General features: G+C 48.2%; 56 protein-coding genes and 10 pseudogenes (2 of these 66 cut by a window edge). 28 read left to right on the forward strand and 38 right to left on the reverse strand.

The genetic code is table 11. From position 1 onward, the window contains the following. The 6 genes and pseudogenes from GTU79_RS24495 to GTU79_RS24520 all read left to right on the forward strand — a co-directional run. Window positions 1-2,065 (forward strand): annotated as a pseudogene (locus GTU79_RS24495) (VirB4 family type IV secretion/conjugal transfer ATPase) (it extends 684 nt beyond the left edge of the window). Between the two features lie 23 nt (window positions 2,066-2,088). Then, window positions 2,089-2,808, forward strand: coding sequence for a TrbJ/VirB5 family protein (locus GTU79_RS24500; RefSeq protein WP_203524031.1), 720 nt, complete (start codon window positions 2,089-2,091; stop codon window positions 2,806-2,808). An 11-nt stretch (window positions 2,809-2,819) separates the two neighbouring features. Then, window positions 2,820-3,068 (forward strand): EexN family lipoprotein, encoded by a 249-nt coding sequence (locus tag GTU79_RS24505; RefSeq protein WP_214513452.1) that lies wholly within the window; start codon window positions 2,820-2,822, stop codon window positions 3,066-3,068. A gap of 93 nt (window positions 3,069-3,161) precedes the next feature. Beyond that, window positions 3,162-4,201: pseudogene (locus GTU79_RS24510) on the forward strand (TrbL/VirB6 family protein). A gap of 201 nt (window positions 4,202-4,402) precedes the next feature. Then, the gene (locus GTU79_RS24515; RefSeq protein WP_203524034.1) at window positions 4,403-4,624 is read left to right on the forward strand and encodes a hypothetical protein; all 222 of its coding nucleotides are present in this window, start codon (window positions 4,403-4,405) and stop codon (window positions 4,622-4,624) included. Next, window positions 4,590-5,111, forward strand: a complete 522-nt coding sequence (locus GTU79_RS24520) for a hypothetical protein (RefSeq protein ID WP_253073417.1) — start codon at window positions 4,590-4,592, stop codon at window positions 5,109-5,111. Before GTU79_RS24515 ends, GTU79_RS24520 begins: the two co-directional genes overlap by 35 nt. Window positions 5,112-5,351: 240 nt before the next feature. On the opposite strand, the gene GTU79_RS24525 is transcribed toward GTU79_RS24520, so the two are convergent. From GTU79_RS24525 to GTU79_RS24545, 5 genes are all read right to left on the reverse strand, one after another. Further along, window positions 5,352-5,621, reverse strand: a complete 270-nt coding sequence (locus tag GTU79_RS24525; protein WP_203524035.1) for a hypothetical protein — start codon at window positions 5,619-5,621, stop codon at window positions 5,352-5,354. Window positions 5,622-5,625: 4 nt separating this feature from the next. Beyond that, a protein-coding gene (locus GTU79_RS24530; RefSeq protein WP_420854123.1) for an IS3 family transposase occupies window positions 5,626-6,839 on the reverse strand; the annotation gives its coding sequence in 2 pieces (ribosomal slippage) (window positions 5,626-6,521 and window positions 6,521-6,839; 1,215 coding nt in all). Between the two features lie 548 nt (window positions 6,840-7,387). Further along, complete coding sequence (locus GTU79_RS24535; RefSeq protein ID WP_214513454.1) at window positions 7,388-7,603, reverse strand: hypothetical protein; 216 nt, start codon at window positions 7,601-7,603, stop codon at window positions 7,388-7,390. 120 nt (window positions 7,604-7,723) lie between these two features. Further along, a complete protein-coding gene (locus GTU79_RS24540; protein ID WP_203524037.1) occupies window positions 7,724-8,341 on the reverse strand; it encodes a LysE family translocator in 618 nt (205 codons plus the stop codon). A gap of 301 nt (window positions 8,342-8,642) precedes the next feature. Continuing rightward, entirely contained in the window at window positions 8,643-9,044 is a 402-nt protein-coding gene (locus GTU79_RS24545) for a VOC family protein (protein ID WP_203524038.1), read from the reverse strand. 390 nt (window positions 9,045-9,434) lie between these two features. On the opposite strand from GTU79_RS24545, the gene GTU79_RS24550 reads away from it, so the two are divergent. The 6 genes from GTU79_RS24550 (at window position 9,435) to GTU79_RS24575 (ending at window position 14,036) form a co-directional block, all read left to right on the forward strand. Further along, on the forward strand, window positions 9,435-10,118 hold the full coding sequence (locus tag GTU79_RS24550) for a VirB8 family type IV secretion system protein (RefSeq protein WP_203524040.1): 684 nt from the start codon (window positions 9,435-9,437) through the stop codon (window positions 10,116-10,118). Then, a complete protein-coding gene (gene virB9, locus GTU79_RS24555; protein ID WP_420854124.1) occupies window positions 10,115-11,008 on the forward strand; it encodes a P-type conjugative transfer protein VirB9 in 894 nt (297 codons plus the stop codon). The genes GTU79_RS24550 and virB9 overlap by 4 nt, the downstream gene beginning before the upstream one ends. Beyond that, window positions 11,005-12,243, forward strand: coding sequence for a VirB10/TraB/TrbI family type IV secretion system protein (virB10, locus tag GTU79_RS24560; RefSeq protein WP_203524041.1), 1,239 nt, complete (start codon window positions 11,005-11,007; stop codon window positions 12,241-12,243). Before virB9 ends, virB10 begins: the two co-directional genes overlap by 4 nt. Continuing rightward, window positions 12,233-13,261 carry a P-type DNA transfer ATPase VirB11 gene (gene virB11 / locus GTU79_RS24565; protein WP_203524042.1) on the forward strand — a complete coding sequence of 343 codons (1,029 nt, stop codon included), beginning with the start codon at window positions 12,233-12,235 and terminating at the stop codon, window positions 13,259-13,261. Before virB10 ends, virB11 begins: the two co-directional genes overlap by 11 nt. After that, the gene (locus tag GTU79_RS24570) at window positions 13,248-13,649 is read left to right on the forward strand and encodes a cag pathogenicity island Cag12 family protein (RefSeq protein WP_203524043.1); all 402 of its coding nucleotides are present in this window, start codon (window positions 13,248-13,250) and stop codon (window positions 13,647-13,649) included. Before virB11 ends, GTU79_RS24570 begins: the two co-directional genes overlap by 14 nt. Window positions 13,650-13,733: 84 nt before the next feature. Next, the gene (locus GTU79_RS24575) at window positions 13,734-14,036 is read left to right on the forward strand and encodes a TrbM/KikA/MpfK family conjugal transfer protein (protein WP_203524044.1); all 303 of its coding nucleotides are present in this window, start codon (window positions 13,734-13,736) and stop codon (window positions 14,034-14,036) included. A 240-nt stretch (window positions 14,037-14,276) separates the two neighbouring features. Here the strand turns inward: GTU79_RS24575 and GTU79_RS24580 are convergent, their stop codons facing one another. Further along, on the reverse strand, window positions 14,277-15,161 hold the full coding sequence (locus GTU79_RS24580) for a LysR family transcriptional regulator (protein ID WP_203524045.1): 885 nt from the start codon (window positions 15,159-15,161) through the stop codon (window positions 14,277-14,279). A gap of 148 nt (window positions 15,162-15,309) precedes the next feature. Between GTU79_RS24580 and GTU79_RS24585 the strand changes: the two genes are divergently transcribed. Next, a complete protein-coding gene (locus tag GTU79_RS24585) occupies window positions 15,310-16,059 on the forward strand; it encodes an SDR family NAD(P)-dependent oxidoreductase (RefSeq protein ID WP_203524046.1) in 750 nt (249 codons plus the stop codon). Window positions 16,060-16,071: 12 nt separating this feature from the next. Further along, window positions 16,072-16,824 (forward strand): SDR family NAD(P)-dependent oxidoreductase, encoded by a 753-nt coding sequence (locus tag GTU79_RS24590; RefSeq protein WP_136157296.1) that lies wholly within the window; start codon window positions 16,072-16,074, stop codon window positions 16,822-16,824. 97 nt (window positions 16,825-16,921) lie between these two features. Here GTU79_RS24590 and GTU79_RS31635 read toward each other — a convergent pair. Both GTU79_RS31635 and GTU79_RS31640 read right to left on the reverse strand, forming a co-directional pair. Then, window positions 16,922-17,083, reverse strand: a pseudogene (locus GTU79_RS31635) (ISNCY family transposase); the annotation flags it as partial. Between the two features lie 59 nt (window positions 17,084-17,142). Next, a pseudogene (locus GTU79_RS31640) lies at window positions 17,143-17,332 on the reverse strand (helix-turn-helix domain-containing protein); the annotation flags it as partial. A 1,042-nt stretch (window positions 17,333-18,374) separates the two neighbouring features. Between GTU79_RS31640 and GTU79_RS24605 the strand changes: the two are divergent. The 4 genes and pseudogenes from GTU79_RS24605 to ccdB (GTU79_RS24620) all read left to right on the forward strand — a co-directional run bounded on the left by GTU79_RS24605 (window position 18,375) and on the right by ccdB (GTU79_RS24620) (window position 21,645). Then, a pseudogene (locus tag GTU79_RS24605) lies at window positions 18,375-20,248 on the forward strand (type IV secretion system DNA-binding domain-containing protein). Window positions 20,249-20,256: 8 nt separating this feature from the next. Then, window positions 20,257-21,003 carry a MobC family replication-relaxation protein gene (mobC, locus tag GTU79_RS24610; RefSeq protein ID WP_203521099.1) on the forward strand — a complete coding sequence of 249 codons (747 nt, stop codon included), beginning with the start codon at window positions 20,257-20,259 and terminating at the stop codon, window positions 21,001-21,003. A 115-nt stretch (window positions 21,004-21,118) separates the two neighbouring features. After that, window positions 21,119-21,337 (forward strand): type II toxin-antitoxin system antitoxin CcdA, encoded by a 219-nt coding sequence (ccdA, locus tag GTU79_RS24615; protein ID WP_113867773.1) that lies wholly within the window; start codon window positions 21,119-21,121, stop codon window positions 21,335-21,337. Window positions 21,338-21,339: 2 nt separating this feature from the next. Next, on the forward strand, window positions 21,340-21,645 hold the full coding sequence (gene ccdB, locus GTU79_RS24620) for a type II toxin-antitoxin system toxin CcdB (protein WP_203521098.1): 306 nt from the start codon (window positions 21,340-21,342) through the stop codon (window positions 21,643-21,645). 128 nt (window positions 21,646-21,773) lie between these two features. On the opposite strand, the gene GTU79_RS24625 is transcribed toward ccdB (GTU79_RS24620), so the two are convergent. After that, window positions 21,774-22,718, reverse strand: coding sequence for an ArdC family protein (locus GTU79_RS24625; protein ID WP_203521097.1), 945 nt, complete (start codon window positions 22,716-22,718; stop codon window positions 21,774-21,776). A gap of 281 nt (window positions 22,719-22,999) precedes the next feature. Between GTU79_RS24625 and GTU79_RS24630 the strand changes: the two genes are divergently transcribed. Further along, complete coding sequence (locus tag GTU79_RS24630; protein WP_203521096.1) at window positions 23,000-23,980, forward strand: IS110 family transposase; 981 nt, start codon at window positions 23,000-23,002, stop codon at window positions 23,978-23,980. 159 nt (window positions 23,981-24,139) lie between these two features. Here GTU79_RS24630 and GTU79_RS24635 read toward each other — a convergent pair whose 3' ends face one another. From GTU79_RS24635 to GTU79_RS24645, 4 genes and pseudogenes are all read right to left on the reverse strand, one after another. Then, window positions 24,140-24,382, reverse strand: a complete 243-nt coding sequence (locus tag GTU79_RS24635; RefSeq protein WP_214514187.1) for a hypothetical protein — start codon at window positions 24,380-24,382, stop codon at window positions 24,140-24,142. Window positions 24,383-24,416: 34 nt separating this feature from the next. Further along, entirely contained in the window at window positions 24,417-24,692 is a 276-nt protein-coding gene (locus GTU79_RS24640; protein ID WP_214513456.1) for a hypothetical protein, read from the reverse strand. Next, window positions 24,655-24,783: a hypothetical protein gene (locus tag GTU79_RS31040; protein WP_275956943.1), complete on the reverse strand. Its 129-nt coding sequence runs from the start codon at window positions 24,781-24,783 to the stop codon at window positions 24,655-24,657. The genes GTU79_RS24640 and GTU79_RS31040 overlap by 38 nt, the downstream gene beginning before the upstream one ends. A 632-nt stretch (window positions 24,784-25,415) precedes the next feature. After that, a pseudogene (locus tag GTU79_RS24645) lies at window positions 25,416-26,616 on the reverse strand (IS3 family transposase). Window positions 26,617-27,040: 424 nt separating this feature from the next. On the opposite strand from GTU79_RS24645, the gene GTU79_RS24650 reads away from it, so the two are divergent. Together GTU79_RS24650 and GTU79_RS24655 are read left to right on the forward strand one after the other, a co-directional pair. After that, complete coding sequence (locus GTU79_RS24650) at window positions 27,041-27,214, forward strand: hypothetical protein (protein ID WP_214513457.1); 174 nt, start codon at window positions 27,041-27,043, stop codon at window positions 27,212-27,214. Window positions 27,215-27,472: 258 nt separating this feature from the next. Then, entirely contained in the window at window positions 27,473-27,691 is a 219-nt protein-coding gene (locus tag GTU79_RS24655; RefSeq protein ID WP_214513458.1) for a hypothetical protein, read from the forward strand. A gap of 1,083 nt (window positions 27,692-28,774) precedes the next feature. Here GTU79_RS24655 and GTU79_RS31645 read toward each other — a convergent pair. From GTU79_RS31645 to GTU79_RS24710, 9 genes and pseudogenes are all read right to left on the reverse strand, one after another. Continuing rightward, window positions 28,775-29,437, reverse strand: a pseudogene (locus GTU79_RS31645) (HsdM family class I SAM-dependent methyltransferase). Window positions 29,438-29,560: 123 nt separating this feature from the next. Then, the gene (locus GTU79_RS24675; protein WP_214513459.1) at window positions 29,561-29,893 is read right to left on the reverse strand and encodes a hypothetical protein; all 333 of its coding nucleotides are present in this window, start codon (window positions 29,891-29,893) and stop codon (window positions 29,561-29,563) included. A 3-nt stretch (window positions 29,894-29,896) separates the two neighbouring features. Continuing rightward, entirely contained in the window at window positions 29,897-30,820 is a 924-nt protein-coding gene (locus GTU79_RS24680) for an HNH endonuclease family protein (protein WP_214513460.1), read from the reverse strand. Then, a complete protein-coding gene (locus GTU79_RS24685; protein WP_214513461.1) occupies window positions 30,817-31,221 on the reverse strand; it encodes a hypothetical protein in 405 nt (134 codons plus the stop codon). The genes GTU79_RS24680 and GTU79_RS24685 overlap by 4 nt, the downstream gene beginning before the upstream one ends. A 370-nt stretch (window positions 31,222-31,591) precedes the next feature. Next, on the reverse strand, window positions 31,592-31,990 hold the full coding sequence (locus GTU79_RS24690; RefSeq protein ID WP_214513462.1) for a hypothetical protein: 399 nt from the start codon (window positions 31,988-31,990) through the stop codon (window positions 31,592-31,594). A 273-nt stretch (window positions 31,991-32,263) separates the two neighbouring features. Then, window positions 32,264-32,449: an AAA family ATPase gene (locus GTU79_RS24695; RefSeq protein WP_253073418.1), complete on the reverse strand. Its 186-nt coding sequence runs from the start codon at window positions 32,447-32,449 to the stop codon at window positions 32,264-32,266. 420 nt (window positions 32,450-32,869) lie between these two features. Further along, entirely contained in the window at window positions 32,870-33,061 is a 192-nt protein-coding gene (locus GTU79_RS31650; RefSeq protein WP_420854202.1) for a restriction endonuclease subunit S, read from the reverse strand. A 1,390-nt stretch (window positions 33,062-34,451) separates the two neighbouring features. Next, window positions 34,452-34,958, reverse strand: a complete 507-nt coding sequence (locus GTU79_RS24705; protein WP_203521081.1) for a GNAT family N-acetyltransferase — start codon at window positions 34,956-34,958, stop codon at window positions 34,452-34,454. Next, window positions 34,955-35,248, reverse strand: a complete 294-nt coding sequence (locus tag GTU79_RS24710; RefSeq protein ID WP_203521080.1) for a type II toxin-antitoxin system TacA family antitoxin — start codon at window positions 35,246-35,248, stop codon at window positions 34,955-34,957. Before GTU79_RS24710 ends, GTU79_RS24705 begins: the two co-directional genes overlap by 4 nt. Window positions 35,249-35,692: 444 nt before the next feature. On the opposite strand from GTU79_RS24710, the gene GTU79_RS24715 reads away from it, so the two are divergent. Both GTU79_RS24715 and GTU79_RS24720 read left to right on the forward strand, forming a co-directional pair. Next, the gene (locus GTU79_RS24715) at window positions 35,693-35,941 is read left to right on the forward strand and encodes a type II toxin-antitoxin system Phd/YefM family antitoxin (protein WP_203521079.1); all 249 of its coding nucleotides are present in this window, start codon (window positions 35,693-35,695) and stop codon (window positions 35,939-35,941) included. 67 nt (window positions 35,942-36,008) lie between these two features. Next, window positions 36,009-36,228 (forward strand): annotated as a pseudogene (locus tag GTU79_RS24720) (hypothetical protein); the annotation flags it as partial. A 121-nt stretch (window positions 36,229-36,349) separates the two neighbouring features. On the opposite strand, the gene GTU79_RS31655 reads toward GTU79_RS24720, so the two are convergent. From GTU79_RS31655 to ltrA, 6 genes are all read right to left on the reverse strand, one after another. Continuing rightward, entirely contained in the window at window positions 36,350-36,475 is a 126-nt protein-coding gene (locus tag GTU79_RS31655; protein ID WP_420854125.1) for a hypothetical protein, read from the reverse strand. A gap of 44 nt (window positions 36,476-36,519) precedes the next feature. Continuing rightward, window positions 36,520-36,906 (reverse strand): type II toxin-antitoxin system VapC family toxin, encoded by a 387-nt coding sequence (locus tag GTU79_RS24725; protein ID WP_214513463.1) that lies wholly within the window; start codon window positions 36,904-36,906, stop codon window positions 36,520-36,522. Beyond that, entirely contained in the window at window positions 36,903-37,136 is a 234-nt protein-coding gene (locus tag GTU79_RS24730) for a type II toxin-antitoxin system Phd/YefM family antitoxin (RefSeq protein ID WP_203521076.1), read from the reverse strand. The genes GTU79_RS24725 and GTU79_RS24730 overlap by 4 nt, the downstream gene beginning before the upstream one ends. Window positions 37,137-37,283: 147 nt before the next feature. Beyond that, window positions 37,284-37,505, reverse strand: coding sequence for a helix-turn-helix domain-containing protein (locus GTU79_RS24735; RefSeq protein ID WP_203521075.1), 222 nt, complete (start codon window positions 37,503-37,505; stop codon window positions 37,284-37,286). Further along, window positions 37,502-37,645, reverse strand: coding sequence for a hypothetical protein (locus tag GTU79_RS24740; protein WP_214514204.1), 144 nt, complete (start codon window positions 37,643-37,645; stop codon window positions 37,502-37,504). The genes GTU79_RS24735 and GTU79_RS24740 overlap by 4 nt, the downstream gene beginning before the upstream one ends. 231 nt (window positions 37,646-37,876) lie before the next feature. Continuing rightward, entirely contained in the window at window positions 37,877-39,271 is a 1,395-nt protein-coding gene (gene ltrA / locus GTU79_RS24745; protein WP_203521074.1) for a group II intron reverse transcriptase/maturase, read from the reverse strand. A 660-nt stretch (window positions 39,272-39,931) separates the two neighbouring features. Here ltrA and ccdA (GTU79_RS24750) point away from each other — a divergent pair. Both ccdA (GTU79_RS24750) and ccdB (GTU79_RS24755) read left to right on the forward strand, forming a co-directional pair. Beyond that, a complete protein-coding gene (gene ccdA, locus GTU79_RS24750) occupies window positions 39,932-40,150 on the forward strand; it encodes a type II toxin-antitoxin system antitoxin CcdA (RefSeq protein ID WP_203521073.1) in 219 nt (72 codons plus the stop codon). Window positions 40,151-40,152: 2 nt separating this feature from the next. Then, window positions 40,153-40,458, forward strand: a complete 306-nt coding sequence (gene ccdB, locus GTU79_RS24755) for a type II toxin-antitoxin system toxin CcdB (protein ID WP_203523041.1) — start codon at window positions 40,153-40,155, stop codon at window positions 40,456-40,458. Between the two features lie 98 nt (window positions 40,459-40,556). Here ccdB (GTU79_RS24755) and GTU79_RS24760 read toward each other — a convergent pair whose 3' ends face one another. The 3 genes from GTU79_RS24760 to GTU79_RS24770 form a co-directional block, all read right to left on the reverse strand. Continuing rightward, window positions 40,557-41,621: a mechanosensitive ion channel family protein gene (locus tag GTU79_RS24760; RefSeq protein WP_203521072.1), complete on the reverse strand. Its 1,065-nt coding sequence runs from the start codon at window positions 41,619-41,621 to the stop codon at window positions 40,557-40,559. Between the two features lie 545 nt (window positions 41,622-42,166). After that, a complete protein-coding gene (locus GTU79_RS24765; RefSeq protein ID WP_214513464.1) occupies window positions 42,167-42,691 on the reverse strand; it encodes a hypothetical protein in 525 nt (174 codons plus the stop codon). A gap of 1,084 nt (window positions 42,692-43,775) precedes the next feature. Further along, entirely contained in the window at window positions 43,776-44,525 is a 750-nt protein-coding gene (locus GTU79_RS24770) for an SDR family NAD(P)-dependent oxidoreductase (RefSeq protein WP_203521070.1), read from the reverse strand. Window positions 44,526-44,721: 196 nt separating this feature from the next. Here GTU79_RS24770 and GTU79_RS24775 point away from each other — a divergent pair, with 196 nt between their 5' ends. Then, window positions 44,722-45,633 (forward strand): AraC family transcriptional regulator, encoded by a 912-nt coding sequence (locus GTU79_RS24775; protein ID WP_203521069.1) that lies wholly within the window; start codon window positions 44,722-44,724, stop codon window positions 45,631-45,633. A gap of 133 nt (window positions 45,634-45,766) precedes the next feature. Here GTU79_RS24775 and GTU79_RS24780 read toward each other — a convergent pair whose 3' ends face one another. The 4 genes from GTU79_RS24780 to GTU79_RS24800 form a co-directional block, all read right to left on the reverse strand. Then, on the reverse strand, window positions 45,767-45,985 hold the full coding sequence (locus GTU79_RS24780) for a hypothetical protein (RefSeq protein WP_203523180.1): 219 nt from the start codon (window positions 45,983-45,985) through the stop codon (window positions 45,767-45,769). A gap of 350 nt (window positions 45,986-46,335) precedes the next feature. Next, window positions 46,336-47,910, reverse strand: coding sequence for an allantoinase AllB (allB, locus tag GTU79_RS24785; protein ID WP_253073419.1), 1,575 nt, complete (start codon window positions 47,908-47,910; stop codon window positions 46,336-46,338). Window positions 47,911-48,661: 751 nt separating this feature from the next. Further along, complete coding sequence (locus GTU79_RS24790) at window positions 48,662-49,144, reverse strand: hypothetical protein (protein ID WP_203523039.1); 483 nt, start codon at window positions 49,142-49,144, stop codon at window positions 48,662-48,664. A 704-nt stretch (window positions 49,145-49,848) separates the two neighbouring features. After that, window positions 49,849-51,018, reverse strand: coding sequence for an MFS transporter (locus GTU79_RS24800; protein WP_203521067.1), 1,170 nt, complete (start codon window positions 51,016-51,018; stop codon window positions 49,849-49,851). 498 nt (window positions 51,019-51,516) lie between these two features. Between GTU79_RS24800 and GTU79_RS24805 the strand changes: the two are divergent. Both GTU79_RS24805 and GTU79_RS24810 read left to right on the forward strand, forming a co-directional pair. After that, window positions 51,517-52,554, forward strand: a pseudogene (locus GTU79_RS24805) (IS630 family transposase). A gap of 409 nt (window positions 52,555-52,963) precedes the next feature. Further along, a complete protein-coding gene (locus tag GTU79_RS24810) occupies window positions 52,964-53,749 on the forward strand; it encodes a (S)-acetoin forming diacetyl reductase (RefSeq protein WP_203523038.1) in 786 nt (261 codons plus the stop codon). Between the two features lie 155 nt (window positions 53,750-53,904). On the opposite strand, the gene GTU79_RS24815 is transcribed toward GTU79_RS24810, so the two are convergent. The 3 genes and pseudogenes from GTU79_RS24815 to istA all read right to left on the reverse strand — a co-directional run. Next, window positions 53,905-54,369, reverse strand: coding sequence for an aspartyl/asparaginyl beta-hydroxylase domain-containing protein (locus GTU79_RS24815; protein WP_253073420.1), 465 nt, complete (start codon window positions 54,367-54,369; stop codon window positions 53,905-53,907). A gap of 76 nt (window positions 54,370-54,445) precedes the next feature. Further along, complete coding sequence (istB, locus tag GTU79_RS24820; protein ID WP_214513465.1) at window positions 54,446-55,234, reverse strand: IS21-like element helper ATPase IstB; 789 nt, start codon at window positions 55,232-55,234, stop codon at window positions 54,446-54,448. Next, window positions 55,231-55,991, reverse strand: a pseudogene (gene istA, locus GTU79_RS24825) (IS21 family transposase) (it continues 257 nt past the right edge of the window). The gene istB and the pseudogene istA overlap by 4 nt, the downstream one beginning before the upstream one ends.

Here is a 55,991-nt window from a genome sequence, read left to right on the forward strand (position 1 = left end):
GGAGAAAAAGGTCATGAAGAGACAGCCGGTCGGGAAAAGGCACGCCGCACTGGATGACGCCCTGAAAGCGATGCTGGAGCATCAGGAGGCGTTGACTTCCGCCCTGTCCCGCTATATGGCGACCCCACTGGGGGTTTATGAAGAAAATGGGCGGGTGTATTCCTCACAACTGGCTTTTTATCACCGTCTGATGACCGGCCAATGGCAAAAGGTGGCGGTGACCCGCTCACCGTTTTACGACACGCTCAGCACACCGGATGTCTTCTTTAGTACCGATACCGCCGAGTGCCAGACGGTCGGCGGCTCCCGTTTTTTACGCAGTCTGGAAATCAAGGACTACTCGCCCCAAACCCATACGGGGTTACTGGATGCGCTGCTGTATGCCGAAAGCGAGTATGTCCTCACGCAATCCTTCACCTGCATGGCGCGGGATGAAGCGCAAAATCACATCCGGCTGGCGGAAAAGCGACTGAACTCGGCGGATGATGACGCCCTTTCGCAGCGCGAAGAGCTGATTGTCTTGCGTGACCTGCTCCAGTCCGGGCATATATCGTGCGGGAAATACCACTTTTCCCTGCTGGTCTCCTCAGACAGCGCCGACCGGGTGGTAAAAGACACCAACGCGTTGGCCCAGCCCTTTGCCGACCTCGGTATCATGACGTCCTTGTCCACCCTGTCATTACCTGCCGCCTATCTGGCGCAGTTGCCGGGGGTGTATACGCTGCGGCCCCGGCTGGTTGCCGTCAGCAGCCAGAACTATGCCGATATGGCGAGCCTGCATAACTTCCATCCTCACAAACGGGACGGCAATCCCTGGGGCGAGGCCATCGCCATCCTGACATCACCGGGCGGCGGTGGTTATTACCTGAACCTGCATGACAGCCAGGCCGGGCGGGATGATTTTAATGAAAAAACACCGGGCAATACGGCGATTATCGGGAAAACAGGGTCAGGCAAGACACTGCTGATGACGATGATGCAACAATTGATGCAGAAGTACCGCAACCCGGCGACATTCTCCGCGTCGGCCACGATTAAACGGCTGACCACCGTTTATTTTGACAAGGACCGGGCAGCAGAGATGTCGATACGCCAGATGGGCGGGCGTTACTTCCGCATCCGGACCGGCGTCCCCAGCGGGTTTAATCCGTTTTCACTGGCGCCGAGCCGGCGCAACATCAGCTTTATTAAACGGCTGGTCCGGATGCTGTGTCGCCGTAACGGCAATCCGCTCGACCCACGCGACGAAGAGCGTATCAGCACCGCCGTGGATACCATCATGCTGGACTACCCGCCGGAATACCGCCGTTATGGCATCACGCGGCTGCTGGAAGTGCTGCCGGAGCCGCCGACCAAAGACGCCCGCACCAACGGGCTGCGCATCCGGCTGAAACAGTGGGCACAGGGCGGCGAATTCGGCTGGGTATTTGATAACGAAGAAGATACCTTCACAATCAGCGACATCGATAATTTTGGTATCGACGGCACGGAATTCCTGGACGATGACGACATCCGCGGCCCCATCACTTTTTACCTGCTGTACCGCGTCACCAGCCTGCTGGACGGACGCCGCCTGGTGATGTTCATGGATGAATTCTGGCGGTGGCTGTCCGACGTCGAGTTTTCCCGGTTCTCGCTCAATATGCTTAAAGTCATTCGCAAGCTCAACGGCATTTTTGTCCCCGCCACCCAGTCACCCGATGAAATCGTTAAGCATCCCATCGCCCCGGCAATCATTGAGCAGTGCGGCACACAAATCTTTCTCGCCAATCCAAAGGCCAGCCATGCGGATTACGTGGAAAAAATGAAAGTGCCGGAAAGCGTGTATGACATCGTGCGCAATCTTGATCCGGGCGAACATTACATGGTGGTACTGAAAACGCCCCTGCGCGCCGGTGAAACCCGGCCTTTCGTGTCGATGGCAAAAATGGACCTATCGGGCCTGGGGAAAATCACCAAATTGCTGAGCGGGAGTGAAGACAACCTGAAAATATTTGACGCCCTTTATCAGGACGGCATGACGCCAGAGGAATGGAAAGAGGCATTTCTTGAACAGGCAATATAACATTCACACCGGAGATAAAATCAATGCGTACCCGATATAGCATCCTGGTGTTATCGTTGTTTATTTCCGCCCCATCGATAAGCGCTGGAATTCCGGTTTTCGATGCCGTGCAGAATGCGGAATCCATTACCCAGTGGACTGAAAAACTCAAGCAATGGGAAGAAACCGTGACTCATTATAAAAGTGAGATTAACGCCTATAAGCAGCAGTTAGCCACGGCGACGGGCGTACGGGATATTCAGGGTTTTCTCAGCGACGCCAGAAGCCTAAAAACGGATATTGATGCGCTGCGAAAGAATGGCGTTTCGCTGGATGACCTGCTCACCAACCAGAACGGTTCATATTCCTCTGAACTTCAGAGCCTATATAATAAATATAAATCTTTCGATGCCTGTAATCAGTCCAGCACGTCACAGAGTTACCTGGCAAGCTGCAAACAAATCGTTCTCAACCAGGCGGTGTCCATTGAGAACACCAGTGATGTGGAAAACAGGATCAACAGCACACTCAGCGATATATCAGACTTATCTGACCGCATAACGAACGCTCAGGACACGAAAGAGTCACAGGACCTGGCTAACGCCGTGGCGGCCAAAAGCGTACAATTAAGTGCGCTGACCAGCCAGTGGGAGATGTCTGTCAGGCAGTCTGAACAGCGAACAAAACTGCTGGAGCAGCAGAGACAGAAAGCCTTTGAGCAGCAGCAATTAACAGCACCGGTTGCTGATCTGAACACTATATAGGGAGCTTAAACATGTCTAAATCCTTATTAACCTTATTCGTCGCCTCAGGCGTCATCGCATTATCCGGTTGTAAAGAGACAAAATCCGAAGCCTGGTATAAGCAACATCCGGATGAGACGTATACAGTTTATACGCAATGCCTCAAAGATGGCGAGGCGAGTGATAATTGCGAATTTGCCCACAGGGCAGCCATTATGTACGCGCAAATAGGCAAGCCAGGGATAAAGGAAAATTCGAAGAACTTTTCAGCAGGAAGCTAAAAAATAAAATCCGTTACCAAGTAATATCCCGCCAGTAAAACAGGGACGCTTCCTGTTTTTATTCCTGTCTATTACTATATCAAGCGAGGCATTATGTCCGGTGGTATTTTTGTTGGCATGGACAAAAACATCATGGATGGACTCAACGCCGTTTTAGAAGGTCAGTATTCCACCTACGGCTCGATGATAAGCATTATAGTTGTCAGCTCTTTCACCTTATTCATCGTTTATCGGGGTATCAGACGCTGGGAGGTAAATTACAAACCCCAGTTGAAGATGTCGTCTGGGATGTGGGCCGGATGTTGCTCATTACCACCTTTGTGTTAAATCGCGATAGCTGGCTGGACGCCGTGATCGCGGCCATCGAAGGACTTAAGGATGGCGTAAGTGGCGATGATAATGTCTGGGTCCTGCTCGATACCGTGTGGGAGAAGGCGCAGACGCTGGGGCAGACATTGTTTAATCTGGATACCTCCACCTATGTCCAATTGAGCGGGGGCTTCGCCGAAGTGCTGGTATGGGGTGGCGCAATCGTGCTTTTACTTGCAGCAACGTTTGTCAACCTGCTCGCCGAAATCACCCTACTGTTAATGACTACCACTGCCCCCCTGTTTATTTTCTGTCTGCTGTACGGTTTCCTGAAGCCCATGTTTGATAACTGGCTAAAAACCATTTTTACGGCGATATTGACGATCATGTTCTCTGCCTTATCCATCCGGATCGCCATCAATTACCTGAATAATATACTGGATGCCGCTATAGACACCTCTAGCAACAGCAATATGGTGACGCTGGCGGCGCAATGTTTGTTGGCCGGGATCGCGTCGGGAGTTGTCGTTTATTTCTCCGCGAAGATTGCCAGTGCGCTGAGTGGCGCAGCTGTCCAAGCCACATTACAGGGCGCGGTGATGAGTGGGCTGGGCGGACTGGTCAGTAAGTCTGCTGATGCGGCCAGACCCGGCATGAAGGCCGGAGCGGCAGGAGCTAAACTGGCGGCGAAAGGCGGCGTCAGTGCTGCCGGCGCAACAGGCAAACTCATCGCCGCCGGCACCGGCAAGGCCCTCTCTGCATGGCAAAAACGCGCCGCCGCCATCGAGAATATGAAACGTTTTAATCAGCAGCGTAACCGCTAACTCCTAACTGGATTAAGCCACCATTCAACCCAAAACTTTCCAATAGCAGAGCATGACTAGACCTGGCAGGCTGCTAAGGGCGTGAAGCAGACGTTTTCCCACTATCGGCTCGTTAGGTCATGAGGAGATGGTTTAGGGTTTATTGGATTTTAACAGGCGTAATATCGTATAATAACTAGACACAGTAAGAAGGAGGTTCGAATGACCACTTTTGTTCGTCAAAGTCGCACCGTTGCTAAAGCAATTGATGCTGGCCGTAAAACCGGTCGTGCCAATATCGAAGGCAGCACCCCAGCTGAAATACAGGCCAACCTGCTGAGAAGTCTGGATGAGTTTACTGCATCGATTCCAACTACGAAACCACAGTCTCACGTGAAAGGATCTCGCGGTGCCAATCATAAAAAAGCGTATTTCGGGCGTTGATCTTCGTTCGGGATTTCACCTGACCTCTCAGGCTTTAGGATATCCTCCAGGCAAACAGGCACCGTTAATGGCTGACATTGCCGCATTGATAGCTAAATGGAGGAATGACTTAGAGGTCGAAATTTATACTGAAAATTATGAGTTTCAATACGGTTGGATCAAATCTTCGCGTTTTAACGCAGCAGGTGAGGAAAGCGAGCATTATGCAACTTACTTCCATACTCGCGCCAAGCCAAACGCCAATGATCCACTTCTAATTATTAGTTTTGACTCTGTTGCCGGGCAGTACGATTTTATGTTCATTGAGACCATCACTGATCATAAAATGTACTTTGGTCCGCCGGGCGCAGGTAAAACTAAGGCCCATGTGGAAAGACGGTCATTTGATTTGAAACGCCGTATTGAAAATGGAAAGAGGGCTAAGCCCCAGGCTTCTTCTCAATCGCCTGAAGTTGATAAAGATGACGATATTCCTCCTAACGAATGAAATCGAAATAAGTACTGCTGTTTTTTTCACATAGAATCTTTTCTGACATACAGTCAATTTAAAATATAAGTGTCATGTCCGCTTTTGGCACGAAGCGGAGAGGCCCTAGGTCGTATGACGTCTGCTCTAAGCGAGAAGCTGATGTTTAACTTATTATTCACGGAAGCCTCTGATTTATCTAAAAAGAATCAGAAGCGTCTATTAACCCCGTGGCGATTCACATTAAGTGATTTGATAGCGTCAGGACACTTTGTTTCGGAGCCATCGGGTTAACCCACTGGACAGAATAAGTTCGGCAAGTTTGCCAGGTCCAATTAACGTGACGCCTTCAATTTCCAGCTCTTCATTCAGAGGGCCACTATGCCAGACAAAGAACATCCGCTCATAAGCTTTACTTCCCTGAAAGCGGTCTACATATTCATTAAGTGTATCTAGAGTGGCAGTCGATTTAACCTGAACAAATGCGTTTTCACCCGTCGTCGGTAGTTGGATTTGACCCCATATATCCATGCACCTATTCTCGCTTAGGTTGATGGTTTCCCCTGCGCCGATATTCTCTTGGTGAGCGATATCCTAAAGCGCTGTGCGGGTGATATTCGTTGTAATGTTCGAACGCTAACGACAGGTTTAACACTGCCGTCTGGCTGTCCGGTTTTGGCATCATGCCGATATAATCACGCTTCATCGTCTTAACGAAGCTTTCTGCTACACCGTTACTTTGTGGACTTCTGATCGCGGTCGTTCTGGGCTCCAGGCCCAGCATTTTAGCGAAGCTCCGGGTTTCATCGGCACGATAGGCCGAACCGTTATCCGTCAGCCATTCGATGGGCGCTGTCGGCAGGTTTTGCCCGAACCGGCATTCAACTGAGCGTAGCATAACGTCCTGTACCGTATCGCTGTCATAACCGCCGGTGCTGGCCGCCCAGTCCAAGGCTTCCCTGTCGCCACAGTCGATGGCGAAGGTGACCCGCAGTTTTTCGCCGTTATCGCAGCGGAACTCGAAGCCATCCGAACTCCAACGGAGATTGCTTTCGGCCACCGCCACCCGGCCTGTGTGACGACGGGTATCCGGTGTGGGACGGGGTTTCGACTCTAACAACAAGCCGTTGTCACGCATCACGCGCCATACCCGTTTTGCGTTCACCCTCGGCAGACCTTCCTGCTCCGAACGGCGGCGCAGATTAGCCCAGATGCGTCGATAGCCATAACTCGGCAGGTCGGCCACTTCGGCACGGATGCGGGCCAATAATTCGGCGTCATCCTGATGCCGCTGCTTACGGCCATCTTGCCAATCAGCCTGCCGGTAACGATAAAGCGAGAGCTGCGCACGTGACACATCCAGGGCTTCACTCACTGGTTTTACTCGTCGTCCCCGGGCAATAAGGGTCCGTGCGCAATCCATTTTTTTGCCTTGCCGTATTCCACCGCCTCCTTGAGGATCTCGGCTTCCATGGTTTTCTTACCCAGAAGGCGCTGGAGTTCGCGGATTTGTTTAATGGCGCTATTTAACTCAGAAGCCGGCACAACCTCTTCGCCGGCAGAGACCGCCGTCAGGCTGCCGTCCTGATATTGCTTACGCCATTTAAAGACTTGATTAGCATTCACATTATGACGACGAGCGACAAGAGAAACGGAGCTACCTGGCTGGAAGGTCTCCTGAACGATGGCGATCTTCTCCTGCGGAGTGCGGCGGCGGCGTCGCTCTGGCTCAGTAAGAACAGTACCCATGATTTCGCTTTGACTAGGCTTAAACATAGCTTTAAGACTACCTCGTATTTTAAGCGGGTCAAAGTGTATGGATCATCAAGGGGCAAATACAGTAGTTCTAATTCAAGGTCTACCGTTTTTTGTGTCTCACCCACACTTCCGGTTCGTCGCCATCCACTTGTAGAAAAGATAAGATCAATCAGTAATTCAAAGTCCTGCCAAGTCAGCAAGCTGCAAAGTTGTCGAACTGATTTCAAATACGCTGTCTCCGCAAAATCAGCCTCCTCGACTTCTGGAGAGAGTTCATCATTGATTTTCCGGATGACATATTCAGGGATACTCACATTACAGATAGTACCTCTATATGCCTGTGTCTTATACAACTGTCCACTCATTGAAGCTTGAGTAAATTTTTACCGCCAATACTTTGATTATGCCATCCATCGACGGTCTGACGAACTCTGCTGCCATCTTCCAGAACCGACACTCCACCTGTTGGTCTGCACCAGTAAACAAAACCTCCGAAAAGGTAATGAATACGGTATCTTTCCGCGCAGTATAAAATGCCTTTATCTGATTGGCATCTTTGGTAGCGGTTCCTTCATTACCATTCCTGATATTTTCCAGACTTCACGAACTTCGTCCCACTTCTCACTCAGACACAACTCATGAGGGGTTTCGTGATAGCCAAACTTTATGAAACCTGACTCTATACATTCAGCTTCCCACTCACCACATTGGCCAAGCTTGATATATTTAACTTCAGCTGGTTTATTTTTTTCCATTGTCTTTATGGACTCCGTAAGTAATTATGACGCTTTTCTATCACGAGATCACAACCACATCAATAGAATAAACACAGCTATGTGACAGGCTGCTTTGAGCGAGAAACGGACCGTAGCGAATTACTTTAACAGCAACCGTATTCCCAGCCAGGCCATTATCCCTCCGCTTAATTTGTCTATGAATTTACGATACTTAACATAAGCCTGGCGTGGTCTATCGGTTGATAACAAAACTGCGACAACTGCGTACCAGAGTATATCAATAGCGAACGCCATTAAGGGCAAAATAATATACATGGCGGGTCGTATATTCGTTGTAAGTGCTGCGGAAAAAATACTGGCAAATACCAGCGCCGTGTGGGGATTGCTAATTTGTGTAATTATGCCTGTCGTAAAAGCTCTTAAAGAGCTCATTTTCCCTACACTGGCCGAATCAATAAGTCTGTTTGAAGGACGTCGAAACATTTTCAAAGCAAGCCATAAAAGATAACAGCCGCCAGCAATTTTTAAAGCTGTATAGAGTGACGGAACTAAAGTCAGTAGAGCATGCAAGCCCGCCAGCGCTATAACGGCGAAGACAAGCGCGCCGCATCCCATACCTACCGCCACGTATATTGCCGCCCGTCGCGAGCTGGACATAGCCGTACGGGCAACGAGAAGGAAACTGGCTCCTGGGCTCATCGCGCCAAAAAGAATGGCGGCCCCAATAGCAAATAGTGCGATCAAATTATCTGTCATAAATATCCTTCTTATATTCTATGCGTTTATCCAGTCTGTTCATTGGATGACAAAAGCACCACGGATTGTTTCGTCCTGAATAGCACCCAGGCTCTATCAGAAAATTTTCTTTACAACTATGCCATTCAATTCCAGTGGCGTCTATTTCGCCAAAAAATACACTTCCTAGCGTGTAACAGATTTCAACCGTACTGTTTTGGTTTACTTCACTTACCGCTTCTTGCACAAAACTGCCCGCAACAACGGCCTCGGGCGGTTATGAACGAAGCGGACTTAGCAGCACATAATGGAGCTTGGTGCTTCAGTTCTGCGTGTTCTGGTAGAGATCCCAGCGGTTGCCATAGAGGTCTTCAAACACAACCACCGTTCCATACTCTTCCTCACGCGGCTCCTGGCAGAAATAAACCCCTTTCGCCTTCATGGCATTGTAGTCGCGCCAGAAATCGTCGGTCTGCAGGAACAGGAATACCCTGCCGCCGCACTGATTGCCGATAAAGCCTCCCTGCCTCTCATTTGAGGCGCGGGCCAGGAGAATATTGCAGTCGCTTTCCGGATTCGGGGTGACCACCACCCAGCGTTTCCCCGGCTGTGGCGTATCCTCAACTAGGGTAAAGCCTAGCTTGTCCGTGTAATACTCAATCGCGCGGTCGTAGTCGTCGATCACCACGGCCACGTACCCCATGCATCGCTTTTGCGTTCTCATTTACTGCTCCATCAGGTTTAAGGCATAACTGCCCGGATACTCTCTTTTATCACAAAAGTACCTCGGCTCATCGTCTGTGTTGATCCAAAGCAGGGAAGTCCGCTTCTGGCATGGTGCCAACTTCCAAATTAGATTTAAGCTCGCAACTAGAAACTGTGTTAACACCAAATCTCTTTCCCCGCTCATCACATCCTAATTCGTATCGCGTCGTTGCGATAACACTGCCGCCACTGCATCCGTTAAATAAAGGGCCTGATATGAAACTCAGCATCGTCTTTCTGATGCTGTGCGTGCTCACGGGCTGCGCACAGCATAAAGTCACCCTCCCGCCGGTATCCGGCGACCCTCAACCGGTTAATTCCCCGACCATCATTCAGGAGTTGACGAAACATGTCTGACACCGAAAACATCATTGCATCGTCCCGAAATTTTGAAACCGTCATTCTGGAAAAGGATGCGCGAGCCAGGAAAATCGCCTGGTTGATGGCGGCGGTCGGCTTTATTCTTGCCGCGATGGCCATTGCGGCCCTGATTATCCTGCTGCCGCTAAAAACCACCGACATTGAGTTATGGTCCGTGGATAAACAGACCGGTCGCTATGACTATATGACCCGCATTAAAGAGCGGGATATTTCGACGGAAGACGCCCTTGCGCATTCGTTAGCAGCGCATTACGTCAGACTGCGCGAAGGGTATAACTATTTTTCGCTCCAGCGCGATTATGACGATGTGCAGTTATTTAACAGCGACAGCGTGAATAAAGGGTATCTGGACGGGTATAACAGCGACCAGGCACCGGATGTCATTTTCAATAAAGCGGAATATGTCGTATATATTGACATTATTTCGAACGTCCACGCCTCCGCCACAGCGCCCGACCATCTGGCGACATTGCGCATCCGGCGAACCATTCGCCGCATTGCGGATAACTCGGTCAAAACCGATGTCTGGAATATCCGCCTGACGTATCGCTACCTCCCACGCAAACAACTCACCGACAGCCAGCGCGAAGTGAACCCGCTGGGCTTCATCGTCACCAGCTACCAGCGCGATAAAGAACTGAGGACTGAATGATGCTGAAAAAAAGCCTGGGCCTTACCCTTATCCTGGCGTCATACGTGGCCTCGGGGGCCGCCATACCGCGTGGAAGTACCTGGGACAGCCGGATGCAGAACGTCACTTATAACAGCCAGAACGCCACGGTCGTCAACACCCGCCCCGGCTACGTCACCACGCTGCTGTTCGACGATGATGAAGAAGTTATTGATGCGCAGGCGGGCTTTCCCAAAGGCTGGACGGTCACGAAAAGTGATAACCGGGTGGGCGTCAGCCCGAACCCCATTACCCAGCCAGTGACGGACGCCAGCGGCAATAACGTCAGTCAGGTTTTTCTGCCGACCGCGAAAGACTGGAAAACCAATCTCTTTGTCGTGACGTCAAAACGCGATTACAGCCTGGAGCTGAACGTGCTGGATAACGACTCGCCCTCGCAGGCTTTCGTTATCCGCTATCACTATCCGGATGAGGCCCGCCGGCAATCAGACGCTGCCAGCGCGACCCGTCTGAAAATGCTGCGCGAAACACAGGAAAAACAGCAGATAGCAACGGCATTCAAACAAGCCACCACACCACGCAACTGGCGCTATACCAAACGGGTGGCGGCAGGCTCGGCGTCCATAGCGCCGGACTTCACTTACGATGATGGCCGCTTTACCTATATCGGTTTTTCACCGGTCAAAATCCTGCCATCTCCCTTCCTGATCGTTAACGGTCAGGAACAAGCGGTTACGCCCCGAATTGTCAGCCAGGGCAATTACACCGTGATGGTGGTACGGGCGTTGTCGCCGCGCCTGGTACTGCGCTACGGCAATGCCGTGGTCGGGATTGAAAATGCGGCATACGGGCAAGCCACGGTCGCCAGTGGCGACACCGTGTCACCCGCCGTCACGCTGGAGGCCAAATGACAGACCCATCCTTCCCTGAAGCAACGGAAAAAACCACGGCAGAACTGGAAACAGATGCCCGAGCGCGCGCCCGGTTAGCGATGGCAAGCCCGGAGTCGGAACAACAAACGCCGCCCGGTCAGCCCGAAGTGACCCGCTTTCGAAAAACATCCGGTCGCCGGACGCTGCTGGTCTGCCTGGTTAGCCTGGCCTTACTGATTGCACTGGCACTCGGCGGCGATCGCTTGCTCGGGGCGCTGAAAAAAGGTGATGAAAAGGAAGCCGATGCCGCGCCACCGCCTTCGACTAGCGCGGGACAACATGCACGTACCAATCTCGGCATGGACAGCAATCCGTTCGGTCTGTTCGGACAGAACACGCCGGAAACGACGGCGGACAAGGGCCAGGCGCAAACCGCCGCGCCTCCCTCACCACCGGGACCACCCACGTTGAACAAGGCGACGGCGCTGGCTGACGGGCTGAGCAACGCCACCGGTACAGCGCAGAGTGGCAATGCACGGACCACCCGAATCGAACCGCGCGACAGCGCGGGAGCGACCGGCGGTAAGGCAATCGTATCCGATACCCGTGGCGACAATGACAGTCCGGGGGTGGCTAAGGTCACCGGCGTCAGGCGACTGAACCTCGATCCTGATCTCTATCTCCCGGTTGACCGCTATATCCCCTGCTCAATGATGCGGCGTTTTGTCTCCGATGTGGGCGGTGCGATTTCCTGCCTTATCAGCGAGGATGTCTACAGCGCCAGCAACCATGTGAAGCTGCTCCCGGCGGGCACCGTCGCCAGGGGCATGTACCGCGCAGGGGTGTTGCAACATGGACGCAGCAGGATGTTTGTCATCTGGACGGAGTTACGCACGCCGGAACCCGGCAGCCTGCAAATTCCGCTCACGGATACCGGGGGCACCGGCCCGCTGGGTGAATCGGGTATTTCGGGCTGGATTGATACCCATTTCTGGGCGCGTTTCGGTAATGCCCTGATGCTGAGCACCGTGCAGGATGTGGCTTCGGCAGCGGCGGATTCAGCACCGGGAAAAGACCGCAACACCGACTATACCGAAAACACTCGTGCAGCCGCGTCGGAAATGGCGAAAACGACGCTGGAGAACAGCATCAATATTCCGCCCACGATGTATCTGAACCAGGGCGACGCTATCAGCATCATGACCGGGACAGATATTGATTTTTCCTCCGTCTATCAACTGCGCATGAAACAGAGAGGGGTATATGACAACTGAAAACCTGTCTCTTGATTTTATGAAAAATCAGCTGTTCGGTGATTTCCTGCCGCTGGAAGATCTGACCGAGATCGCCATTAACCGCCCCGGCGAGATCCACACCAAAATTCGCGGAAAATGGCAACGGCACGACGCCCCGGTCACGCTGCGTCAGTGTCATGCATTTGCCAAAGCGCTGGCTTCATGGAATGAGGACAACGTGGATGATACGTCGCCCATTCTTTCCGCCACGCTGGGTTCCGGTGAGCGTATCCAGGCCATTATTCCCCCGGCCTGTGAGCGGGATACGGTTTCCATTACGCTGCGCAAACCGTCATTCGAACAGAAAACGCATCAGTCCTGGATTGATGCCGGTTTTTATAACCGGGTGACGGGTAAGGAGCGAACTGAAAGCAAGGACGATGAATTAGCCCGATATTATAACAGCGGGGATATCCCCCGCTTTATTGAAAAGGCCGTTGAGTATGGCAGGACAATATTCATTGTGGGGGAAACGGGCTCCGGCAAAACTACCTACATGAAAACACTGCTGCATTATATTCCTCAACACCTGAGACTCATCACCATTGAAGACAACCCCGAAATCCGGTTTTACCACCACGCCAACTATGTTCATCTATTTTATCCGGCGGACGCCGGAGATGATGCCATCGTCACACCCGGCAGGCTTATCCGGGCTAATTACCGGATGAACCCGGACCGCATTTTGCTGGCGGAAATTCGTGGTCGGGAAGCCTGGGACGCGCTGAAAATCGTCGGCTCCGGTCATGAGGGACTTATCACCTCGATGCATGCGGGCAGTCCGCAAGATTGTATTGAAGGCATTATTGACCGTTGCTTTGAGAATCCCGATTGCCAGAATATCCCGTTTGCGGTGCTGCTGCGCAAGGTGCTTAAAAGCGTCGATATTATCGTCAGTATTGATATTCACGGCGATATCCGCCGGATGGGTGATATCTATTACAAATATCTTCACCTGGATAAAATGAAGGAGACCTTCAACGATGCGAACGATTGACCTGTTTTTAACCAGCGCGGTAGTGGTTATGTTTTCTGGCTGTTCATCCCCACCGGAGCCCGTTCAGCCCGAATGGGATAAACCCGGCGTGGAAATGAATACAAGTCTTCCACAGTGGTCAGAGAACCGGGTTATTTTGCCGTCTCCCACAGTCGATGGCCACTGGTCAATAAACATGGCCTTCAACCCTGATGCGGTTTACCCGTCCAATCTCTGGTATGCCGTTGTCCATTCCAATCAGGTTATCGTTAACGCACCGGATGGTGAACGTTATTTCAGGGCAAAGGCCTGGCTACGAAAAAACGGTTACTCCAGCGTCATTACCTTCCTGCCGAAACTGAATAATTGCCTGACCTGTAATACAACAGAAATTGAGTTTTATCGGTAACACCATACACACCCCAGGTTTTCCAGATACCTCCTCCCTACGACCCAACATACAATAGCTCCTTACCAACCAGAGGTAATCAACATGAAATCGATCATGCTGCCTGCATTTTTTCTCTGTATTGCTCCGGTATTGCCATCCACTGCGATGGCTGCCGATGCCTGTGAAGTCGTTTTATGTATGTACGGTAAAACGACGGGTAATGACGGAGGAAAAGAATGCAGCTCTGCTGAACGTTCGTTCTTTAATATCGTGAAAAAGAACAAACACGGTTTTCTACCCAGTCATACAGCCGATGCCCGTGAAGCCTTTTTGCTCGAATGTGCATCAGCGGACCCGGCGATTATCAACCAGATCATTGGCAAATATGGCCGTCTGCGCGGTTAATTTTAAAGGATTGGTTAAATAGCAACGCCCGGATTTATAAAGCATCCTTGATCAAATCAACGCGGCGATGCCATATGCTTTATCAGCGATATTGTGTATTGAAAAACGGCCAGGCGCGGGTTTGATCTGGATAAGACAAGATGCGCATATTCTGACGAAGGGAATGGTCGTTCCGGAAGAACGTGAACGCGTTATTTCCTGTCGCGGCCGGGCTTTTATTACCTGCTCTGTTTATTTATCTCAGATAATATCGGGCCGTCCTGCCATCCTACCAGCGTAGTCCTGCATCGCAGTGCGGATATATTCGCAGAGAAGCCGCACGCGCTTCGTCTGTCGTGTTTCACCGTGGGTCAGCAGCCAGACATCGCCAATGCGTGCGACCGGTCCGCCGGGTACGCGGGCGAGCACCGGATCGGCATCGCCGAGAAAACAGGGCAGAAGCGTGATACCCATGGCCGCGCGCGCCGCCTCAAACTGAGAGCGCATTTCCGCGAAGCGGATTGGCGTGGCTGTCATCCTGATCCCCCCTTCAGGCTGCCATTCGGACGGAACGGCCTCGCCGGGTCCCAGCAACCAGGGTATAGACCCTGAAGGGGCCGCGAAAAGAGTTAAATGGCCATAGTAGCCTGTATAAAACTCACACAGTTTCATGCCGTAAAGATTGCCTGGCGGTGTGGTATCCCCTGTGACCACGCGAAGCGCGACATCCGCCTCACGGTTGCCCAGATTGGCGATGGTGCCCGACGCGATAATCTCCAGCGCAATATCAGGGTAAGCATGCATAAAACCCGCCAGCGTGGGCATAAGCAGGTCGGTTGCAAGAGATATGGGGAGCGTAAACCTCAAAGGCCCGGAAACACGCTGATCCCTGCCGAAAACTCTTGCTTCAATCTCAGATGACGCTGTCGCCATCTGCCCGGCAAGTTCGACGATGTCGGTGCCCGCGTCCGTCAGCCGGTAGCCGGTTGCCAGCTTTTCAAACAGCTTGCTATTCAGCTTGTTTTCCAGCCGACCAATGCCGCGAATGATGGTGGCGTGGTTAACGCCCAATGCGTCAGCGGCCGCGCGTACCGTCCCGCCTTCCGCCACGGCAAGAAACATGCGAAGTTCATCCCAGTGGTCCATTGGTGCGTTTTCTCACAAGTGTTGTGCAATTTTCGCCAGTTTAATTCTGGTTCAGCCTCAATCATACTGAAAATTCGATAGCCATGGTGCATTTTTTCACCTGGCAGGCAATCAGCCTCTCGATGACATCAACCTAAGTGAGGAAACTATGGGCAAACTGGACTCTAAAATTGCTGTTGTGACCGGCGGCTCCAGCGGGATCGGTTATGCGATCGCCAGGCGCTTCATCCAGGAAGGGGCGACGGTTTATATCGCTGGCCGCAGACTGGCTGAGCTTGAAGCGGCGGCGGCGAAGCTGGGTAAACAGGCGAAAGCGATCCAGACCGACATCGCCTCCCCCGACAGTCTGGACCGGCTGTTTACCACGGTGCAAGAACAGGAAGGCGGGCTTGACATCCTCGTTGCCAATGCCGGTGTCATTGCATCGGCGGCAATCGGTGAAGTGACGGAGCAGCATTTTGACCAGATGTTCGACATCAACGTTAGAGGCACGTTCTTTACCCTGCAGAGAGCGCTTCCGGCGATGCGCGAAGGGGGTTCGATTATTCTCGTTTCATCCTGTCTGGCGACAAAAGGACTGCCGGGCCACAGCGTCTACAATGCCACCAAGGCCGCGGTGCGCTCCCTGGTACGGACCGCCGCGGCGGAACTGAAAGCACGGCATATCCGGGTGAACACCCTAAGCCCCGGCCCTGTGGATACGCCTATTATCGACGCGCAGGTCGGTACGCCGCAGGAGGCCGAAGCCTTTCGTCAACAGGCCGCAGCCCTGGTACCTCTCGGGCGTATAGGACAGCCGGATGAACTGGCCGCCGCCGCTCTTTTTCTCGCCTCAGACGAAAGTAGTTTTTCCACCGGAACCGATCTTGTCGTCGACGGCGGCATGACACAGTTGTAAGGAGAATTATCAATGAAAAGACTGGCAGGAAAAACGGCTATTGTTACCGGTGCTTCAAAAGGGATCGGCGCGGGTATCGCCCGGGAACTGGCGCGCCAGGGGGCGCGGGTGGTGGTGAACTATGCGTCCGATCGTAGCGGAGCCGATAAGGTTGTCGCAGCCATTGAGGCAGAAGGCGGGCAGGCGGTTGCCGCCCAGGCCAGCGTAGCAATCGCGGCGGATGTAAAGCGGCTGTTTGCCGAAACCACGCGCGCATACGGGAAACTCGATATTCTTGTGAACAACGCCGCAGTCTACGTCCCGACGCCCCTTGAGGCCATCACGATTGATGAGTTTCACCGCCAGTTCAACACCAACGTTCTGGGCGTCATCCAGACCATTCAGGCAGCGGCGAATCACTTCAGCGAATCCGGAGGCGCCATCGTCAATATCGGCTCCATCGACAGCTGTCGCGCCGTACCGGGAATGGCAGTCTACTCCGCTACCAAAGGTGCCTTGGATGCTCTGACCAGGGTGCTTGCAGCTGAACTTGGTTCACGAGGCATCAGAGTAAATACCCTGGCTCCCGGAGGGACCCATACCGAAGGCATTATCAGCGCCGGATTTATTGGCAGCCCGTTCGAAACTGACATGATCGAACGCACGCCACTTGGTAGGCTGGGCCAGCCGCAGGATATTGCGAAGGTGGCGGCATTTCTGGCTTCGGACGACGCGGCCTGGATCACAGGTGATCGCCTTGTGGCCTCCGGTGGGTTCTACGGTTGAGCGCGTAATCAGTAGCGATAAAAAAGGGTGGCATTTTTCAGATGCTTGCCCTGTAGCTATGAAGACAGCGTTAAAAAAGAAAACAATCAAAGCCAGCGGCGTGAATATCGCTGTTGGCATCATCGTTCATCACAAACAGACAGGATTTGTTATTACCAAACCAATGCTGCGTACTGCCGTCCATTTGCAGCATCAACCTTGACGTTTCCATTCGCTCCCTGCATTTGTGAAACCGACTTTACCTCCGTTTGCGAATTTTACATGATGAATATCGTGTGCTAATTTGGTTTTGACCCCATATATCCTGCGTTTTATTCGCCGGTTCACTCCCGGCGTTGCCATGAACAACAAACTGAAGTCCCTTATCTCTATAACGCTGGAGATAGCATTCAATGGTCCGTCTGGATTTATTGAGGAGCTTAGCGGCATTGGCAATAGTGATTTTATGCTCAGCCACTTTTGCAATGACATCCATGGTCAATTGGGCTTTGGAGTTCAACGTGATCATCCTTAGCGTCCCTCAAATGTACAAAAAACATTCAAAGAACACGGTTACTAATTAACCGTCAATTTCCCTTGGTAATTCGCGAATACGATAAAATCGCTTGGTGTTAACAAAACATTTTGTATTAGTCGCGACGAAATCTGACACAACAGCTTTAAAAATAAAGTGACTGATTTTGATATGGATAAATTAAATAAGGCCATCAGAGCTATCAGAATACGCTGGATGAAATTCGCAATTACAGATATTAAGGGGATGACGAGTATATATTTACAGTAAATAAATCCCGCCCCTCAATGTAGATAAAAACATCCGGAATGGTTTTAGCAACGGATGGCGACAGCCACCCGAAGGGCGGGGAAAATTACGCAGTAATTTGGGCGAGTCCGGCGCAGGGCGTGGCGTGGTTAAGGCTTTTTAATTCCTGCAACCAGCAGGAATTAAAAAGTGGCGTGAGGCGAGTAAATTCAATTTCGAAGAAAGTGCTAATTTGCGTCGCCGAACCCATCGGCGAGCGTTCACCCCCCAGGTGAACCGAGCTGGCCGGGGGGAGCCGAATAAATTTCGCCGCCCCAGCGAGCGAAAAGCTATCGCCCACGATAGCGGTTTATTTGGGGGGCGTCAGCCCCGCACACCGTCGCGGCTAAGTCTCCGGCCAAAAGCCGGTAGCGTGGCGCGACCACCCTCTTTGAAGGCGTTTTCCCATTTTTTCGCTTGGCCGGAACGGACAAAAGAAAAAATAGGCGAAAAACGGCGTCTCAAAGGGGGTGGTCGCGCGTAGCGGGCGACGGTGTGCCGCCGTTGACGTTGGGGGTTTTGGCGCGGCGTCCAGCCGCGACATTACCCCCATGCGACAGTCCATAAGGGCGTACAGCCCGCTTGAACTGGCGCACGCCGTTCGTGCCGGGAAGTATAACCTCCCGGCGCATGGTCGCAACGCGACCACCTCACGAGCCCCATGCTTTCGCCCCGCCTTTTCGCCCGACACCGTGGGGCGAATTTATGGGGCGATGCTGTGGGGCGAGTTGCTGACGAAGGAGGCATCATGATATTAAATAAGCTTGCCGTTTCACTGTCGCCGATAGTGAATGGCATGCTGGCATTGATTACTTTTACGCAGCAGCATCAGCTGATGCTGGCGCTATTATCGGGGCTGACAATACCGTTTTTCGCGTCGATGAAAAGCGATGAGCGGCAAAAAGCCCCGTTCTGGCAAAAGCTGATTATTGCTTTTGCCATGCTGTGTTTTCTTTTCGGTACGATGGCCCCGGTTGTTATCTGGATTTTTCAGTGGCTTTATCAAGGTCGGATAGTCGCCAGTATTGCCGTTCTGGCATGGTCAGTACTGATTGCCTTCACCGTAGCGGGCTTTATTTTCCATATTCTGCTGCGTAGGGTCTTAACGCCAGAATTGGACAGAATAAAGAAACGGCTCGTTAAAAAAACAACGCTTGAACGGGAATTACGTACCGATGTGCGCACGGTGAAATCGTTACTGCCGGAAACGTTGCATTATGATCCACTGGATTACATCGACTTGAGCAAAGGCATTTTTATCGGCATGGACCGGGATAAACAACCGATGTATCTCCCGTTAAAAGACTGGCAAAGACAACACGCGGATATTATCGGCACCACCGGTGCCGGTAAGGGGGTGGCGACCGGGATATTGCTTTATCAAAGTATTCTGGCCGGTGAAGGCATCTTTGTCATGGACCCCAAAGATGACGAGTGGGCACCACATCTTTACAGGAAAGCCTGTGAGGATGCAGGCAAGCCCTTTGCCTTAATTGACCTACGAAAACAGCAATACCAATTAAACCTGATTGAAGACATTATCCCCGATGAACTGGAAGAGCTTTTTGTCGCCGGCTTCAGTCTGGCGGAAAAAGGCCAGGAATCTGACTTTTACCGCATTGACGATAGAAAGGCGGCTCGCATGGCGGCGCAATTCATCAGTCACCGTCCAGACTCAACCATCCGCGATATTTATAACGGCGAGTATGTTCAGGGTATTGCGGAAAATATCAAAGCGTTTTTCGGTAAGATTGAGGAACTGGCATTACTCAATGCCATCAATGCGCCGACGGGATTTTCGTTGAATAAAATATTTGATGAAGGCGGTTGCTGTTACGTCATCGGCTCGATGCGAAACAGCAAGATTATTACCGCACAGCGCATGCTGCTGGTGCGTCTTTATCAGCTGGCTGAACGGCGTGACCGGATAAATGATATCCCCGCCCCATTGCCATCTTCCTTGATGAACTGAAATACCATCTTTCCAAACCCGCACTCGAAGGACTGGGGGCGGCAAGGGATAAAAGTGTTCATATTATTATGGCGCATCAGTCCGTCGCCGATCTAAAAGACTGCCCGGCAGATTTAAAGGGTGAAGCCGTTGTCGGCGCAGTTGTTGAGAATGCCAAATTCAAACTGGTTTATCGCGTTATGGACCCCGATACAGCCGAATGGGTAGCCAGGATGTCAGGCACCATATTAGTGGATGATGAAGTCCGCAAAGCGAAAACCGATACCGTGCTGACAGAAACCATCGACAACGAACGCACAATCAGACAGGCGGAGCGTTTCTTTATTGACAGCAATATGATCCTGAACCTGCCCGATTTTGTCAGCTTCATCTTTACGACCAAAAAACTCCCGTCAGCATCATTAATTTCACCGATCAAGGTGAAAAAACGCGAGCTTGAAATATTTACTGTTTCTCCTGAAATTGCCGCTTCGGCGGCATCGGTAAAAGTCTCGCTGGATTTCAGCGAGGAAGAAAAAACACCCATACCCACAACATCAACGCCGAATATCATGGCAACCCGGCCCGATCTTTTCTTCACGGATGAAGATAATAAAACCACAAAGCCGACGCCTGACGAAGAAGAAAAACTGTCCCTTCTCGATTTTTAGGAGGCTAAATGCTTATCGCCACACATAGCGATCGCACCGCACGCAACAGCGAGAAAATAAAAAGACTGCTGAATTTCCTGAAAGAAGAAACCTACAGCGACTTTAAAACGCTGATGCTGCTTTTCGGATTCAGGGATCACAAGTCACTCTATTCGCTACTGTCAAAAGTCGAGGGAATGGGGTTAATACAAAAACATGTGCTGGAATCGCGGACGATGAAAGTTTCATTGTGGGGAATAACCAGTGACGGACTGGCCGTCGTTTTAACTCCCGATGATGCCATTTTCCCGGCGCGGTTTGAGCCATCAAAAGTTACCGGCTGGACGCTGGAGCATCACTTTGATAATCAGGTGGCCCGGATCATCCTTGAGAAAAAAGGCGCTACCGGATGGATAAACGGTGATCATACGACCTTCCTCAACCGCTATCAGGTCAGTCACCGTCCGGACGGGCTGATCACCCTCCCCGGCGGAACCGTCATAGCCATTGAGACTGAGCGCCGTCTAAAAACCAAAGCCCGTTACCAATCGATCATCGCCAGCCATTTACTAGCCCGGACCAATAAATACTGGATTTACGTTTTTTATATCGTACCCGACCCGCAGAAAAAACGCGCCATTGAACTGCTGTTCGACAGCATAAAACACGTCATCGTTAACCATCAGCATATCCCGCTGGAAGCGCGTCACCGTCATGTTTTCCGTGTCTATACCCTCGCCGAACTGCACCAACTGGAGCTGCATCACTACGCTTAAGCCAGTGTTTTTTGTGCTGGCAGGTTTACCCATACGGAAAGCCTGCCGCGTGGTTGATTGATGAGTAATCACTTAAGGTATATACTCACAATATGTACGGAAGAGGAGCACGACCATGAAACACAGAGTCAGCGTTACCGTGGACAAAGACAATTATCAGGTTCTGAATGCTGCCGGCGTCAATATTTCTGGTCTGGTGAATGAAGTCATCGGCAAGGAAGCCCGTCGCATAAAGGCTGAGGAATGGAAGAAAGAGAACCACGAAGGGATGGAAGAAGTCGCCAGATTCATCGCACAGAATGGCTCTTTCGCCGATGAAAACAGGAACTGGTGATCATGCAATTCACTGTTTATCAGTATAAGCGGGCAAGCCATTACAAAATGTTTGTCGATGTGCAAAGTGATATTGTCGATACGCCAGGGCGGCGAATGGTCATCCCGCTGATAGAATCGCATCACCTGTCTGAAAAAGTGAATAAAACCTTGTTCCCCCTGATCCGCATCGACGACGAAAATTACCGTCTGATGACAACTGAATTATCAAGCGTTTCCGTTGAGGTCATCGGTGAAATTATCGCGGATGTAAGCCATTGTGCCGATGAAATCAAAAATGCTATCAATCTCATGTTCTGGGGTGTTTAAACGCCCTTAAAAGGTTTTCAGTAAGGGCAGTATATCTCCCATCACCAGAAAAGACAGTACGCACCGATAATACGGAATGTGAATGTATGATTAAAGCCGCATTCCTTTGCGGCTTCCTCTATTTCCGTTCAAACCTTCTCCATCAAATAACGATGCGCTTTCGATGCCGCGCTGGCGGCTTTGAAAATATAGCGTTTGTCGTTTTTCAACGCCTTCAGCCATGAAGCGATGTAGCTCTCATGCTGAACCTCGCCAACAATCCCTAAATCAGCCATCAGAAAAGCGCTTCCCAGCTCGGCGCACAACTCTTCAAATGCATAATCCTCACTGCCAAACCTCCCTTTCATTTCACGGTTCAGACGATTTTTTGCACCGCTCCAATGGACAAGTTCATGCAAACCAGTGGCATAAAAATTAGCAGAATTAGAAAAAAGGCGGCGCTCCGGCAGCCAGATCTCATCGGTTAACGGCCTGAAAAAGGCGTTTTGTCCTTTCTCGATGATGTTTGCGCCACTGCTCCGGAACAGGTTTTCAGCCTGTGGCAGCGCATCAAACGTCTCTGCTAAATTGCCCGGCTCAGTCGCCAGGGGCAGGCCGTCAATCTGTACAACATTAAACACCGTGAACGTTTTCAGCATCGGAATATGTTCGATCCCGCCTTCGTCGTTTTCCTTCTCAAGGGTCGAGTAGAAAATGGCTGTCGTGCCGCGCTCTCCCTTGCGAACCTGCCCCCTTGCCGCTTGCGCCTGTTTGTATGTCATCCAGCGGGAATCATTGAATCCCTGTTTTGAAGCACTGCACCACAACAGCATGATATTCATCCCGCTATAAGCTGCACCGGTGGCGTAATTAGAAGGCAAGCCGGACATACCCGCTACGCGCTGCCACGGGCACGTCCATGGTTTAACACCAGCTTCCAGTGCCGTAATGATGCTGTCGGTGACGGTCTGATAAATATCGGTTCTGACTTTGGAAAATTTCGTTTTTGAGGAGCCTGACTGCTCCAGCGGGGATACGCTGGTTGCCGCTGCGGTGTTAGGGGCGCTGGTCTGGGTATGCAGGGAAATGGACATGGTTTTTTCTCCGTCATTGATGTGATTTTCGTCTTCGTATCGCCTGACGGTTCGCTTCCCCGGCATCGTTCCGGCCCGCAAGGGCGCAGAATGCGTGCCATTTACCCTTATATGTTTCTGGTGGTATAGGATAGAAAATGTTGGATTTGGCAAGGTCCATGCAGCACGTATTTACCCGAGGGCTTTAAGCCCGACCGCAAGCAACCCGCGCATGGACTGAGCCACTCATGTAAAGCCCGAACAGTTGAATGAATTAAATTCGTATCGTAAGGAGGGGTAATATGAGTCAGCCAGTTCAGCATGTGATTGGTATTGATGTAGCGAAGCTTTCTTTAGATATTTCTGAAGCAGGTTCATTGTCTGCATTTACTGTCAACAACGCTCAGCAAGGTTTCGACCTCTTAGTACAAAAACTCGATGAAATTAACGTCTCACTTATACTAATGGAGGCAACAGGTGGTCTGGAGTCAGGAGTAGCATATTACCTTCAGACAAAGGGATACGATGTTGTTGTTATCAATCCTCGCCAGGCACGCGATTTTGCTCGTTCAATGGGATATCTGGCTAAAACTGACAGGCTCGATGCCAGCGTATTAGCTCAACTTGCGCAGGTTATTGACCGCAGCCCTGAACGAGCCCGCTTTATTAAGCCTTTACCAGAAATTACACGTCAGGAACTTACAGCAATTGTTGTTCGACGTCGTCAGTTGAATCAGATGCTGGTTGCTGAACGAAACAGGCTTTATCCTTCTCATCCCGGGAGCCGGGAAAGTATTGGTATCATCATTGATGTTCTGGAAAAAGAGCTCAGGCGCATCACTCAGCAAATGAATCAATACGTTAAAGCACATTTCCGTCATCAGGCTGACCTGCTTGCCAGTGTGAAAGGTGTGGGTGAGGCGACAATTGCGACTTTACTTGCGGAATTGCCTGAACTTGGCAAACTCACCCGTCGGGAAATAAGCGCTCTTGCGGGAGTAGCACCCTTCAACCGGGATTCCGGCAAAATGCGAGGCAAGCGAACAACCTTTGGTGGTCGAGGTACAGTAAGGGCGACCCTCTACATGGCTGCGCTTACAGCGACGCGGTTTAACCCCATTATAAAGGAATTTTATCTGCATCTGCTTTCCGGTGGTAAAGCTAAAAAGCTTGCACTGGTCGCCTGCACACGCAAATTAATCACAATCCTGAACGCGATGGTAAGGGATAACCAGCAGTGGAACACTTCATTCGACAAACAAAGAGCTTCTCCGATAAGTTAGCTGTCCTTATGAAGTATAAAATCAAGCATAAGCTCAATCTGAGCTGCAAGCATGGATCTTCCTGTGTGAATGGAGAGGTTATGCTGTTCTGCCAGCCTGAGAAGAGGTGTTTTCTCTGGGAAAATTACAATGTCACAAACGGTTGTCGTGCTCCCCAGTTTATCTAAAGAGAATGGAAGACTTTTGTTTTCCCCATCCCCACAGATGTAGCATTAATAGCAATATCAACCTGTTCAGGAACGTTGCTACCCATATAAATATTAACGTCGGGATACCGGGATGACAGCTTTTTATCAGTTCAGTTGATTTATCCATTGTCCGGTTATAGATAATCAATTCTTTAACCTGCCGGGCGGCCATGGCATAAGCAATCGCACAACCGGCACCGCCAGTCCCTGCCAGATAAACTTTTTGCCTTCTACATTGATATCTCGCTTCAAAGGCTCAATGCGAATCCTTCACCATCAAGCATATCGCCATGTAACATTCCGTTGGTATCTCTCCTGATTACGTTGCACCCACCGGTAGCTCTGGCTGCATCACTTGCTGAATCAAGGAGCGAAAGAGTCTGTTTCTTATGGGGCATTGTTATAATGCCCCCACGGAAATTTTGAATATATCTCAGGCCATTGACAGCATTTTGCAGGCCGCCAGGGTTTACGTGAAAAGGACCATCAAAGTGTCGGGGATATTTTTGCCTGAAGAGCAGCATTAATCATGAGCGGAGCGCTGACTTGGGCTATCGGATCACCGATGATGGACAACAATTGTAATTTACCACTAACGATGCTGAGTTCATTCATGGCTGATACCCTTTAAGAAAATTTGACCAGATCACCGTACATACAATTACATGATGCGCGATTTCATTATCAAGTAAAGAATGCGCCAACCTCAAGCATCAGGGAAGATCCGATAACACAGTTGCTTGCGGGACGGGTTGTGTTGGGAAACGATTAGCCGGAAGCGGGTACAGGAACGAAAAGCTCACTGGAGAAAAAGATGCCGCTGCATACCAAAACGTAGCGCCCTTGCTCCTCAGCGGTGAAATGGGTATGAGGTTTATGAAGTCGGCGAAGCCCGGAATATCATCGGTATCTCTGCCGGAGCCAGGGATGTTGCGGTTGGACTGGCCCTAGAACGGTGGATATTCCTGACCTATAGCATAGTTACTGTTCCTCTTTTGGACATATGTCAATGGAGATTGTAAAGTGATATATCGGGGTGCGGACGATAACTTGGACCACTTTGGAGGTAGTCCATGTACGCTTACGAAAGCCATAAGCCATAAGCCATAAGCCATAAGAGCAAGAAATGGAGAAGACTAAGTAATACTAACTTTATTTATGGTTTTACAGTAAAATTAGTTGCAAAATAAAAATGGTGTAGGATAAAGACTGGATTTGACCCCATATATCCATGCACCTATTCTCGCTTAGGTTGATGGTTTCCCCCTGCGCCGATATTCTCTTGGTGAGCGATATCCTAAAGCGCTGTGCGGGTGATATTCGTTGTAATGTTCGAACGCTAACGACAGGTTTAACACTGCCGTCTGGCTGTCCGGTTTTGGCATCATGCCGATATAATCACGCTTCATCGTCTTAACGAAGCTTTCTGCTACACCGTTACTTTGTGGACTTCTGATCGCGGTCGTTCTGGGCTCCAGGCCCAGCATTTTAGCGAAGCTCCGGGTTTCATCGGCACGATAGGCCGAACCGTTATCCGTCAGCCATTCGATGGGCGCTGTCGGCAGGTTTTGCCCGAACCGGCATTCAACTGAGCGTAGCATAACGTCCTGTACCGTATCGCTGTCATAACCGCCGGTGCTGGCCGCCCAGTCCAGGCTTCCCTGTCGCCACAGTCGATGGCGAAGGTGACCCGCAGTTTTTCGCCGTTATCGCAGCGGAACTCGAAGCCATCCGAACTCCAACGGAGATTGCTTTCGGCCACCGCCACCCGGCCTGTGTGACGACGGGTATCCGGTGTGGGACGGGTTTCGACTCTAACAACAAGCCGTTGTCACGCATCACGCGCCATACCCGTTTTGCGTTCACCCTCGGCAGACCTTCCTGCTCCGAACGGCGGCGCAGATTAGCCCAGATGCGTCGATAGCCATAACTCGGCAGGTCGGCCACTTCGGCACGGATGCGGGCCAATAATTCGGCGTCATCCTGATGCCGCTGCTTACGGCCATCTTGCCAATCAGCCTGCCGGTAACGATAAAGCGAGAGCTGCGCACGTGACACATCCAGGGCTTCACTCACTGGTTTTACTCGTCGTCCCCGGGCAATAAGGGTCCGTGCGCAATCCATTTTTGCCTTGCCGTATTCCACCGCCTCCTTGAGGATCTCGGCTTCCATGGTTTTCTTACCCAGAAGGCGCTGGAGTTCGCGGATTTGTTTAATGGCGCTATTTAACTCAGAAGCCGGCACAACCTCTTCGCCGGCAGAGACCGCCGTCAGGCTGCCGTCCTGATATTGCTTACGCCATTTAAAGACTTGATTAGCATTCACATTATGACGACGAGCGACAAGAGAAACGGAGCTACCTGGCTGGAAGGTCTCCTGAACGATGGCGATCTTCTCCTGCGGAGTGCGGCGGCGGCGTCGCTCTGGCTCAGTAAGAACAGTACCCATGATTTCGCTTTGACTAGGCTTAAACATAGCTTTAAGACTACCTCGTATTTTAAGCGGGTCAAAGTGTATGGATCATCAAGGGGCAAATACAAAGACTCAATATATATCCCCTAAGTTTTATGTGCGCTAAGCAACATCCTGCGGTAGCCATGCTTTAATTTTATGTTAGAAAACACAAAAGCACTCAATGCAACTTGCTGTTTGTGCTGCCTCATGACGTTCGCAAGCCATCCAAGCTTAGAAGCATTGTTAGTTGATGCAAGTAACATATCTTGTGAACGTGAATAAACAGCCTTCTAACCCTTCGGTCGAGGGGAGGAGTGATCCTACCCAGATTTGATGGTCGCACTGTGCTTTGTACTTCGCTTGCCTGTCAATTCAACGCTATATGCTCCATAAACGGCAAATAACGATAAGGAAAAGTATGTTGGAAATTAAAGAAGTTGATATTAATGATTTGAAGTTCATATTATCCAATCGGAATATTGAGTTCCATGAAGGCGTGGCGTATATAATGCCAGAAGCTTCCAGCGATGAAGAGGACATCATTAATGAATATGCGCCTGACTTAAGGAAAGACTTTAAAGAATTAGGATAGAATCTGTAGTCGTCAGAGGCAAACAACATAGCTATTTAGCACTCAGAAGTATCGACATAATTTTACCGTTGATATATGGAATCCCATTTTCTGTATTTGCTAACTTTATCACAAATTGGATCAAAAATAACTTAGAAGAAAACAAAAAGTTAGAGTTAAATACATAAAAGAAGAGGAAGGAAAATACAAAGAAATTATGATCGAGGGAAGTGGCAGTGAAGTTAATGCCATCCTTGATCGTCTGAAGGAACTGTAGCAATGGATTCATCAGACGAGCAACCTGTTTTCACGGCGATATTTATGGCATTTGATGAAAGTAGTAACCTTAATGAAGTAGTCAAAGAGTCTTGGATTTCCGCACACACTCTGATTGATAGAGTAAAAAACCAGTCACTGCAACCTGCACTTGATCTAAGAGCAGCCTTATCAAAATTATTAAGAACTTTTGGATCTCTAGGGAAGAGCGCGTCTCTATAGCATATAAGATGCATCAAATTGGTCGATATTTAGCTGAAAACCACCAGTGTGAATTTAAATTCAAAATAGTCATTACTATACTGATTGTCCAAATATGCTTCTACATAATGACTTTGGATTCAGTCTACGTGGGATTGAAAATATAAATGTTCAATATGTGGCCTTGATCCAATTGATTGTGAACATCGAACAGGGAAAAATACAGTAGAATTGAATGTATCGCACTTGATGGACGGTGTAATATTTGTCTGAAAAATATCGGTAATTGCGAACATGAAATCGGATCAAAATACAATGATGTAGAAGCTATCAAAGCTGTTTCAGACTTGGAAATTTTACGTTTGACTTAGTGAAAGAACCTGATGTGGTTTTTCTAGAATAATTGAATTGCCTTATTCAAAAGGGTTTATTATGAATGGCCTATCTAAAGATCCCAACATTCAAGATTTTAACTATGGTATTTCTTCTCTTGATTGTCACCACTGCATTAGTTGTAAAGGTTATGATCCTAAAAAACGAAGAATTGTTTAGATGAAATCGCTCATTACACAATTTTCAATTGATGCCCTCGATAATCACTACTCGGGACGGAAACGTGTGCATGCAAAAACTATAAGCTTGACCTTCCCTCCACAAAAACGCTGTCACGACGTCATAAAATTAGAATATATCACAGGGCAGTAATAAAGCTCTTACCCTTATAAAAATTATTTTAGATGAATTTGTTAATTTTCAACTGCTAAGCCTTTTGCCCAAGTATCTTCTCTACTTCCTTAAAGTCATTCAATGCTGAGGAAAGCAGTTCAATTATATCTCCAATTAACGAGTCCGATGAATCATGCGAACTTATTGAATTAATAGACTCTTCTTTTAACCATTGAATGTCTAGATTCGCTTTATCACGCAAAAGAATTTCTTCATATAAAACTCCCGCCACCTTCCTTGTGGATTGCTATTTTCGTAATATCAAGACTCCAATCACTCGCTCTGAGAGAGATGTTATCGATGCAATAAAATTAATAAACTCATCAAAATCGGCACGCATTAATTTATTATTCTTAAATGTTCTATGAATATTAGTTCTTAAATCATAAATCCAAACACTCTTTGTTTTAGGATACATACCCTTTGTAGGGTTTTCAAAAACAAAACATTAGCCTTAACACCTTGAGCGTAAAATATCCCTGTTGGAAGTCGAAGAATGGTATGTAAATTATATTTATATAAAAATTTTTTCTTATTTTCTCTCAGAACCTCCCTCAAAAGAATATTATCAGGAAAAATCACAGCTGCTTTGCCATCTTTTTTAACATACTACATATATGTTGAAGAAAATTAAATTGTTTATTAGTTGTTTCAGCCCAAAATCATCTCTTATATATTTTTCATCATTTTTGATTTATCTTGATTGATAGAAAATGTACTTTTTCGGCCAAAAGGCGGATTAGCAAGAACAACGTCGACCTTTTTAGACGGTTTACGCTCAAGGGCATCAGTAACCGAAATGGGGCAAGAAACAACACCAATATCGTGTAAAAGATTCATAGCACATAAGCGTGCAACAGAGTTCGATATTTCATTTCCACTAAATGTATTCTTTTGAGAAAAGAAATTTTCTCTATTTCATCTTCACCTATTTTTTATAAATATAATCATGTGCTACTGTTAAAACCCACCGGTGCCACAAGCAGGATCTGCTATTGTTTGTTTAGGCTGGGGAGCAATAACTTCAACAATAGCTTCAATTAGGGCTCTTGGGGTAAAATATTGCCCTGCACCTTTTTCTCAGAATCAGCACTTTTTGTAAGATGCCTTCATATATAGCACCTTTGACGTCAACATTTGGATTAAGCCAAGATTCGGAATTGATTAATTGTATAAGTTTTTTAGCTTAGTTGGATCTTGTATTTTATTTTGAGCTTTATTAAAACCGTGCCTAAAAGCCCATCTTTTCCCCAAAATTCTTATTACTTCGGAATATTTCTCTAACAATTCAGTTCCCTTTAGGGACACTAAAATTTCCCAAGCATCAGAAATTTCATTATTTTTGATTTTCCTGATTCTACGCGTTCCGCATTCATTTTCAAAAATGAGAAGCGTAAGTTGCTCAACGTAATCGCCGTTACTTATACCATCATCTCGAAGTACATTTGCATATCCCCATACTCTGTTAACAATATCTGCAACACTAAATTTTGACATTAATTACCCTATCCAGCATATCTTTAACCCAAACATCGGTATTATAAAATTCTCTAAGGTATATTCTAGCGGCTGAATTGAAAGAAGTCGAGGGCATGACACTCGGATCATCTTATGAAGTTGAATTTTCAAATCTTTTATAGTAAGTTTATTTTCTTCAAAATTTTGAACACTCAAGCGATTTATATTTGAAACAAGCATTCTTACTTTCTGACATATCCTTTTTCTAGCATTTTTTGTCGGTACATGATTTAGGTGATAAAGCTCTACAGATTCTTTTGCTCTTCTATATAAGGGGGAGCTATTATCGTCAACATTAGGACACGCCTCTCCATTAATATTAAAAGTTAATAAATTAACGTCATCAATATCAGTGGGATCAAGCAATACAGGATTTTCTATAAAAACATCATCTCTACTTTTATTCCACATGGGTGGAGGAAGTATAGGAAAGTGATCTTGTTTGCCACCAGAGGTTTCAGTATCAACTCGGCGAGAATTACAATATGTGCAAGAATATCTAAAATTTGACCATTCAAAAGCTAACCACCAGTAACCTGGGTGTTCAGGGCATTCTGCTACTTTTCCTTTTGGTCGGAAGTGGTCTACGGGATTATCTGACCTAAGTTCTGTGGACTCACAATACCAACACTTACCAAATGATAAACCAGAGAGAATCTGGCTCATTGTCCCCCAAACATCACTTTTGCTATTGATAGCTTTCTTTCTAGCATTTAAAATAGCTGACTTTAGTTCATGTTCTAATTTATCATTATCCCATATCTCCTCCACTGCCTTTGCTCTGACATCTACTTCAACTTCAGCAGTTTTTCCATTGATATATTGCCATACTACATCAACTTTTTCTTGCCAATTGTCTGGCAATCTAATCTCAACTTCATCTTTATCTATAAAGTGCATATTCAATTCTCTTCTTCACGCTTTAATTCAGAAAGAATATCATCGCTCATTTTAGATAGTTCTTCTCTTTCACTTTCGGTGAGAGATGTACTCTTGTATTGTTCTGTACGATCACGTCTTGCCCAAGCCTTTACGAATTCTGAGAAATAAGGGTCTGAATAAGCCTCCAAAAAACCCAACATATCTAGTTCTTCTTGTAACTGATTGAACCTTATTTCTTCCTCATCGGTTCGGTGCTCATTAGCTAATAATATAGCATGTTCATCTAAAGCATCCAACGTTTTAGGGTCTAAGTCAGAACGGAGGCCAAACATATCACTCGTCAATACCCCAGAAAAGCCCATACCTTTGGGTCCATATAGTGGAGAATGAGCAAAAACCTCAAGAGTATTTTCATCTCTTTTCATGATTTGTATCTGTTCTCGTTTTAACGTCGATATTACTACTGGATCATGTGTTGCTAATACTATATGACTGTTCTCAATTTTTGTTTATGATGCTCATTCGAGTGTGGATCTTTTCCATCAAGATTAAATCCCGCAACATCTTCCAAATAACTTATATACTCCATGCTCCAAGCCGGATTCAAATGTGTATCCGGTTCATCATAAAAAGGGATTCGTCATCCCTAGTAAATCTCAACAACCCCAATACTGTGATTAGTTGTTGCTCTCCTTCACTTAGCTCTCTGAAAGTTAGCAGTTCTTTAGTACCATTTTATCATTAACTCTCACTCGGATCTGTACTTCATGAATAAGACTGGAAAAATATATACTCTCAAGTAGTTTGAAAAATCCTTATCTGACGTATGGTTTCCAACCTTTTCAAAGCATCTAAGTCTTTTAAGAATAGAAATAATGCATCTATAGTTTCCCCGTTTTTCTTTAAAGGATGAGGCAATGTAAATTTTATCTCCATCGGCGCTATAGATGCTTCAAATAATCTATCCAGAAATGGTTGAACAACACCTTTTGCATTCCAAAATCTTGGGTCTCCTTGATTACTTTTCCAATCAGGTTTGCTTATAACAAACATAACAGACTCAAGCCCGTCAATGAAAAGCTTTTCTTTTAAAAGTTTTAATTTTTCATCTTCGCTTAAAAAACGCAAGCAAGACAAAATTGCTGTGTACTTTCTGTGCATAAAATAATGGTCGTAAAGGAAGTGTATTTTCATCAAGATTGTATTTTCAGGATAGATTAGCTGTTCCCTAAACCTTCTTTGATGCTCATAAAAGTGAGTGGCTAACCTATCGCTTGGCCCAGAATAATAGCCGAAAACATTTGTTGGTAAGTATTTTTATTTTCATCATCAAAAAGCTTTATTACTTAACGTCTTTACATCATTTGGTTTACCCACTGGATGGCAACTTATCTTGTACCTATCCTTTTTTCACTTTTAACTCTAGCTTCAACAAATATTTTATGGCCTCTACATACATATTCCATGTCATACGAAAAACGGGGGTTTATGTAAATCCAAATCTCTGAAGATAATAACTAATGCTTCAATGACATTAGATTTACCTGCCCCATTCCACCCTATAATCACCGTTACTAATTCATTTTGATCAAAATCCACAGTGATATTTTTGAGATTTTTAAATTGACTAATCCATAATTTATCTAATTTCATATCTTAACCTCTATATGTAATCACATCCCCAGTTTTGACTCCATTATCTCTAACCTCTTCAATGATCACATTTTCACACGTGAGTATTTCTTTTAATTCAAGATAAAAGCTTCTACTTTTCAGAAGAAACATCTTTGTTATATTTTGAGTTTGAGAATAATTCTTTTACAGTTAACGTTTTATTTGATATTTTAGTATATCAATAAGACTTAAGTCAGCCATGAATCCACTCCTTGCTTTTGGTTTTCGCTTTTTTCTCTTTTATTATTGAATCTTTTTCAACTTGATATCTTCAATGTAACTACTAATTCCTTCATCTAAAATATCTATATTACCAAACCCATCATAAAAGCATCTTTCGTTATATTTTTTGGTTGACTCTGCCTTTTAATCAACCCTTCTAGATGATTTTTTGCGATTCTATATTATTTTTATTTTGTCAAGAGTTTTTGCTATTTCACATTGTTCATTAATTGGACATATCGGTATAATCAGTGACCGTATTTCCTGAGAGTTAATATTATTAACTCCACTACTCGACTTTGCTACTATCTCAATTTGATTTCTCAACATTGGCGACTCAAATATATATTTTAAATATGTTGAATTTATTAGATCTTTAACAGGCCGAAGCCTAAGGAGATATCCAGCGAAAAGATAACCTGTGTCTTTTTATCAACCTGTGCGCATGTACCAACTAGTGAAAGACTTCCATTTGATCTGATTACTAATAAATCGCCTTCTTCTAGTTTTAATTTTTCGATTTCTTGATCTGAAAAATTGCATATTTCAAATCACTATCAGATATTAGGCCATCTACTAAATTAGAATTCTTATTACGCCTATTCCTGGAGATTCATAAGCACATTTTTTGACGTACCATAGCTTACGCTCTCAAGTACGTCACCTAATTCAATATACGACCAATTATCAGGAAGATCTGGACATGTACTATCTCCTAATATATCACTACCTCCTTTGATATTTTTATCGATGTACAAATTATCTATCTTATTGTTTTTCGCCATTCAGTAGTTAAACATCCTGTCAATGCATCTGAAATTTTAACTGTCCATAAAGTAGATACTTTGTCGAGCGCCTTTTAGATTTTTCCACTCCATCGTCAATATAGTCATATAATAAATCAATCTTATCAGATATTATTCCTTGATTGACATGAGATGTTATAGGAAATCAAGATTACCTAAATACGATGGGTCAATATGAGGAATACCTATGCCTCTTGTATTAGAGTTCAACTCCTGAAACTTTGAATGCATAAAGTGATATAAATACTTTGGATTTACTAAAGGTATTGATAATGCCGCGAGTGTAGAACCTAATGCACCATTCATTCCAATGCCAGCAAGGCCGCATCGCGAACCATCCCAAACGATCAAAACATTGTCTTCGAAACACTTGACGATATTTTCGTTTGAACAATAATTCTCTATTTTTTGTTTTCAAACGCATTAATATCTATATATGGAATTTGCCTGGTCGATGTTTTGACGCCTACGTCAGTTGGTTTTTACCTTTTACGGTAATTAATAACTCTGACAACTTTACTATACGAAAAACATCATTGCTTGTTGCCATTTTAGCAACCCCTTGAAAACATTCAACTAACTTAAATACTGAATATGCCACCAGTAAATAATACCAAATATAGCATAAAATCTATAAATATCAATGTTATGCGTTTAGAATTTCTAACTTCCCACGACTGTTAGAGCACGACAAACAAGCACAAAATTGAGTTTATAAGTACTTAAGGCGCCAATGACCGCTAACTACTCAAGAAAGGGCTTAACTACTTAGCTTATCCCCATCCCCATTTTTTCCCGCACTGAACGCTTTTTCATCCCAAATGTCCAACCATCAGGGACCGGCAATCAGAACGTTGACATCAGAAATAATAACCATTGGTTATCAGCTAATCTACTATCTTAATAAGCTATTTAGAGCACACCTAGATAAAAATCTATTATTATCTAATGAATTACATAGATTCATCCTGCCAAACACTCGCCACTAAATCCCTCAACGTCACCATCAGCATCATCGGGTCAATCGGCGAAAGTTCAAACCCAACCCGCAGGTAAAATTCCCGCGCTTCATCAGAAAGCGCATGCACCAACATCCCGCGAATACCGATAGTTTCCGCCACCTGAATCACCCTTAACCCGGCATCTCGCACCAGTGCCCGCCCGACACCCTGGCCGTGCAATGATTTATTTACCGCCAAACGACCCAGTACCACCACCGGGATCGGATCAGGCATATTGCAGCGAAAGCGTCCAGGCGCGGCAGTTGTCATCACTGCACTCGACGCCAAAGAGTAATACGCCTTTACCTTTGAGTCTTCACAGCAGACGAACGTTCGGGATGCGCCGGTTAGCTGATTTTTCATCGCCCGCTGTCTCAGCCAGTTGTCCATAGAATCCACGCCGCAACAAACTGAGGAGAGAATATGCCCGGCGTGGAGGGGCTCAGGGGCTAAGATCACTTTTTCTGTTCCCAGGGCGCGGGAGTTTGCATGGTTTTACGCAGCGCGGCGTTGGGTGCGGGAGCTTGATCCAGACGAACAAGAAATTCCTGATAGGCCTCTGGGTCCGCCATAATGATGCGCTGCTCGATTAACGCTTCCTCTGCGGCGGCGTGCGCAGCCTCCAGCACAAAGTCAGTACGGTTTTTTCCTTTAGCCTTCGCCGCACGATCGATAAGATCGCGCTCGGCGGGTTTGATGCGTAAATTCAATGTTTCTCGTTTGACGGAAACGCCGTTCGTCGCTGGCATAATGTCATGCTCCTGTGTATATCTTTGAAGATAAATCATACAGCATGCGTAACGCTAATGTCATTACGATTTACAGAAAGCATGGGAATCGAACCAGAGGAACGAACCGGACTTATTTCCAAACTGCCAACCCACTCTTATGATCTACAAGCAAAAATACGGGTCAATCTGCGGGTCTTGACAACCGGCGGGAATAAAATTTATGATGGAATTCAACTTAATAGGAAACTGGATGACCCCGAGTCCGGGCACCATTTTGAAAAACAGTTTTAAAGAAACCAGCTTAACGGCTGGTTTTGCTTTCTGACGTCTGGATTCTCCATCGAAGGCAGTTCGATTAGTCGCCTTATCCAAGAGGATCTCACCACGCAATTCTTGGTTGCTCAAATTTGAGACAGAGCTTATGATAAGACCACAATTATGGTCATTTTTGAGGTCTTATTTATGGCTACTGCTATTTATGCCGATCGCACAGCATCAATTTCGGAACTGAAAAAAAACCCTACGGCTACCGTTAAATCCGGCGAGGGTCGACCTGTGGCGATTCTGAATCACAGTAAACCGGCATTTTATTGTGTTCCGGCATCACTGTACGAGAAAATGCTTGAAATCATTGAAGATCGCCAGCTTGCACGTATCGTCCGCTCTCGCCTCAATGAAGAAGAAGTCGAGGTCAACTGGGAGGATTTTTAATTGTCAGAAAAGGAATTCAAGGCAAGACTAAAGTTTAAAAAATCCGCAAAACAAAGAGTGGGAAGCACTGGGCGGCAATGTTAGAGAAAGATTCAAAAAAACAGCTTAAAAAACGCGCAGAATCAAATGAAGCTTTAACGTCGCTCAAGAACCAGCTTTCAGGCGTCGACTTTTGCTACAAAATCAAACTGCGGTCAGATGGTTACCGGCTTGTTTATCAAGTAAAGCAAGATGACAGTGGCGTGGTCAATGTCGTTATCACCGTTATCACTGTCGATCGTCGTGAAGATGTTTATGAGAGCTTGCAAGATAAGAGTGAGCGTCCTCTCCCTTTCCCGCGACAGCGACCCGCCGGTCAAAAGCTCCGCCACGGCAAGACTGTAGTCGCAGAGCAGTTCAGAATCGGGATCAAAACCAAGGGAGACAGGGGAGGATATCAACGGTAAGGCTTTCGGCCAGATGATGCGGAACGGGATCGTTCAGCGTGGACTTCAGCAGCGCAATACAGGCGGAAAACCGCCCGCAGAGCGCCATTCGCAGCGCCGGATCGTCGCTCTCAAGCAATGGATTGAATTTACTCAGGTACGTGCATTCATAAGGCGAATACCGTAAGGGCTAAAAGCCGTATCTGCTGAAACGAGCGTAAGCCCTTCCATCTGCGATTGAGCAATCAGCATTCTGTCGAAGGGGTCACCATGATGCCGTGGTAGATCTCCTGCTTGCTCAGCATGAGCATGAGTAATTGACAGTGCAAGAAAGTTATTTTTTTCCATTGCCTCATCAATATCCACGTCAAACTCCAGCTTGCCTATGGAGCGCTTGATAGGAATTTCCCACGGTGTCACTGCGCTGACATAAACGATGTTGCCACCACGGGAAATAGCACTTCGGGTGGTTGGGCCTAATGACGGATCATTAGCCAACCACCAAATGAAAACATGTGTATCGATAAGAAAACGCTTCATTCACCGACCTCAAACATCCGTTGAATATCTGCGTCAGCATCATTGAAACTGTCATTCATTGTGATTCTATTTTCATAGCCACCAGGATTTCTGTCCCTTTGCAAAATGGGCACCAATTGAACATAGGGTATACCCGCTTTGGCGATGATGACCGTTTCGCCATCCACCGCTTTATCTGCAAGCTGCGAGAGACATGATTTTGCTTCATGCATGTTGGCCTGAACTGTCATGACAACCTCCATTATCAGGTTAGCTAACTTAGCTAAGCTATTATGTAATAAAAAAGCGGCCAGTCAAAACAGGTATTATGGTGGATTTTATTGATTAGCTTGCCCACCTTTACCCGCTTTCGCCGATAAAAAGCAGGGCATTTTACTTTATTGACTATCTAACTTGCAGTAACGGGTTGGCCAGATTTCCGCCGGCATCATGCCCAGTTCTTCGGCGTTCAGCTTTTCTCCTTTGGGCCAGTGTTTTGTCAGGGTATTTGCCAGGGTGGAGGATGCCAACCCGGCTTTGCGTGAGACCGCCGCCAGCGACATCCCTCTTTTTTTCAGCGCCGCGATAATATCGGCGGGATGCCAGTCTTGCTCACTCATTCCGCTACCTCACCAATACACCTCACGCCGTCAGGAGTACGTATCCAGCGCGGGGCTTTCAAATCAGCGGCGAAGTTCCAGACCAACTCAGCCAGCAACCCGGTGGGTAACGGATGTGTCTGGGTGAGGGGTGTAGCCATAAGGCAGCCTCCAGTGAGCAACGAATCATTCCCACCAGCAGGGGTTCCAATCTCAGGGTGGTGGACCGAACAGGGTTGGAACTACCGGCCTCACTGACACCGGCGCATCTTTCGATGCCCCCGCCCGGCCCACCATAATTTTGGTGCAGCTAAACGCGCGATCGAGTAGGAGGCGGGATTACTCCCGCCGTCCTCTCACACCACCGTACGTACGGTTCCGTATACGGCGGTTCATTTACAACACTGGAACTGCCTGTGCAACTCCAGCAGCGATAACTGACCTGCACGATCGAAGAGTTTCTTCGGCAGCGCTTGGTTCATATGACTTGCCCCCGCGTTCCACCAGGGTCCGCGCTGGTTCGTCGCCGATATCCACGCCCTTTCTTCGCTCAGGCCGCCTTTCATCAGCATCCTTGCCCGTTTGTATGGCCTTTTCCAATGCCGCCACAGCAGACAACGCAGCTTACGGCGGACCCAGCCGTCCAGTTCTTCCAGTATCCCTTTGACTTCGGTCAGCCGGAAGTAACTTATCCAACCTCGCAGCACCGGAGCAAGCCCGTCGATAACCGCTTTCAGCGCTTTTGAACTGTTTCCCGTCGTCAGGCTGCGGATTTTCTCCTTCAGCCTGGACACGCTGCTCGCCGCTATCTTCAGTTTTGCCTGCTTGTGCCACGTCAGGCTATATCCCAGGAACTTGCGCTCCCAGGGCCTGGCCACCGCGCTTTTATCTCGGTTCACCGTCAACCGCAGGTGCTTTTCCAGATACCGGCTTATCGAGTTCATCGCCTGTTCTCCCGCCTTGCGGCTGCTCACGTAGATATTACAGTCATCCGCATAACGGCAGAACCGGTGGCCCCTGCGCTCCAGTTCACGGTCAAGGTCGGTCAGCAGCAGGTTGGAGAGCAACGGCGATAACGGGCTGCCTTGCGGCATCCCTTCCCGCCGTTTTGTCACCACTTTGCCGCTGACCATGTCCGCTTCCAGATAACGCCTGATGAGCCTGAGCAGTCTGACGTCTTTGATTTTGCGGCTTAGCCTCGACATCATGATGTCGTGGTTAACCCGGTCAAAGAACTTCTCCAGATCCATGTCCACCACCCAGCGCCGGCCGCCTTGCACGTAGGCTTGTGCTTGTCGCACCGCCTGCCACGCATTGCGGCCCGGTCTGAAGCCGTAGCTGGATTCGGAGAACTCAGGTTCATAATAGGGGGTAAGGTGTTGCTGGATGGCCTGCTGGATAAGCCGGTCCACCACCGTGGGGATACCCAGGACCCTGACTCCGCCGTTAGGCTTGGGCAGTTCGACCCGGCGTATCGCCTGCGGCAGGTAGCTTCCGTCCAGCAGGGCCGCTTTCACCGTCGGCCAGTGCCATTTCAGCCAGTCTTTAAGTTCGCCGACGCCCAGATTATCGACCCCTGCTGCGCCTTTATTCTCAAGAACCCGCTGATAGGCCAGCATCAGGTTGCCGCGTGTTATCACCGCCTCGATTGACAACGGTTGTTCCGCTTTCGTTTGCTCAGCTTTCGCCGTGGGTATTTCAGCACCCGTGTCAGGCCCTTGCGAATACTGTTCGCTTCCTCCTGTCCGGGCCGCAGTGTCCTGCGCTTGTGCCTCATCAATACCCATCGAGATAACCTGTCCTAATCACGGTTGTAAATGTTCGGCCCTTCACGATACCGGTTTTGCACCGCTACTATGGCCTCGGCTGACTTCTGTACATTCATCCCGTCGCCTCTCGACGCCCGGTAGCACCAAGGCAGACGTACAGACCTCCCGGGGTAATTCGCGCGACCTTCATGCTTATACCTGTCGACTCTACGTAACAGCGTTCCGTGCAAGTATCGGGCTTTGACGATATGTGCCGCCTTACCCCGCTGTCACGCCTAAGTCGCTTCCTGTTCGTCAGGCCAGCATTTTGCCTTCGGCTTCCTTCAGATCCCGCCTCGCGGTGGGCACCCTTGCCGTTCGGCTAGCACTTCCCCTTGCCGGGTGTGCAAAGGACTTTCACCTCCAAGTCGCCCCTTGACCACCACGGTCCAGGGACAGCGCCCGTCAAGGCGCTACGCGCCATGCCCGGCGCACACAAAAAAAGACGCGGAGGCGTCTTGTCGCCAGTGAGGTTAATCGGGGTTCCAATCCCAGCACCTGATTTTGCAGGTGCGGTTTAGCGATACCGTTATCCATGATGGGCCGCAAGAGGTTTTGCTAAGGTAAACAAGGCGGGTTGATTGATGAGTAATGACTTAAGGTATATACTCACAGTATGCACTAAAGAGGAGCGCGACCATGAAACACAGAATCAGCGTTACCGTGGACAAAGACAATTATCAGGTTCTGAATGCTGCCGGCGTCAATATTTCTGGTCTGGTGAATGAAGTCATCGGTAAGGAGGCCAGTCGCATAAAGGCTGAGGAATGGAAGAAAGAGAACCGCGAAGGGATGGAGGAAGTCGCCAGATTTATCGCCCAGAATGGCTCTTTCGCCGATGAAAACAGGAACTGGTGATCGTGCAATTCACTGTTTATCAGTATAAGCGGGCAAGCCATTACAAAATGTTTGTCGATGTGCAAAGCGATATCGTCGATACGCCAGGGCGGCGAGTGGTCATCCCGCTGATAGAATCGCATCACCTGTCTGAAAAAGTGAATAAAACCTTGTTCCCCCTGATCCGCATCGACGGCGAAAATTACCGCCTGATGACAACTGAATTATCAAGCGTTTCCGTTGAGGTCATCGGTGAAATTATCGCGGATATAAGCCATTGTGCCGATGAAATTAAAATTGCTATCAAACTCATGTTCTGGGGTATTTAAACGCCATTAACGATTTTCAGTAAAAGGGCGGTATCTGTACGTTCCACTGTATAACCCCAGAAAAAATGAGAGCGATTAACCACTGACCTCTCGAACGATCAAACACCGGAATCGGTCAGTGTAGCCCTTACGTGAGGAAGGCTCTGCGGATAATTTTGCTGAATAAACTCAATCATTTTTTCCCGCACGTGGCAGCGTAAATCCCAGGCAATGGGGGAGTTCTGCGCAGTCATCAATAATCTGACAGTCATGGTTTTGTCATTAGTATCGGTAACCTGGAGCACCTGAGTCTGTTGATCCCAGAGTTTTGTTTCACTGAGTACTTTTTCAAAATGCTTACGGAGAGGATCTAATGGCATGGAATAATCAAGGTAAAGAAAAACAGAGCCTAATATTTGTGCATTATTACGCGTCCAGTTCTGGAAGGCATTTTCTGTAAAGTATGTAATGGGCAGGACCAGTCGGCGCAGGTCCCAGATACGCACAACAACATAAGTCAGGTTTATCTCCTCAATCCAGCCCCATTCATTTTCAACGACTACCGCATCATCAATTTTTATAGGTTGCGTGAAGGCTATTTGAATTCCGGCAAACAGGTTGACAAGCGACTTCTGAAGGGCAAACCCAATTATTATTCCGGCAACCCCAGCACCGGCCAAGATGGTAGTGCCGAATTTTCGAACTCCAGGGAAACTGAGTAGAATCAGAGAAAGACAGAATGACACGAGTAGTACGATAGCGACCTTTTTTACATATATTATCTGAGTACGAATTTTACGGGCACGAAGATTATTTGAAAGATTAATGTCATAGCGTATAAAAAGCATATCCTGCGCAACATTAGTCAATCGAATCAAAACGGAGCAAAATGACAATATAATGAATATATTAACGATTGTTGTAATAAAAACAAGGGAGTCCGGGTGAATGCTAATATAATTAACCCCTACATTTATTAACAGTAAGGGAATGAAAAGAAACATTGAACCACGAAGATGCTTTTCAAGTGATTTAAATAGCTTTCTGTCACGACTCTGCCAGTAGCGGATGAACCTGAGAAGTATAAATCGGGCCAGGAAACCCAGTGCGAATGAGAGAGTGACGAGCAATAGAGCAGGCACCCATGATGGAGCACCAGATAACTCACCGAATATCATTGGCATTTTTTTCCCTTATAATCAACCAACAACCTTTAGTTGTCAGATCAGTAATAAAAACTCAGTAACCGTGGTCTTTTCGATTATCTGCAGACTAAATGGTAAACGTACATGAGTTTTTGAAAAAGTTAGTTACCTGACTTTCTTAACACAAAATAACCTCGAAAAGAAACCGATATTTTATGGGTAGCATAAACACAACTCACTGAAATTTAATATAACTTTTAATTTACTCAGCCTGCTAGCAGGCTGTCCGAGCTTAAACCGCACTGGTATCATTTGACTATACCGGGCGTTGTTCCTAGGGAAAACGTCGGGCACTTCCTTGCGCGGCCGGCCAAAAAGTCAGAAGCCGGTGGCCGCAAGTGTGTGCAATACTGTGTCTAGAGACACTTTGCGCCAGTGTCTTCAATACAGGAGGAATGCACAGCTTTTATTATGAACTATATCTGCGTGGTAAACCGAAAATTGTTGCGCCAGGCGCTGTGGCGAATCGACCGTTAAACTCGGGAAAAAAAAGTGTCGGCAATGGACTGAAAACATTGATGTCTTCAAACTACTACGCATATCCGCCGTTTTGTTTTCAATGCCCAGCGTTCCCATTTTTTTTCATTTTGTGATAATTTATCCAGTGCATTTTCGTACTTTTCTAACGTACAACCGCCATTCAATGAAGCAACAGCAATAGGGCCGCGAAGCATCGCAATGTCTGCCATTGCTAATATCGCATCATCTTCGTTAGCCACATCACTTTTTGCAGCGTTAAAAAGGCCTGTAGCACGCCGATTAAACTCGCTTTCCGCCGCTTTCAAAACAAAGGACCTTTGTTGCACGGGTTTTGCATCCACGGCTTGCTGGTTCGTTGATGATAGAGGTAATCTCTGTGAAGGTTTGGGAGAGGTGGTTTTTTCCTCAAACCCAGGTCCCGGTTTATTAAGCGATTGGATTAAGCCGGCGGCAATTTTATCGGCAAATGCATTTTTGGCCATCAGCCCGAATAAATCATTGGAATAAAGAGCATCTGGATAAAAACTTACGGCTATTGAGCCTTTCGGTTGGATTAAAATCACCGACAAAAATTCGTCTTTACCTGGAATCTTGACGTAGCCAATATAAAATTTCGGCGAGGAGTGGCAATCGAACTTTTTCTGTGTACTACCGTATTTATGAAAATATAACTCAATAATTTCTGGTACTGAGAACGCCGTACCTTTTCCATTATCGAATGCTTCCTGTGAGGACGCGGCTTGTGCGATTCTGTCTGCTGAGGCTAACGCGACCGTTTTCTTAATAAAAGAAAACCATAATCACCTGCATATTCACTGATATAAAGATATCTTTATTATGGCATACTTGAGAAGCTGCCAATGCTTACAGATCAGGTTTGGACATCTTTAGATGGATGTCACTTCCGTTGGATGATACATCACAACATGCTTATTTATCATTGATTTTAAGCAAACTATCGAGAGGGGCTTTATGCCGCCTGGCCGGTGTTTATTGACGCTGAGGATCGGACAACACGGTAATATCGTCGCGCGGGATATCTTGAATATCCAGTAACTCCGGCAGGGTGGTTTTACCCACGCGGATCGTGCCAATAACCAACATATGTCCTACCTGCACATACTGGTCTTATAAGACGATACATTTCTCCAGCTCAACGTCGTGATAAACAGGAGTTCCCTTACCAATTTCACATCAACACCTAAACGGCAAACTTCAGGAAGGACGATGTAACCTGGCCTCATCCCCAAGATGCCGCTGCAGTGATTAAAAATAATACACAGTGGCCTAAGCTATTTAATTGTAGCGCACAATGGCTACAATTTTCGCGTAGTTAATTGAATGAGGCACGTATTATGGAAACCGCTATCCGCTGCCGAGTCGATGAACTTTTCATAGCACTCTTGAATAAAACGGTTTTAAAGGAACCCGCTTAGCGGCTGGTTTATTGCTCTTTGAACTCTATACTGCCATCGAACGCTGTTCTATGGAGGAGTGACCCTCACATGAATCTGACTGACAGCAAAATCCGCGGGGCAAAAACCTTCTTGACATCCCCCCGCCCGGAAAGACGGGGCGTTAAGGCACACCGGGGGCATAAAATGTGTCAGTCAAACCGGCTTGGCAGCCTATCAGTTTTGCACCCTACGATGATCAGTAACCGACCCCTCGTACGCCACCGGAGACTCTGATGGATTCCCCTGTCACCCAGTGGGCATCATCAGAAGCCAAGAATACGACAACCGGGGCAATATCCTCTGGTTCCCCAAAACGACCTAACGGCGTGCCGGCGATAAGCTTTTCACCTAATGTTCCGGCGAAATTGCCGCTGGTTCCAGGCGTATTGGTGTGACCTGGCAGAATAGAATTTACCCTAATTCCGCGCGGCCCCAATTCCCTGGACAGGGCGAAGGTCAGCGTATCCACCGCGCCTTTTGTGGCAGAATAAACGCTGGATGCCAGATAGGGGTCGGTGCTAAGGATCGAGCTGATGTTAATAATGCTGCCCAATGTGCCAAAGTGTTTTAGCGCTTCTCGAGTCGCCAGCAGATAACCGAGTACATTGAGATTGAATTGCTGGTGAAATGCTTCCTCTGTGAGATCTTCAATCATCTGAAATACCGCAACCCCAGCATTATTAACAAGTATATCCAGCGTGCCGAAGTCATCTCTGATTGCCTCAAACATGCGTGTGATATCGGCAGATTTACTCATGTCAGCTTGAATGGCGCGGGCTTTACCGCCCTTCGATTGAATTAGGGAAACAACCTCGTCGGCGTCATCCTTGCTTGACGCATAGTTTACGATAACGGTAGCGCCCGCATCGCCTAAGGCTCTGGCGATACCCGCGCCGATACCTTTGGACGCCCCCGTGACAACAGCAATTTTGCCTGATAATTTCATTGGATGACCTTTTCTGAGATGAACACTATTTAGCCGGATGGAATCCGTTCAGGATGTGGGGCGCTGAGTCCTGGATTCCGCTTGCCAGTAGTATCCGGCCAATGGACGCGCATAGACGTGCCCTTTCTTCTCTTATGCTTGCCTATTCTTCTCAGTCTACTTGTTTCGTCTGCAAATCAGACGTATGCTCGATTGCATGAATAATGCGATAAATGAGCTACGCGCTATTGTGATGCGTGCTGAGAACAAGTGGACAGACACGGGTATCCCTCGCGTTACAATGGTTAAGGCCGAAGCCTGTGCCAATCAGATTTATCAACCCATGCTCCACCTGGTTCTTCAAGGCGCGAAGAAGCTGTCTATTGGCGGTGAAATTTTTAACTACAACGCAGCGACATATTTTGTCGTTCCTGTCGAGGTGCCCGCAACGGGTGAGATTTATAGCGATGGACCGAAACTGCCTTATCTCGCGCTCGGTCTCGCCCTCGACCCGAATGTCATTGCCACATTAATCGCTGAAGATGCTGATGTGCATGAACGACAACATACCAGTTGCTTTACTGCCGTCACTGCGCCCACTGAAATGATCGACGCCTGGTTACGCATGATGAGATTGATGGACCGGCCAAGGGAAGCCGCCGTGCTAGCACCTATGATTGAACGTGAAATTATTTTTAGAGTAATGCAAGGACCGTTAAAAGAGATGCTGCGCGATATAGCCTGCCCAGATGGGCGGCTGTCACAGATACGCCGCGCTATCCACTGGCTACGTGAGCACTATACGCAACCTTTTCGGGTCGAGAGCTTGGCGTCCATCGCAGATATGAGCCTCGCGGCTTTTTATCGTCATTTTAAAACCATTACTAATATGACGCCTATACAATACCAGAAGCGTTTGCGCTTGCTCCGGGCTCGCTGGCTGCTTATCTTCGAGCCGAGCGATGCGGCAACAATTGCTTTTACCGTTGGTTATGAAAGCGCATCACAATTTAGCCGCGATTATGTTCGTCTCTATGGCATACCTCCGGCGCGAGATGCCGCGAGGTTCAGATCACCTGCAACCTCGAGTAATATTAACGCGCGAGATACGTTGGGTTATAACAGTTAAAGAAATATCATTCTGCCTACCCATTCAATTTGGCCTTTCCGATAAAACACTTTGATTAAGGGGTACATTTATATTGAAGTGTTAGAGAATCGCGCCCGACAGCACGGCCAATGAGGCGGCGTCAATCCTGCACTCATAAATAATAAAGGCCCAGCAGCACTATCAAATGCAGGGGTATACGTAGCCCTTGGACGGTACGATTTGATGCCAGCATGTTAAAACCGGCGGCGGTCAACCAGCTCACATAGGATGCCGGTGCCACGGCCCAGGACGCGGTAAGGCAGACATACGTCGCACTCCAGGAAGTCACTACCGTATAAAGCTCAACCGCGGGCCGTAGAAGCGATTCCATCACATAACGATCGCTCGTGGATTAGCCCCTTTCAGTATGCCTTTCCAATCCGCATGTCCGGCCAGCAGTTTCAGTCACCGGTTACCGCTTAGCAGCTCAATATCTGGGCATGTCTGGAGAGCGTTTATTTCCGGCATAACCATTTTATCTGTCGGCAATGCGCGCCAATCATGTATTTACCAAAATAGTCCCCGCCGAAATAGTCGCGGATAGCCGCAATACTGTCGAAAAGATGAAAAAGACGCAGGCTCCGGCCTGAATCGATTCCATCCATTATGTTGAAGTATTGGACAATCGCACCCGGCAGCGGTCCTTTTACAGCCTTACCCTGATATCCGGGCTTCCCCTGGTTACACTTTGATATATCGGCCAGGAAAGGAGCCGGTTAGGCCGTCTTCCTGGCTGTAAACCGTTTCACCCCGTAAAACGGTCCGGACAATCCGGGCGCCGATTTTCCGGCCGACATAAGCGCTGATTTTATTTTTGTATTCCAAGTCCTCAGCTCTAAGGGTATAGGGTGAGTTCGGCTTGATAAAGGTAAAGTCGGCATCTTTGCCAATCGCAATTCTGCCTTTTGTATGCAAAGCAAAGCGGTCGGCAGGATTTGATGCGATGAGTCTGGCAAACTGTTTCAAAGGCATACCCCGTTTCTGTACGCTTTCATCAAAAAAAATATCAACGTCATTTTGTACTCCGGCAATGCCGCCCCAGGCGTCAAACGCATTCTTTTTGTTTTTCAGTTTTGCCGGACAAGGTGAATGATCAGACGTAATAAAGTCTATATTGCCGGCCAGCACATGCCGCCATAAGCCATCCTGCGCTATTTTATCGCGAATGGGCGGTGAGCATTTTACCAACGGGCCGATCTCGTCCAACTCATCCGTGACAAAATACAAATACTGATTACAGGTTTCACAGGTAATGTTAACCCCTTCCCCGCGCGCTTTTATCACCTCTTCCACGGCTTCGGGGCTCGATACATGGCAAAAATTTATTGGGCAGCCGGTTATCTTCGCAAATAAAACCGCGCGTCGGATGGCTTCAACTTCAGCAAAAACCGGACGAGTGGCTACATAGGATTTTAACGACACGTGACCTTTTTTATAGGCTATTTGCTCTAAACGGTCTGTTATAGCGGCGTTCTCAGCATGAATCATCAAAACCTTGCCTGTTTTGGCTATTTGTCGCATGCCTTCATAAAGGGAATAATCATCAACGTTAAGAAAATCACCTTTAATGGAAGGATCTCCGCACGTTGCCATAAAGCATTTGTATCCAACAACCCCACCGTCGCTCTGCTCTTGGATTCCATTGTTTTCTACATTATAAGGAACCAAGCCACCATGGGACGCTACATCAATGACTAATTTTCCTTCACCCGCGGCATATTTGATTTCCAGCGTTTTTTTATCCACTGTGGCGGGCAATTGATTCAACGGCATCTCTATGATGGTGGTGACGCCTCCTTTGGCGCATGCCCGGGTTCCGGTGACATACCCCTCCCAGTCGTTGCGGATGCCGCCCCCCGGTTCATTGATGTGTACGTGCGCATCCACCATTCCCGGGCTTACCACCAGACCCGTTGCATCAATCACCTGTTCAGCTCCTCTTAATGACGAGCCGATTGCGGCTATTTTGCCGTTTTTTATAGCGACATCAGTAAGCGTTTCACCCTGTTCTAAAATAACCAAGCCATTAGCAATGATCACATCGTAATCACGAACTCCCGGCTGCCAGGCAGGCAAGGCGGCGCGACTATTCGTCTCACTGGCCGATACGGGAATGGGTGCCGATGCCAACACCCCTATTGCCGCTATACCAGTAATTTCTTTTAGAAGGTTCCTTCTGTTTTCGGAAAATAAAGCGTCTTTTTCTTGATTTCCCGCTTTCACCTTAGAGGTCTTTCCAAACTTCGATGTCATCATTTATATCCTTATATTGAATTAACATAAAAAAGTATTGTTAATACTTAATATTGACTTATTGGGTTTTTTGGGAAATAGAAGCAGCCATTATCATTTTGATTTCTTATAACCGTCATCTGCTTATTTGAAATTTAAAAATCTTTTAAAACATGAAAATAATAACCAAGATTGCTATTTTATTGGTTCAAATCTCATTAACCATTTCCAGTTAGCTTCCGGCACGTTAATTTTACAATAACCGTTGCGGCAATCTTCTCCATCGGCCAGCCTACCCGGTGGATTCTACTAATGAACGTCAGAAGTCAGGATTTACGCCGAAGCCACCATCAGCGTTCAGCCGATTACAGGCCTTAGCAATACGGGAACCCGGCGTGAATACCCCCTCTCCATGCGTTCGATAAGCGAACAGCTGAGGGGTGTGATTACCCTGCGCCCCGCTTGGCCGGTTTCAGCATGTGCGGCATCGCTCTGTTTAATATCGGCAAGTTCGCCTAATTCAGGAGTAGAGATCCAATTACATTTTCTTTAACGTTAAGGTGAGCGGCGGCAAGCCTAATGGCAGGAAGAATGGCTGGATGAGCTACGGCATCGGCACGGCAATCTCCGACAAAAGCTAAACGAAGTACATCCGACATGATAATATCCTGTGCTGGTAAAATTAGTAGACGCTGGGTATGTTTTTACGCCAATTGCGACCAGCGTCCCATTATCAATGACCGCATAGATGTTGCTAGAGGATAACAGGTAAAATTTATCTGAAGCTCCAGTGCACGCTCACGACAAATACTGAAGGAAGTATTATCCCGCTTTCAATCGCGAAAAAATCTGTAAAGTTATATTGAATTGCATGATAAATATAGGGTGACCATCCTATTCCGGTCGCTTTCCTGAAATCATTATACGAACCGTGATCACCACAGTGACTGAACGCGTTAAAAAAGAATTCACCTGTGTAACCATATATCCCTTTAAAAGACCAGCCTGTGTCGCCTGTTATCCAGTCCCTTCTCACGCCTATTGCGATACAGCGGTCGCCGAAGCTATTGTTTAATGTTCCAAGTAACATACTGTATTTTGAATCTTCAGAGAATTTACGTTCAACAGAAATGAATTTATTATCAAAAAACTCATTATATTGACCATAGTTACCCGTCAGATGATAAACAAACGAACCGGTGTTGGCGGAATATAAGTTTATTTCACTCTCATGAGTCTCGGCGGAGGCTATCAGCATCAATAAACATAAAACCTTGCTTAAGTATTTAGACATTTTAATAATCTCATTGATTATAAAAATTATGGTTTTATCTAATAGCTGCGAAAACATTACCCAGGGGGATATTCCTATAATAATTATCTTAAGATAAATTTAAATTTTGTAAAGAATAAAGGCTTTATTCCATAAATTAGTTTTGCCTCTATGATCCGATACACACTTGCTGTCAGCCGGATAAGGCGCGGGAAAGCTCTCGTGTCTGTCACGTTAAATTCTATTGATTGTTCGAATAAGCTTGAACTAATATTAACCTTTTAAGAAAAGTTGAGTCCTCATGGTTCGCTCATACATTCACCCTGAACCAAAAGACGTTAGCCTGCCCCGCGTGCTATTTGCTTTGAGCGATCCTGTCAGGCTTGCCATGGTCCACATCTTGGCGATCCGGGGTACGGTTAATAGTTTAGAACTTGGTCCGGGTATACCAAAATCGACGATTACGCACCACACCCGTATCCTACGTGAGGCAGGGGTAACCACGACACGCCCGGAGGGACGCAACTGCTGGATAAGCCTTCGCCGTGACCTGCTGGATTTGAAGTTTCCCGGCCTGCTTGATGCCGTGCTTGCATCTGAGCTTGAGCGTTAATTATTTCTTTCGGTAAAACCCGGTGAGCAATCAGCGTATTCACATAAATGTAGCTATGTTGTATACCCTGTTTAATTCAGTAATGCCTCACATCATTAAAACCCTTGGCGTCCTTTTCGAGTTTCAGTGTCTTACCTATATGGACGGTTATCGCTATGACTACCGCCAGTAGCGCGCCAATAGGCAGCCAATGCGCGGGTAGATGTGCCATTAATGCAACCGATCCTGCCGCGGCACCGATGGCTCCGCCCAGATAGTTAGCCGATGAATTCCAGGCGATTAGCGCAACGGCATGTTTGGGGGAATGAGTTACCAGGGCATGCTGTTGAGGAGCAATGCTGGCCCAGCCAGCCAATCCCCACAAGAAAGCGCCCAACATGACCATTGGCAAAGGCATAAACCCGAATAGATAAAATCCAATGCCCAGCGCGACTAATAAAATCAGCGTCGCTTTTATGGGTGGCAGGCAAATATCAAGAAGCCGTCCAATAAGGAGGGCGCCTGTCATCCCTCCCAGTCCCCACATCCAAATGAGGGTATTTAGGGACAAGCTTAATCCATTGGCCATAGTGACTTCGGCCATATAGGTATAAAGACCCAGGGAAGCGATACCTGTCCATAGTGTGACGGCCAGCGTGGAAAGGGTGAAAGATGTCCGTAAGGCCATAACGCGTTCATGCCAGGCAATTGAGCGGGGCGTCTGGAATCTGGCGCAATGGATTAATACGCCAATGGCGGAGATAAGCCCCGACACCACGATAAATCCAATGGTCCAACGCCAACCGAGCCGGTCTTCAATCAATAAGCCAAGAGGAACGCCCAACGCGGTACCCATGCTCAATCCAGCCAGCACCATAGATAAAGCCCGGCCGCGCCGGCTGGCATCAACGAGATTAGCGGCGCTGTATGATGCCAGGGGTGAAAACACGCCGGCGCCAATACCGGCAATCATCCGCGCTGTCAATAACACCCATAGTGAAGGCGCAGCCATGGTCGCTATGTTGCCAACGCTGAAAAGTCCAAGCCCGCAAAGTAGCGCAGTACGTACCGAATAGCGCGAAGCTATTGATGATAAAGCCGGGGCAGAAATGGCATAAGCGGCAGTAAACAAAGCGATGCTCAATCCCACCTTTGCCTGGCTGGTATGTAAGTCCGCCGCCATGCGGGGTAGCAGCCCAGCCAATATGTAGGCATCCAGGCCAAGCGCAAAGGCGCCGAGAGATAAAGGCCATAAGCGGCGGATCATTCGCCTCTCCTCACGGCCAATTTGAACTTATAAGGCCGCAAGGCCATTGAAAGTAGATGCAAAAACATCATAAATCTTCCCTTATGGCATAAATGTACGATAATTGTCGAACAATAATAGTTCGACTATTATCGTACAGTCAACCCTTTGGCACCATCCCCGCTCTCAAGCAATGCTTAGGCTATAAGTCCGCAGTATCCGGCCAGTTCGGTGAAAGCTGTGGCGGCGCTGAAAGGGATGGCAAGTAGCGGGTATGGCTGGGTATGGGTTGGAGCCATAAGGCCGCCTCTAGTGTATTACCACCACCAGAGAGGCCAATCTCATGGGTGGTGGAAACGGACGGACATACGCTGGTTCGCGTGAATGAAAACGCCGGGTCGGATCGTGATAAGTACCTAAATAGCTTTGCAAAATAGTAGATCACTCGAAGGGAACTCAGTCCGATTTATGCGATCTGATCAATCGCCAAAAATCACAAATCACCCACCGGACTGAGCGATGCCGATCATAGCATTTATACCTGATGAAGAACGATATCTGATGAGAAAAAAGGCCCAGCAAACTCGTGATAAAAATCACGCTCGCCGACTGATGGCGATGCTTATGTTGCACCAGAGAATGACCGTTACCGAGGTCGCCAAAATACTGTGTGCGGCTCGTTCTTCCGTAGGGCGCTGGATTAATTTATTTACTTTATATGGAGTGAGTGGGTTAAAAAGTCTCAAGCCCGGTCGTGAGCCGCAGTGGCCTGTTGCTGATATATTGCCCATTCTGCCGCTTCTTGTACAACTTTCACCGCAAGATTTTGGTTGGCTGCGTTCTCGCTGGAGTACCGAACTTTTGGCCCGGGTTGTTAATCGGCGTTTCAACATCACGCTTCATCCCGCCACGTTATACCGCTACCTCAGACAGGCGGACCTTGTCTAGCGCAGAGCCGCGCCGACGCTGAAAATAAAAGACCCTCACTATGAGGAAAAACAAGCGGTTATCGAACAAGCCCTCGCACAAAACTCCGTTGATAATCCGGTGTTTTATCAAGATGAAGTGGATATCGATTTAAACCCGAAAATCGGCTCGGACTGGTGTTTGAAAGGACGGCAAAAGCGCATCGTCACGCCGGGGATGAACCAGAAGCATTACCTGGCGGGCGCGCTGCATGCCGGGACAGGACAAGTGCATTATGCCAGCGGCAGCAGTAAGAATTCAGACTTATTTATCAGTCTATTAAAGGTATTGAAAAGGACTTATCGGCGGGCCAAGACGATAACGTTAATCGTTGATAACTATGTCATTCATAAAAGCCGGAAGGTAGAAAAATGGCTGGCGAACAACAAGAAGTTCAGGTTGATTTTTTTGCCTACCTATTCTCCGTGGTTGAACCTAATAGAGCGGCTCTGGTTATCGTTGCATGAAACGGTAACGCGTAATCATCAATGCCGATATATGTGGCAATTGCTGAACCGGGTTGCTCAGTTTATGGAAGCCGCATCACCGTTTCCGGGTAATCAGCACGGACTGGCGAAAGTGGAGCGGTAATATGCAAAGCTATTTAGTGTAAATAAATATCACTATATCTTATAAGATTAAACCTCATTTAAACCGACAGTCCCCACTGTGCCGTATCCCTGCCATAAACAGTTTCACCAAGCTTTTCATCGGGGGTATATTACCGGCTGCTGCCGGTGCGGATAGTAAAGCAATCCCCCGGAGAATATCATCCGCCGGAATCGCATTGAGAATGTCCTGCGCTGCCCCCTGCCCTGGAAACGGTTTTTCCGCCTGTAATTAAGTGCAATAAGCCCAACTGTTATGTGTCTGATAATGACTTATACTCATCAAAGGTCGCTTTTTCTGCTATGACTAACAGAGAATAATCTGGAGCCGTTGGCAAAACGGCTTCACCTGCAAATCAAAAATCAAGGAGCATAGAGTGGTTGATGCGAACATGAAAGTCGCGGTTGTGACCGGGGCCGGTCAGGGTATTGGCAGGGCCATTGCGTTGCGCTTGGCTAAGGATGGCTTTGCTATCGGCAGCCTGGACTTTAACACCGTTACAGCGAAGGAGACGGTGGCGTTGATTGAGGCGGCCGGCGGCAAAGCCTTGGCCGTGTCGGTGGATGTGTCAAAGCGAGAGGAGGTCATATCCGCCGTCGACCAGGTGGTGGCAAAGTTCGGCCGGCTCGATGTCATGATCAACAATGCCGGTTTAGGCCCGACTACTCCCCTTGAGGATATTACGCCGGAAATCTACCATAAGGTTTTTGACGTTAATGTGGGCGGCGTCTACTGGGGTATCCAGGCCGCGCTTAAACACTTCAAAGCCAGAAAACCCGCCAAAACCGGCGACATCGTCGGCAAGATAATCAACGCCTCATCCCAGGCCGGACAGGTGGGCAACCCTGATCTGGCGGTCTATGGCGCCACCAAGTTCGCCGTCCGGGGCATTACCCAAACGGCTGCCCGTGATCTGGCTAAACTCGGCGTGACCGTCAATGCCTATTGTCCGGGTATTGTGCGTACTCCGATGATGGAAAACATCGCCAAAAAAGTCGCTGATGAAAACAAGCAGTCGCTGGAATGGGGTCTGCAGCAGTGGGCAAAAACGGTCACGCTGGGCCGGATATCCGAGCCGGAGGACGTGGCGGCCTGCGTATCCTATCTGGCGGGGCCCGACTCCGACTATATGACCGGCCAAGCGCTGATCATTGATGGCGGCATGGTATTCAATTAATCGGCTTTCAATCAATAAAAGCGCGCCCGCGCTCTGGCAGGTGGGTGCGCTGAAGCGGGCATCACATTTGCAGTTCAAGGTCAGTTCCACCTCTTTCCAACAGGAGGAAAAAGCCGACTCTGACTTTTCCCGGCGCAAAAGGCGCCGCCCCGTCTTTACGTAAGTCCTGAATGATCTTTACGGTTCCATGTCGCTAAATTCTTGATGGGTTGTTTCACATACGGACTTGCCTTCATCAAGGAAAAAAGTATGCGGTTAAAGAGTGTTCCAATCCGGTCCATTGGCCGAATGACATCTAAAAATAATACCGCGCGCATCTCATCGGTATCATTAAGGACTTCATGCTCATAGGCGTCATCAAACAGCAGGACTTTTCCCTCTTGCCAATGCAGGACTTGATCGTCCACTCTTATCCAAACCTTTTGCCAGTTTTTTGGCACCTTAACGCCCAAGTGAGCGCGGACTACGGCGCGCGTCGGACCTTTGTGCGGGACGATGTGATAATGGGGTTTTAGGATAGAGAACATGGCCGTATACATACCCGGGATCGTGCTGATCGCTTCCGCTGTTCGTGGACAAATCCGGCAATTCTGCTCGATGCGCTTTCCAAATACATACATGCCAAAGGTTTTCTGTCAATACCGATTGAATTGTGACCCACCATGCCAAAGTAAAAGTTACCCACCCCCCCACGAATTATCGTTGTGGTTCAGCCAGCGTTGGTTTCCTTAGCTGACCACTTTTGAGCTTGTCTTTTAATCGATAGCTTTGGCCGGTTATTTGGACGATATGCGCATGGTGCAGCAGTCGATCCAACATCGCCGCTGTCAGCGTCTCATCATCGCCAAACGTCCCAGACCACTGCGTAAACGGCAGGTTACTCGTCAATATCACGCTGCCTGTTTCATAACGGCGGGCCACGACCTGGAAGAATAAATTGGCTTCTTCTTTACCGAACGGCAGATAACCCACTTCGTCGATCACCAATAATCGGGGCTTGGTGACACACCGGCCTAAATAGCCTTTTAAATCGCCCTGACGGTGAGCGGCGACCAGTTGCAACATCATATCCGCCGCCGTAATGAAGCGTACGCTGAGTCCGGCCATCGCGACTTTATGTGCCAACGCGCAGGCCAAATGGCTCTTGCCAACGCCGGAAGGCCCGAGTAATACGATGTTCTCCTGTCTTTCGATAAACGCCAATCCAGCCAGTTCCTGCAGCTGTGCCCGTGGTGCGCCGCTGGCAAACTTGAAGTCAAACTGCTCCAGCGTCTTGACCGCAGGCAAACCCGACAGGCGCAGCAGCGGCTGGCGCCGCCGCGCGTTGCGGCTGTCATTCTCCAGGCGAAGCAACTGCTCCAGAAAATCGCCGAACGTTCCGGTATCATCCAGCGTCTTCTGTGCCAATCCAGGCCACTCGGCGGCGATGCGGTCAAGCTTAAAGTACTCGCACAGTTCGCTGATCCGCTGATGCTGAAGGCTCATGACCTCACCTCCAGCAGCGACTGATAGACCGACAGCGGATGTTGAAAACTCTCACGGGCAAAACCCGGTGGTTATCAACCGATAACGGTACCTCTGTGCCTTCGCGCGGCAACGGGAGCAGCACGTCAATCTCCTGCTGTAGCCGCTGCTCGGGGAATGCCGGTGGTGCCATGCTTGCGGGCGTTGGCGACGGTGGTAAGCCATGGCCCGATACGGCTGTTGGCAGAATCCACGTCAAGGACTAAACCGGCCTGCTTAAACGTGGTCGCCAGGGGAACGACAAAACTGGTCTTCAAATAGTGGTTGAATCGCTCAACTTTACCCTTGGTCTTCGCGCGATAAGGCCGGCACGCGGGGCGTAAAACCGTACTTCTCCGCGAGCGCCAGTAGCGGCGGGTTCCACCGATGGCGGGCAAAGCCATAGAAATCGCGTTCAAGGATAATGGTCTTCGCGTTATCAAAAAGAAGGGGCTGCGGGGTACCGCCAAAGGCGCACAGCGCCTGCTCGATGCCATCACACCAAGCGGCGGTATCCTGGCAGGCGTAGAAACGTACAAAGGTTGCCCTGCTCCAGCCAAGGGTGGCGACAAAAGCCAACAACGGGTGACGGCCTTGTCTTATCACGGTGAAATCAACCTGCATCTGTTCGCCGGGCTGGGTCTCAAAACGGACCACCGGGTCAGCCGGTTGTTGCTTGAGGTTGAGCAAAAAGGCGGTAAGCATGCTGTAGCCACCGGAATATCCCCGAAGTTGTATC

The sequence above is a fragment of the Sodalis ligni genome, assembly GCF_016865525.2.
In the GTDB taxonomy this organism is placed as follows: domain Bacteria; phylum Pseudomonadota; class Gammaproteobacteria; order Enterobacterales; family Enterobacteriaceae; genus Acerihabitans; species Acerihabitans ligni.

Excerpts from the sequence above, each read along its gene's own strand:
- GTU79_RS24500 (WP_203524031.1), top strand. The coding sequence starts at position 2,089 with ATGCGTACCCGATATAGCATCCTGGTGTTATCGTTGTTTATTTCCGCC.
- GTU79_RS24505 (WP_214513452.1), top strand. The coding sequence starts at position 2,820 with ATGTCTAAATCCTTATTAACCTTATTCGTCGCCTCAGGCGTCATCGCA.
- GTU79_RS24515 (WP_203524034.1), top strand. The coding sequence starts at position 4,403 with ATGACCACTTTTGTTCGTCAAAGTCGCACCGTTGCTAAAGCAATTGAT.
- GTU79_RS24525 (WP_203524035.1), bottom strand. The coding sequence starts at position 5,621 with ATGGATATATGGGGTCAAATCCAACTACCGACGACGGGTGAAAACGCA.
- GTU79_RS24535 (WP_214513454.1), bottom strand. The coding sequence starts at position 7,603 with ATGGAAAAAAATAAACCAGCTGAAGTTAAATATATCAAGCTTGGCCAA.
- GTU79_RS24540 (WP_203524037.1), bottom strand. The coding sequence starts at position 8,341 with ATGACAGATAATTTGATCGCACTATTTGCTATTGGGGCCGCCATTCTT.
- GTU79_RS24545 (WP_203524038.1), bottom strand. The coding sequence starts at position 9,044 with ATGAGAACGCAAAAGCGATGCATGGGGTACGTGGCCGTGGTGATCGAC.
- GTU79_RS24550 (WP_203524040.1), top strand. The coding sequence starts at position 9,435 with ATGTCTGACACCGAAAACATCATTGCATCGTCCCGAAATTTTGAAACC.
- virB9 (WP_420854124.1), top strand. The coding sequence starts at position 10,115 with ATGATGCTGAAAAAAAGCCTGGGCCTTACCCTTATCCTGGCGTCATAC.
- virB10 (WP_203524041.1), top strand. The coding sequence starts at position 11,005 with ATGACAGACCCATCCTTCCCTGAAGCAACGGAAAAAACCACGGCAGAA.
- virB11 (WP_203524042.1), top strand. The coding sequence starts at position 12,233 with ATGACAACTGAAAACCTGTCTCTTGATTTTATGAAAAATCAGCTGTTC.
- GTU79_RS24570 (WP_203524043.1), top strand. The coding sequence starts at position 13,248 with ATGCGAACGATTGACCTGTTTTTAACCAGCGCGGTAGTGGTTATGTTT.
- GTU79_RS24575 (WP_203524044.1), top strand. The coding sequence starts at position 13,734 with ATGAAATCGATCATGCTGCCTGCATTTTTTCTCTGTATTGCTCCGGTA.
- GTU79_RS24580 (WP_203524045.1), bottom strand. The coding sequence starts at position 15,161 with ATGGACCACTGGGATGAACTTCGCATGTTTCTTGCCGTGGCGGAAGGC.
- GTU79_RS24585 (WP_203524046.1), top strand. The coding sequence starts at position 15,310 with ATGGGCAAACTGGACTCTAAAATTGCTGTTGTGACCGGCGGCTCCAGC.
- GTU79_RS24590 (WP_136157296.1), top strand. The coding sequence starts at position 16,072 with ATGAAAAGACTGGCAGGAAAAACGGCTATTGTTACCGGTGCTTCAAAA.
- mobC (WP_203521099.1), top strand. The coding sequence starts at position 20,257 with ATGCTTATCGCCACACATAGCGATCGCACCGCACGCAACAGCGAGAAA.
- ccdA (WP_113867773.1), top strand. The coding sequence starts at position 21,119 with ATGAAACACAGAGTCAGCGTTACCGTGGACAAAGACAATTATCAGGTT.
- ccdB (WP_203521098.1), top strand. The coding sequence starts at position 21,340 with ATGCAATTCACTGTTTATCAGTATAAGCGGGCAAGCCATTACAAAATG.
- GTU79_RS24625 (WP_203521097.1), bottom strand. The coding sequence starts at position 22,718 with ATGTCCATTTCCCTGCATACCCAGACCAGCGCCCCTAACACCGCAGCG.
- GTU79_RS24630 (WP_203521096.1), top strand. The coding sequence starts at position 23,000 with ATGAGTCAGCCAGTTCAGCATGTGATTGGTATTGATGTAGCGAAGCTT.
- GTU79_RS24640 (WP_214513456.1), bottom strand. The coding sequence starts at position 24,692 with ATGCTGCTCTTCAGGCAAAAATATCCCCGACACTTTGATGGTCCTTTT.
- GTU79_RS31040 (WP_275956943.1), bottom strand. The coding sequence starts at position 24,783 with ATGAATGAACTCAGCATCGTTAGTGGTAAATTACAATTGTTGTCCATC.
- GTU79_RS24650 (WP_214513457.1), top strand. The coding sequence starts at position 27,041 with ATGTTGGAAATTAAAGAAGTTGATATTAATGATTTGAAGTTCATATTA.
- GTU79_RS24655 (WP_214513458.1), top strand. The coding sequence starts at position 27,473 with ATGGATTCATCAGACGAGCAACCTGTTTTCACGGCGATATTTATGGCA.
- GTU79_RS24675 (WP_214513459.1), bottom strand. The coding sequence starts at position 29,893 with ATGTCAAAATTTAGTGTTGCAGATATTGTTAACAGAGTATGGGGATAT.
- GTU79_RS24685 (WP_214513461.1), bottom strand. The coding sequence starts at position 31,221 with ATGAAAAGAGATGAAAATACTCTTGAGGTTTTTGCTCATTCTCCACTA.
- GTU79_RS24690 (WP_214513462.1), bottom strand. The coding sequence starts at position 31,990 with ATGAAAATACACTTCCTTTACGACCATTATTTTATGCACAGAAAGTAC.
- GTU79_RS24695 (WP_253073418.1), bottom strand. The coding sequence starts at position 32,449 with ATGAAATTAGATAAATTATGGATTAGTCAATTTAAAAATCTCAAAAAT.
- GTU79_RS24710 (WP_203521080.1), bottom strand. The coding sequence starts at position 35,248 with ATGCCAGCGACGAACGGCGTTTCCGTCAAACGAGAAACATTGAATTTA.
- GTU79_RS24715 (WP_203521079.1), top strand. The coding sequence starts at position 35,693 with ATGGCTACTGCTATTTATGCCGATCGCACAGCATCAATTTCGGAACTG.
- GTU79_RS31655 (WP_420854125.1), bottom strand. The coding sequence starts at position 36,475 with ATGGCGCTCTGCGGGCGGTTTTCCGCCTGTATTGCGCTGCTGAAGTCC.
- GTU79_RS24725 (WP_214513463.1), bottom strand. The coding sequence starts at position 36,906 with ATGAAGCGTTTTCTTATCGATACACATGTTTTCATTTGGTGGTTGGCT.
- GTU79_RS24730 (WP_203521076.1), bottom strand. The coding sequence starts at position 37,136 with ATGACAGTTCAGGCCAACATGCATGAAGCAAAATCATGTCTCTCGCAG.
- GTU79_RS24735 (WP_203521075.1), bottom strand. The coding sequence starts at position 37,505 with ATGAGTGAGCAAGACTGGCATCCCGCCGATATTATCGCGGCGCTGAAA.
- GTU79_RS24740 (WP_214514204.1), bottom strand. The coding sequence starts at position 37,645 with ATGGCTACACCCCTCACCCAGACACATCCGTTACCCACCGGGTTGCTG.
- ltrA (WP_203521074.1), bottom strand. The coding sequence starts at position 39,271 with ATGGGTATTGATGAGGCACAAGCGCAGGACACTGCGGCCCGGACAGGA.
- ccdA (WP_203521073.1), top strand. The coding sequence starts at position 39,932 with ATGAAACACAGAATCAGCGTTACCGTGGACAAAGACAATTATCAGGTT.
- GTU79_RS24760 (WP_203521072.1), bottom strand. The coding sequence starts at position 41,621 with ATGCCAATGATATTCGGTGAGTTATCTGGTGCTCCATCATGGGTGCCT.
- GTU79_RS24770 (WP_203521070.1), bottom strand. The coding sequence starts at position 44,525 with ATGAAATTATCAGGCAAAATTGCTGTTGTCACGGGGGCGTCCAAAGGT.
- GTU79_RS24775 (WP_203521069.1), top strand. The coding sequence starts at position 44,722 with ATGAATAATGCGATAAATGAGCTACGCGCTATTGTGATGCGTGCTGAG.
- GTU79_RS24780 (WP_203523180.1), bottom strand. The coding sequence starts at position 45,985 with ATGGAATCGCTTCTACGGCCCGCGGTTGAGCTTTATACGGTAGTGACT.
- allB (WP_253073419.1), bottom strand. The coding sequence starts at position 47,910 with ATGATGACATCGAAGTTTGGAAAGACCTCTAAGGTGAAAGCGGGAAAT.
- GTU79_RS24790 (WP_203523039.1), bottom strand. The coding sequence starts at position 49,144 with ATGCTGATAGCCTCCGCCGAGACTCATGAGAGTGAAATAAACTTATAT.
- GTU79_RS24800 (WP_203521067.1), bottom strand. The coding sequence starts at position 51,018 with ATGATCCGCCGCTTATGGCCTTTATCTCTCGGCGCCTTTGCGCTTGGC.
- GTU79_RS24810 (WP_203523038.1), top strand. The coding sequence starts at position 52,964 with ATGAAAGTCGCGGTTGTGACCGGGGCCGGTCAGGGTATTGGCAGGGCC.
- GTU79_RS24815 (WP_253073420.1), bottom strand. The coding sequence starts at position 54,369 with ATGTATGTATTTGGAAAGCGCATCGAGCAGAATTGCCGGATTTGTCCA.
- istB (WP_214513465.1), bottom strand. The coding sequence starts at position 55,234 with ATGAGCCTTCAGCATCAGCGGATCAGCGAACTGTGCGAGTACTTTAAG.